This window comes from Streptomyces sp. NPDC037421, from assembly GCF_055602105.1.
Genome location: NZ_JBVJWV010000004.1, coordinates 1 through 42539, shown reverse-complemented (window position 1 = coordinate 42539; position 42539 = coordinate 1). Strand labels below are relative to the sequence as shown.

Below are 42539 nucleotides of genomic sequence, written 5' to 3'. Positions count from 1 at the left end.
GAGAGCAACAGCAGCAACCCAAAAGTACCCACCACACGGAACGAAAAGAAAACACACCCCCCCCCCCCCCCCCCCCCGGGGGCCCCCCCCCCCCCCGGCCCGTGGAACGACTGCCGACAGACGCGGCGGCGGCGCCTAGTTGTCGTCCTCGTCGATCAGGAAGCCCCGCATGGGAGACGGCGCCTGCATCGGCTGCGGCGCGGCCGGCCGCACCGGAGCCATCGGCTGCGTCATCGCCGGGGACATCTGCTGCTGCCCGCCGTAGGACGGACCGCCGGCCATCGGGGAGGGGCCGCCCATCGGCGACGGACCGCCCATCGGGGACGGGCCACCCATGCCCATGGCACCGGCCGGGGCCATCGACGGGGACGGCGACGGCGGCAGGGCCGGGCCGGCCGGGGTGCGCGGCGGCGCGAGGGAGTCGTCGGCCTGGGTCTCCAGCTGGCGCAGCTGCGACTCCAGGTAGGACTTCAGACGCGTACGGTACTCGCGCTCGAAGCCCCGCAGGTCCTCGACCTTGCGCTCCAGCGTGGCGCGGGCGGACTCCAGGGAGCCCATCGCGACGCGGTGCTTCTCCTGGGCGTCCCGCTCCAGCGCGTCGGCCTTGGCGCGGGCGTCCCGCTCCAGGCCCTCGGCTCGGCTGCGCGCCTCGCCGACGATCTTGTTGGCCTCGGAGCGGGCCTCCGCGATCGCCTGGTCGGCGGTCTGCTGCGCCAGCGACAGGACGCGGGCGGCGCTGTCGCCACCGGGGCCCTGCTGCGGGAGCTGCGGCTGCTGCATCTGCTGCATCGGCTGCATCTGCTGGCCCATGGGCTGCATCTGCTGCATCGGCTGGCCCATCGGCTGGCCGAGCTGGTTCTGGCCGCCCATGGACTGCTGCTGCATCTGCTGCGGCATGGGCTGCTGGCCCATCTGCTGCTGCGGCGCCATCGGGTGCTGGCCGCCCATGGACTGCTGCTGCATGGGGCCGCCCATCGGGCCCGGACCCTGCGGTCCGTGTCCACCGGGACCGGCCGGCAGCTGCGGCTGGCCGCCGGGGAGCTGCGGCGGGCCCATCTGCGGCTGCTGCTGCTGCGGCGGGCCGGATATGGCCGCCGGCACGGGGGCGCCCGGGCGCTGGTCCTGGGGCTCCGGCTTGCGCATGTTCTGCTGCTGCTGCTGGTTCTGCGCGGCGGCGCGCGTGGCGGCGGCCAGCTTGGCGCGCAGGTCCTCGTTCTCGCGCAGCAGACGGGTCAGCTCGGACTCGACCTCGTCGAGGAAGGCGTCGACCTCGTCCTCGTCATAGCCTTCTCGCAGGCGGACGGTCGTGAACTGCTTGTTCCGCACGTCCTCGGGAGTCAGCGGCATGTCTTCTTCACCTCTACGTAGTCGTCGGCAGTCGGCAGGACCGTATCGGGACTGTCCCCGCGCCTGCGGGGAAGCTCATCGTTCACACGCTTCTCGCAGCGGTGCTCACGAAACTGATGAGGATGTAAACGATGATCATCAGAACGAAGAAGGACAGGTCGAGTGCCACGCCCCCGAGACGCAACGGCGGGATGAAGCGCCGAAGAAGCTTGAGCGGTGGATCGGTGACAGTGTAGGTGGCCTCCAGAACGACCACCATCGCCTTGCCGGGTGCCCATGAACGTGCGAACTGGAACACGTAGTCCATGACCAGTCGGAAGATCAACACGATGAGGAAGCACATCAGCGCGATGTAGACCACCTGCAGTGCGACGCCCATCCCGTGCTTCCCTCTCCCCTGCTTCCGCTCTGTTCCCGGTCCCGTTTCTGACGGATCGGTCTAGCTTTGGTTGAAGAACCCGCCCTCCGCGATGCGGGCCTTGTCCTCCGCCGTGACATCGACGTTAGCAGGAGACAGCAGGAACACCTTCTGTGTCACGCGTTCAATACTGCCGTGCAGACCGAAGACAAGACCGGCGGCGAAGTCCACGAGACGCTTCGCGTCCGTGTCGTCCATCTCCGTGAGATTCATGATCACCGGGGTGCCCTCACGGAAGTGTTCCCCGATGGTACGGGCCTCGTTGTAGGTCCGGGGGTGCAGCGTCGTGATGCGGTACGGCTCCCGCTCGGAGACGACCTTGGGCATGATCACGGGGGCGTTCTTCTCCAGGTTGGTGCGGTCAGGTGTGATGGATGCCACGGGGGCAATTCGCGCGGGACGTCCGTTTTCTGGCGGAATTGGGAGGGGTTCGCGCGGAGCCGGCGGCTGTACAGCTCGTACCGGTTCGTCCGTTACGGGCGTTTGGTGCACCGGCTGCTGTCTACGATCCCGGTCTCGGGCCCGTTCCGGTTCCGGTTCGGGCTCGAACTCGTCATCGGGGTCGTACCCCGGGTTGTCGTACCGGTCGTCCTCCACGAGGCCGAGGTAGACCGCCATCTTGCGCATCGCGCCGGCCATTCTCCGAGTCCTCCGCTCTGTGGTGGATCGCCCTGTCGCAGGTGTCGAGTGTCCGTCAGCAAAGTAGCTGTGTCACCAAAGTCACCAACTGCCCGCGATCCACGTGGTCTGTCCGCTCATCTGCGGAAATGACCATATTTTCTGCTGTGGTCCGACTTTCTTCGCGACGTTACCCGAGCCGGGGTCTCGCGCCGAGTACCGCAGTGCCGACGCGTACATGTGTCGCACCCGCCAGCACGGCCTGCTCCAGGTCGGCGCTCATCCCGGCCGACACCATCGTGGCAGCCGGATGGGCCCCGCGCAGGCTGGATGACAATTCCATCATCCGCTCGAAGGCGGCCCGTTCGCGTCCCGCGTAGGGACCCGCCAGGGGGGCGACGGTCATGAGGCCGTCGATCCGCAGACCCGGCGCGCCGGCGATGAGGTCCGCCAACTCCGCCATCAGGTCCGGTGCGGCACCGCCGCGGGCCCCGCGCTCGCCCGACTCGGCGTCGAGCGCGATCTGCACGAGGCAGCCGAGCTCGCGCCCCTGCCCCTCCGCGGCCGCCGACAGCGCGGTGACGAGCTTCGGCCGGTCGACCGACTGCACCACGTGCGCGTATCCCGCCACGGAACGGACTTTGTTCGTCTGCAACTGGCCCACGAAGTGCCAGCTCAGCGGCAGATCCGCACAGGCGGCCGCCTTGGGGGCGGCGTCCTGGTCCCGATTTTCCGCAACATGACGGACACCCAGCTCCGCCAGCAGTCGTACGTCGCTCGCCGGGTAGGTCTTGGTGACCACGATGAGGGTCACCTCCTCCCGCTTGCGCCCGGCCGCCGCGCAGGCGGTCGCGATGCGCTCCTCGACCCGGGCGAGGTTCTCCGCGAGCTCGGCCTTACGATCCGTCATTCGTCAGTCCAACCAGACATATCCGGCAAGCCGCCCGGTCACCCGGTCGCGGCGGTACGAGAAGTGGTCCCGCGACTCCAGTGTGCAGACCGGGGAGCGGTGCGCGTGCGCCACCCCCGCCCCGGCCAGCTGCGCGTGCACTCCGGCGACCACGTCGACGGCCGGCGTCCCCCAGCTGGTCTCGGCCCACGCGGCCGGCACCACCTCGGCGACCGCCTCCCGCATCTCGGCGGGCACCTCGTAGCAGCGGCCGCAGACGGCCGGTCCGGTACGGGCGACGATGCGCGCGGGGTCGGCGCCGAGGGCGACCATCGCCTCGACGGCGGCGGGCACCACCCCGGCGACCAGCCCGGGCCGCCCGGCGTGGGCGGCACCGGCGACCCCGGCGACGGGGTCGGCCAGCAGGACCGGCGTGCAGTCGGCGGTGAGCACCGCGAGGGCGAGCCCCCGACGTGCGGTCACGACCGCGTCCACGGAAGGGATGTCGGCGTCGGCGCCCCAGGGGCCGTCGACCACCGCCACGTCCCGGCCGTGCACCTGGTTCATCCAGACCACCAGGTCCGGCTCGATGCCCAGGCGCTCGGCCGTGATCGCCCGGTTCGCGCGAACGGCGGCCGGGTCGTCTCCGACCGCGCCGCCGAGATTGAGCTCCTCGTACGGAACGGCGCTCACCCCGCCCCACCGGTCGGTGAAGGCGAAGTGGGCGCCGTTCTCGCTGTGCTGCCCCAGTGTCACTTCAAGAAGTCCGGTACATCCAGCTCTTCGGCCGGGCTGTCCTGGTAGGGCCGGGCCGTCGGGACCTGCGGTGCGGGGGCCACGGGCTCGACCGGGATCTCCACCGGCGCCGGGGGCTCCTCGCGGGGGGTGACCGTGCCGAGTCCGCCGAAGGCCGGGCGGACCGGCTCGGGCGCGCGGACCGGCGCGGGGGCCGGCTCCTCGCGCTTGGTGGACGCGGCGCCGATGACGTTGTCCCGGCGGGCCGGGGGCTGTCCGCCGTCGAAGCCGGCCGCGATGACGGTGACGCGCACCTCGTCGCCGAGGGCGTCGTCGATGACGGCGCCGAAGATGATGTTCGCCTCGGGGTGCGCGGCCTCGCTCACCAGCTGCGCGGCCTCGTTGATCTCGAAGAGACCGAGGTCCGAGCCGCCGGAGATGGAGAGCAGCACGCCGCGGGCGCCGTCGATGGACGCCTCCAGCAGCGGCGAGGAGATGGCCATCTCGGCGGCGGCCACCGCGCGGTCGTCGCCGCGGGCCGAGCCGATGCCCATCAGGGCCGAGCCGGCCTCGGACATCACGGACTTGACGTCGGCGAAGTCGAGGTTGATCAGACCGGGGGTGGTGATGAGGTCGGTGATGCCCTGGACGCCGGAGAGCAGGACCTGGTCGGCCGACTTGAAGGCGTCGAGCACGCTGACCTGGCGGTCCGAGATGGACAGCAGGCGGTCGTTGGGGATGACGATGAGGGTGTCGACCTCTTCGCGGAGCTCGGCGATGCCGTCCTCCGCCTGGTTCGCGCGGCGCCGGCCCTCGAAGGTGAACGGGCGGGTGACCACACCGATCGTCAGGGCGCCGAGCGAGCGCGCGATGTTGGCGACGACGGGTGCGCCGCCGGTGCCGGTGCCGCCGCCCTCGCCGGCGGTGACGAAGACCATGTCGGCCCCCTTGAGGACCTCCTCGATCTCCTCGCGGTGGTCCTCTGCCGCCTTGCGGCCGACGGCCGGGTTGGCTCCGGCGCCGAGCCCCCGGGTGAGTTCACGGCCGACGTCGAGCTTGACGTCGGCGTCGCTCATCAACAGCGCCTGGGCGTCGGTGTTGATGGCGATGAACTCGACGCCCTTGAGACCGACCTCGATCATTCGGTTGATGGCATTGACACCACCGCCGCCGACACCGATGACCTTGATGACTGCGAGGTAGTTCTGCGGTGCTGCCACGTCGAAGGCCTCTCGCCTCGAGTTACGTGTCGCCGCCTCGCGGGCCTGCGTAGCGACGACTGATGCCGAAATGTGGGACGGTCCGTACGCGCCGACCCGAACCCTCACCCTTAAGTTTAGGGTTAGGGGTGTGTCTGTTCCCTGGACTCTTCCGAACAGGACACTAAGTCGACAAGTAGCGCGTGTTCAACGAACACGCCGAACCTCCCGTTTTTCTTTTCACCCTATGTGATCACCCGTATCGGTGGCCAACCAGGGTGCGTCGGTGTTCGACCTGACGTCAACTCCCGGACACCGCAGGTGCCGTGGGGACGCTCACGTCGAAGTGGTCGGCCTTGGGCGAGGCTTTCAGCAGAGCCGTCAGCGCCCTGCCTTTGGCCTCACCCAGTTCGCCGCTCCCCCAGACGACCGTTCGGCCCCTGGTGAGTTGCAGTACGACCGAATCGTACGACCGGACCGTGACCTGCAGCGTCTCCTTGGAGACGGCCTCGGGGAGGCTTCCGGCGATGCCGACGGCCTCGCGCAGCAGCCGCTCGCCGTCGAAGCGGCGGGCGCTCGGGGAGCCCTCCGCCGCCAGTTCGAGGACCGGAACGTGCGCGGGTGCTTGCCGAACCGTGTCGAATCGCACACCGGAAGCGTCCACTTCGACGAACTGTCCGTCCTTCTTGATGAGCAGGACCGGTTTGCGTTCCGTCACCTTCAGGGCGATCCCGTGCGGCCAGGACCGCACCACGTCGACCGAATCGATGCGGGGCAGCCGGCCCCGCACCCGGCCCGCGATCTCGTCGGTGTCGACGCTCACCAGGGGTGCGCCGACGGGCACGGCCGCGGCTGCGAGGACCTGCTCGGGGGTGAGCACCTCGGTGCCGGAGGCCGTGACCTTCTCGACGCGGAGCCAGGAGGAGCCGTACAGCGCCCAGGTGACGCCGGCGGCGAGGAGCACCGCGGCGGCGAGGGAGGCCAGCACGCGGACCCGGCGCGGCAGTGCGCGACCGGGCCCCCGCGGGCCGGATCTACCCGGCGGTTTCGACGACTTGGGCCGCTTGGGGGCTTTGGGCGCTTTGGATGCGTCCGCACCCTTGGCGCCCTTGCCGCCCCGGCCGGAAGGGCCGCGCTGTGCCGTCGTCGCTCCGGCCACTCCTGTGCCTCCTGGGTCAGCGGTTACCTGCGTGCAGCCGCAATCGCCTCGTAGACCAGACCGACGAGCAGGTCGTCGGCGTCCCGGCGGCCGAACTCGGCGGCGGCGCGGGACATCTCGTACAGGCGGTGCGGATCGGACAGCACCGGGAGGACCTGGCCGAGCACCCACTCGGGCGTCAGCTCCGCGTCGTCCACGAGCAGGCCGCCGCCGGCCTTGACCACCGGCTGGGCGTTGAGCCGCTGTTCGCCGTTGCCGATGGGCAGCGGTACGTAGGCGGCCGGCAGTCCGACGGCGGAGAGTTCGGCGACGGTCATCGCACCCGCACGGCACAGCATCATGTCGGCGGCGGCGTACGCGAGATCCATCCGGTCCACGTACGGTACCGGCACATACGGCGGCATCCCGGGCATGTTGTCGACACGCGGCAGTTCGTTCTTCGGGCCGACCGCGTGCAGGATCTGGATCCCGGAGCGCTGGAGGGTCGGGGCGGCCTGCTGGATCACCTCGTTGAGACGGCGGGCGCCCTGGGAGCCGCCGGAGACCAGCAGCGTCGGCAGGTTGGGGTCCAGGCCGAAGGCGGCGCGCGCCTCGGGGCGGACGGCGGCCCGGTCGAGGGTGGAGATCGAGCGGCGCAGCGGGATGCCCACGTAGCGGGCTCCGCGCAGCTTGCTGTCGGGGGTGGAGACCGCGACGGCGTGGGCGTAGCGGGAGCCGATCTTGTTGGCCAGTCCGGGGCGGGCGTTGGCCTCGTGGACGATGATCGGCACCCCGAGGCGCTTGGCGGCGAGGTAGCCGGGCAGGGCCACGTAGCCGCCGAAGCCGACGACCACGTCGGCCTTGGTGCGCACGAGGATCTCCTCGGCGGCCTTGATGGTGCCACGCAGCCGCCCGGGGACGGTGATCAGCTCCGGGGTGGGCTTGCGGGGCAGCGGCACGGCGGGGATGAGGCCCAGCTCGTAGCCGCGTTCCGGCACCAGGCGGGTCTCAAGGCCCCGTTCCGTGCCCAGGGCGGTGATGCCCACGGTCGGGTCCTGCCTGCGCAGTGCGTCCGCGAGGGCCAGCGCCGGCTCGATGTGGCCGGCGGTCCCCCCACCGGCGAGTACGACATGCACCGAAATTCACCGCTCTCCGGACGGACGCCTCTTGACGCGCCGTCTCATCGACTTCCATATCGGCCCGCTCCGCTTCCAGCCGACTCTCGGCTGCCGCATCGCGAGCGCCGCCCGCGCCGCCGGCTCCTCCCGCGCGAACGCGATGAGCAGTCCGACCGCGAACATGGTCGGCAGCAGGGCCGACCCTCCGTAGGAGAACAGCGGGAGGGGGACCCCGGCGATCGGCAGCAGGCCGAGCACCGCACCGATGTTGATCACGGCCTGGGCCGTGAGCCAGGTGGTCACGCCTCCCGCGGCATACCGTACGAAGGAGTCCTCCGTGCGTCCGGCCACGCGGATACCCGCATAGCCTAGAGCCGCGAACAGGGCGAGCACCGACAGCGTCCCTGCCAGGCCCAGTTCCTCACCGGTGATGGCAAAGATGAAGTCGGTGTGGGCTTCGGGCAGTTGCCCCCATTTTTCCACACTCGCCCCGAGACCGGAACCGAACCATCCGCCGGATGCGAGGGCGTAGATCCCGTGTACGGCTTGCCAGCAGAGGTCGTTCTTGCCCGGTTCTGTCGCCCCGAGGCAGGCGAGCCGGTCCATGCGGTGCGGGCTGGTCTTGATGAGCAGTGCGACGATCACACCCGCGAAGGCGAGCACTCCCACGAACAGCCTCGTCGGCGCCCCGGCCAGCCACAGCAGGCCGAAGAGGACGGCTCCGAGGATCATCGCGGTGCCCATGTCACCGCCGAGCATGATCAGCCCGAGCAGCAGGAAGGCCACCGGGACCAGCGGCACCAGAAGGTGCTTCCACTGGCTCAGCAGCCCCTTGTCGCCCTTGCGGGCCAGCAGGTCGGCGCCCCACAGGATCAGCGCGAGCTTGCCGAACTCGCTGGGCTGGAGCATGAACGGGCCGCCCAGCGAGATCCAGTTCTGGTTGCCGTTGATCGAGACCCCTATCCCGGGGATCTGGACCAGGACCATCAGGAACAGGGTGCCGGCCAGCACCGGATAGGACAGCGCCCGGTGCAGTTTGACCGGCATCCGGGAAGCGGCGAAGAGCAGGACGCCGCCGATCAGGGCGGCCAGGAACTGCTTCTTGAAGAAGTAGGCGTCACCCAGGCCCAGCTGGAGCGCCTTGATCATGGAGGCCGAGTAGACCATCACCAGCCCGAGCACGGTGATGAGCAGGGAGCTGCCGAAAATCAGGTAATACGCGGTGAGCGGGCGGTCCCAGGCCTTGCTCAACTGCCGCTGCGTACGCCGCAGTCCCGACAGCGGCCCGCGCCCGGCGGGCCGCTTGGCCCCGCCCGCCGGGCGTTTGCGGCCCTGCGCCTTGACGGCGGCGGGCCGCCGCCCCGGCAGCATCTGCTTGGCCGGCATCTGTGATCTTCCCCTCCACTCGTACGAGGCGAGCAGCCGGCCGGAGGGAACCTGTCCCGGCGCCTCGGCCTAGGCCGTGTCCGCGGCACTCCCGGAGGCCAGTTCGCGCACCGCGTCGGCGAACGCGTCCCCACGCTTGTTGTAGTTCGCGAACATGTCCATCGACGCACACGCGGGCGCCAGCAGGACCGTGTCCCCGGGCTCCGCGAGCCGGGCCGCTTCCCGGACCGCTGCGAGCATCGCCCCAGTGTCGGTCCGTTCGAGGTCGGTCACCGGGACCTCGGGCGCGTGTCGCGCCAGCGCCTCGGCGATCAGCGCCCGGTCGGCGCCCATCAGCACGGCGCCGCGCAGCCGCTTCGCGGACTTCTGGACGAGCTCGTCGAAGGTCGCGCCCTTGGCGAGGCCCCCGGCGATCCAGACGACCGGCTCGAAGGCCGCGAGGGAGGCCTCCGCGGCGTGGGTGTTGGTGGCCTTGGAGTCGTCGACGTAGCGGACCCCGTCGACCTCGTCCACGTACGCGACGCGGTGCGCGTCGGGGCGGAAGTCGCGCAGCCCGTCGCGGACCGCGCGCGGCTCCACGCCGAAGGCGCGGGCCAGGGCGGCGGCGGCGAGGGCGTTGGCGATGTTGTGCGGGGCGGGCGGGTTGACGTCGTCGACGTGCGCCAGCTCCTGGGCGTTCTTCTGCCGGTTCTGCACGAACGCCCGGTCCACGAGGATCCCGTCGACCACGCCGAGCATGGACGGGCCGGGAGCGCCGAGGGTGAAGCCGATGGCCCGGCAGCCCTCCTCGACGTCGGCCTCCTCGACCAGCCCCTCGGTGGCCGGGTCGGCGACGTTGTAGACGCAGGCGACGGTGTTGCCCTCGTAGATGCGGCCCTTGTCGGCGGCGTACGCCTCCATGGAACCGTGCCAGTCGAGGTGGTCCGGGGCCAGGTTGAGCACGGCCGCGGAGTGGGCGCGTACCGAGGGGGCCCAGTGCAGCTGGTAGCTGGAGAGCTCGACGGCGAGCACGTCGTACCGCTCGTCGCCGGTCACCACGTCGATGATGGGGGTGCCGATGTTGCCGACGGCGGCGGTCTTCAGACCGGCCGCCTTCAGGATCGAGGCCAGCATCTGGGTGGTGGTGGTCTTGCCGTTGGTACCGGTGATGGCGAGCCACGGGGCCGCGTCCTCGCCGCGCAGCTGCCAGGCGATCTCGACGTCGCCCACGACGTCCACACCGGCCTCGGCCGCCGCCAGGAAGAGCGGGCTGTCGGGCTTCCAGCCCGGCGAGGTCACGACCAGCTCGGTGCCCTCGGGCAGGGTCTCGGCGTCGCCGAGGCGTACGGAGACGCCCTTGGCCTCCGCCTCCAGCTCCGCCGCCCGGGCCCGGTGGCCCTCGCTGTCGCCGCCGTCGACGACCGTCACGACCGCGCCGAGGCCGGCCAGGGCGCGGGCGGCGCTGATGCCGCTCACGCCGAGACCGGCGACGGTGATGTTCCTGTCCTGCCAGGAGGTCACTTGTCTGCTGCCCATCCCGCGTAGAAGAGACCGAGACCGACGATCACGCACATGCCCTGGATGATCCAGAAGCGGACCACGACGAGGACTTCCGACCAGCCCTTGAGTTCGAAGTGGTGCTGGAGCGGGGCCATGCGGAAGACGCGCTTTCCGGTCAGCTTGAAGGAGCCGACCTGGATGACGACCGACATCGTGATGAGCACGAAGAGGCCGCCGAGGAGGGCCATCAGGAACTCCGTGCGGGAGCAGATGGCCAGGCCCGCGAGGGCGCCGCCGAGCGCGAGCGAACCGGTGTCACCCATGAAGATCTTGGCGGGCGAGGTGTTCCACCACAGGAAGCCGAAGCAGGCGCCCATCAGGGCGGAGGCGACGACCGCGAGGTCCAGCGGGTCGCGCACCTCGAAGCAGGCGTTCGGGTTGGTGAGGTCGACCGCGTTGGCGCAGGACTCCTGGAACTGCCAGACGCCGATGAAGGTGTAGGCGCCGAAGACCATCACGGCGGCACCCGTCGCGAGGCCGTCCAGGCCGTCGGTCAGGTTCACGCCGTTGGACATGGCCAGGATCATGAACAGGGCCCAGACCACGAACAGCACGGGGCCGATGGACCAGCCGAAGTCCGTGACGAAGGAGAGCTTCTCCGAGGCCGGGGTCAGTCCGCGGGAGTCCTTGAACTGGAGCGCGAGCACCGCGAAGGCGATGCCGACGATCAGCTGGCCGGCCATCTTGGCCTTGGCCCGCAGACCGAGCGAACGCCGCTTGACGATCTTGATGTAGTCGTCGAGGTAGCCGACCAGGCCCATGCCCGCCATCAGGAACAGCACCAGCAGGCCCGAGAAGCTCGGCTCCTCACCGGTGATGACCTTGGTCAGGGCGTACGCGATGAGCGTGGCCAGGATGAAGGAGATACCGCCCATGGTGGGCGTGCCCTTCTTCCCGGCGTGGCCGCGCGGGCCGTCGTCGCGGATGAACTGGCCGTAGCCCTTGCGGGCCAGCAGCTTGATCAGCAGCGGCGTGCCGATCACGGTGAGGAACATGCCGATGACACCGGCGAACAGGATCTGCCTCATCGGTCGGCGACCCCGCCCTCGCGCTCCAGCAACGCCAGCGCGACCCGCTCCAGGCCGACCGACCTGGAAGCCTTCACCAGCACGACGTCCCCCGGGCGCAGTTCACTGCGCAACAGGTCGACCGCCGCCTGCGCGTCGGACACGAGCACCGACTCCTCACCCCACGAACCCTCGTTATATGCGCCCAGTTGCAGCCAGGACGCTTCCCTGCCCCCGACTGCCACGAGCCTGCTCACGTTGAGCCGGACGGCAAGCCGCCCCACCGCGTCGTGCTCGGCCAGCGATGCGTCGCCGAGCTCGGCCATGGGGCCGAGCACCGCCCACGTACGTCCCCCGTCCGCCTTGCCGGCCTCACCCATCGCGACAAGTGCGCGCAGGGCGGCCCGCATGGACTCCGGGTTCGCGTTGTAGGCGTCGTTGACGATCGTCACGCCGTCCTCGCGTTCGGTGACCTCCATCCGCCACCGGGACAGCGTGCCCGCTCCGGAGAGCGCTGTGGCGATCTCCTCGACCGGCATGCCCAGGACATGGGCGACGGCGGCCGCGGCGAGCGCGTTCGACACGTGGTGCTCACCGTACAGCCGCAAGGTCACATCGCTGCACCCGGTCGGTGTGTGGAGTGTGAAGGCGGGCTGTCCCGCGGGCGTCATCCGGACCTCGGTGGCGCGTACGTCGGCGTCCTCGGCCTCGCCGAAGAGGACCGTACGGGCCTTCGTGCGGGCGGACATGGCGCGCACGAGCAGGTCGTCGGCGTTGAGTACGGCGACGCCGCCCTCGGCCTCGGACGGCAGGGCCTCGACCAGCTCCCCCTTGGCCTGGGCGATGGCCTCGCGGCCGCCGAACTCGCCGATGTGGGCGGTGCCGACGTTCAGGACGAGGCCGATGCGCGGCGGGGTCAGGCCGGTCAGGTAGGCGATGTGGCCGATGCCGCGGGCGCCCATCTCCAGGACCAGGTGGCGGGTCTCCGCGGTGGCCTTCAGGGCGGTGAGCGGCAGGCCGATCTCGTTGTTGAGGGAGCCGGGCGTCCACACCGTGGGCGCGTGGTGCTGGAGCACCTGGGCGATGAGGTCCTTGGTGGAGGTCTTGCCGGCGGAGCCGGTCAGGGCCACCACGTCGGTGCCGAGACGTTCGACGACGGTGCGGGCGAGGGCGCCGAGCGCCTTCTCCACGTCGGGCACCACGATCGCCGGTACGCCGACGGGCCGGGCGGCGAGGACGGCGGCGGCGCCGGCGGCGACGGCGCGCTCGGCGTAGTCGTGGCCGTCGACGTGCTCGCCCTCGAAGGCGGCGAAGAGGCTGCCGGGCTCCACCTGGCGGGAGTCGATGACGACGGGTCCGCCGATCCGCACCGACGGATCCGGTATGTCGTGGGGCCGCCCGCCGGTGATGTCGGCGATCTCGGCGAGGGAAAGGGCGATCACTGGTCCACCTCGGCCTGTCGGGCGCTGAGCTGCTGGTTCTCGATGGCCGCGCGGAGCACGGCGCGGTCGTCGAAGGGGCGTACGACGCCCGCGGTGTCCTGACCCTGCTCGTGGCCCTTGCCGGCGACGAGGACGGTGTCGCCGGCCTCGGCGCGCGCGACGGCGGCGGCGATGGCCGCGGCCCGGTCGGCGTCGACGAGGACCGTGCCGCGCTCCTCGGCGGGCACGGAGACGGCGCCCTCGAACATCGCGGCGAGGATCTTCAGGGGGTCCTCGGAGCGCGGGTTGTCGGAGGTCAGGACGGCGGTGTCGGCGTACCGGGCCGCCGCGGCGCCCATCGGGGCGCGCTTGGTGGTGTCGCGGTCGCCGCCGCAGCCGAGGACGATGTGCAGCTTGCCGGTGGTGACCTCGCGCAGGGCGCGGAGCACCGACTCGACGGCGTCCGTCTTGTGGGCGTAGTCGACGACGGCCAGGTACGGCTGTCCCGCGTCGACCCGCTCCAGGCGGCCCGGGACCCCGGGGACCGCGGCGACGCCGTCGGCGGCGGTCTGCGGGTCGAGGCCGGCGGCGGCGAGCGTGACGATCGCGGCGACGGTGTTGGCGACGTTGAACGGTCCGGGCAGCGGGGCCTTGGCCCGTACGCGCTGTCCCTCGGGCCCGACCAGGGTCAGGGTGGAGTCCATGTGGCCGCTGACCACGTCCTCGGCGCGCCAGTCGGCGGCCGGGTCGCCGGTGGCGGAGAAGGTGACGACCGGGATCGGCGCCTCCTTGGCGAGGCGGCGGCCGTACTCGTCGTCGATGTTGACCACGCCGACGCGGGCCCGGCGCTCGGTGAAGAGCTGGGCCTTGGCCTGGAAGTAGTCCTCCATGCCGGTGTGGAACTCCATGTGTTCCGGGCTCAGGTTGTTGAAGACGGCGACGTCGAAGACGCAGCCGTCGACCCGGCCCAGGACCAGGGCGTGGCTGGAGACCTCCATGGCCACGGCCTCGACGCCGCGTTCGCGCATGACGGCGAACAGGGCCTGGAGGTCGGTGGCCTCGGGGGTGGTCCGCTCGGACTTGATGCGCTCGTCGCCGATGCGCATCTCGACGGTGCCGACGAGTCCGGTGGTACGTCCGGCCGCGCGCAGCCCGCCTTCGACGAGGTACGCGGTGGTGGTCTTGCCGGAGGTGCCGGTGATGCCGAGCTGGAGCAGGGCTTCGCCGGGCCGGCCGTAGATCTCGGCGGCGAGCTCGCCCATCCGGCCGCGCGGGTCGGCGACGGCCAGGACCGGCAGGCCGGTCGCGGCGGCGCGCTCGGCGCCCTCCGGATCGGTCAGCACGGCGGCGGCGCCGAGGGCGGCCGCCTGGGCGGCGAAGTCCGCACCGTGCAGCCGGGCGCCGGGCAGGGCCGCGTACAGGTCTCCGGGGCGTACCGCACGGGAGTCGTGCGTGATGCCGGTGATCTGAGCGGCGCCGGACTCGGGCAGACCCAGCAGGGTGGCCAGCTCGCCCAGGGGGGTCGGGCGGGCGGACACGGGCCGGGGCGCTCCCGGCGGCGCTGCCGGGGCGGCTTTCTGGGCGGTTCTGGGCTGATCAGCGTGGGGCACGGCGGTGAGCGTACCGGGCGCGGCGGGCCGCTCGCGAAGCGAGGGCCCCACTTCGGCGCCGGCGGCCGTCTGGTTCCCCGGTTCCGGGGTGATCGTTGTCACTGGTCGTGCCTCGCGCTCTGGTGGCTGGACGGTCGGTTCACGGCCCGGGCTGCGGACCGGTGGGGGCGCTGCTCGGGGCGGCGGGCGGCGGGCCCGCGTCGTAGGTCACGGGCAGGCCGGCGGGGGCCGTTCCGGTGGGTGCGACCTGGAGGGTCTTGAGGGCGAACTCCATGACCGTCTTGTAGATCGGGCCGCAGATCTGGCCGCCGAAGTAGCTGCCCTTGGTGGGGTTCTGGATGGCGCAGTAGACGGTGATGCGGGGGTTGTCGGCGGGGGCGAAGCCGGCGAAGGAGGCGGTGTAGCCCTTGTAGCGGCCGGTGGCCGGATCCACCCGGTTGGAGGTGCCGGTCTTCCCGCCGACCCGGTAGCCGGGGATCTTCGCCTTGGTGCCGGTGCCCTCCTGGTCGTCGACCACGGATTCGAGCATCTCGGAGAGGGTCTTGGCCGTTTCGGCGCTGATCACCCTGGCCTGCTCGGGGGCCGGGGCCGGGGTGAAGCGGCCGTCGGGGCCCTTGGTGCCGCGCACCAGGGTCGGGGTGATGCGGACGCCGCCGTTGGCGATGGTGGAGTACACGGAGGCGGCCTGCATGGCGTTGAGGGACAGGCCCTGGCCGAAGGGGATCGTGTACTGCTGGGAGGTGGACCAGGCCTCGGGCCTGGCGAGGATCCCGCGGGATTCGCCGGGGTAGTTCAGGCCGGTGGGGCGTCCGATGCCGAACTTGTCCAGGTAGGAGTAGAGGACCTTGTTGGCCTCGGACTGGGTGGCGCCGAGCTGGCCGGTGGCCAGGATGGTGCCGATGTTGGAGGACTTGGCGAGGACCCCGTTGAGGGTCAGGTACCAGGTCGGGTGGTCGATGTCGTCCTTGAAGAGCCGGTCGCCGCGGTGGAGCCGGTTGGGGACCTCGACGTGGGTGTCGGGGCGGGCCTTCTTCTCCTCCAGGACGGCGGCCATCGACATGACCTTGGCGGTGGAGCCGGGCTCGTACACGTCCTGGAGCGCGGCGTTGCCCATCGCGGCGGAGCGGGCCCGGGTCAGGTCGTTGGGGTCGAAGCCGGGGGCGTTGGCCATGGCCAGCACCTCGCCGGTGCGGGTGTCCTGGACGATGACGTAGCCGCGGTCGGCGCCGGACTTCTCGACCTGTTCGGCGATGGCGCTCTGCGCGGCCCACTGGATGTCGCGGTCGATGGTCAGCTCGATGTCGTCGCCGGGCACGGCGGGCTTCTCGCTGGATCCCGCGGTGGGGACGCGGCGGCCGCCGGACTGGGCGTAGGTCAGTTCGCCGTCCTTGCCGGCGAGCTTCTTGTCGAGGGCGGATTCCAGGCCGCCGCCGCCCTTGCCGTCGGCGTTGACGTAACCCAGTATCCCGGCGGCGAGGTCGCCGCCCGGGTACACGCGCTTGCTGCTGACCTCGTTGAAGATGCCGGCGATGACGTTGGCGCCGGGGCCGTTCTTCTTCTTGTCGGCGGCCGCCTTGTCGGCGAAGAGCTTCTTGAGGTCCTTGATCTGGTTCCAGACCTGGGGGGTCTGGCGGCGGGCCAGGATCACGTAGCGGCTGTTCTTGGTCTGGAGGCGCTTGGCGAGCTCTGCGGCGTCGGCTCCGAGGATGGGCGCGAGGAGGGCCGCGGCCTGCTGGGGGGCGTCGGGGGCCTTGCTCTCCTGCGGGGTGAACATCTTCGGGTCGGCGGTGATGTCGTACGCGTCGACGCTGGTGGCCAGGGCCACGCCCTTGCGGTCGGTGATCTCCCCGCGCTCGGCGGCCAGGGTGTGGCTGGCGAAGCGGTTCTCGCTGGCCTTGGCGGAGTACGCGGAGGCGTCGACGGCCTGCACCTGGAGGAGCCGGACGACGAAGGCGAGCATGACGAGGGTGAGCCCGACGCCGACCAGGCGCAGCCGGGGTTTCGGGTTCCCGAGCCGGATGGTGTGCGGCTGCCCTTGCCCCGGCCGGGCGGTGACCCGGGCCCGCGGCACCGCCGCCTTGGGGCTCACCGCCGCACTCCGCGCCGCGGCGCGGGAGCCGGGGGCGTCACACCCCTGGGGCTCCGCGCCAGACCCCGCGCCGGGTCGCAGCCGAACCCAGCCCCGCCGGCGATTGAGGCGCGGGTCCGGGTGGCGCCCGGGGAACGGTGGAAGGGCGGGGCGGGGTGCTGCCCCGCGGGGGTCCGGGTTGCGGCGGGGGGCGGGGCGGGGTGGAGTCCCGCTGGGGGTCCCCCCGGCGGTAGCTGGGGGAGGGTCCGCGTCACGACGTCACCTGCCTGGCGTAGGGGTGGGTTGCGGGGTTCCGCCGGGGGCCTGGGCCGGGGCCGACGGGGCGGCCGACCCGGGGGCGGGGCCCTGCGGAACCGGCGGAGCGACCGGCGGGGCCGGGGCCTCGGCCGGCGCCGGGGTGCCCGCGGTCCTGCCGTCGGGGCCGAGGAAGACGGGGCTCCCTCCGGGCACCAGGCCCAGCTCGCGCGCCCGCCGCTGGAGGGCGTCCGGCGCCGAGTAGGCGTCCACGTCCCGCTGGAGCGCCTGCTGCTCGTCCGTCAGCCCGGTGGTCTCCTTCTTCAGCCGGCTCAGCTGGAAGGAACCCTCGTTCAGCGCCGAGTTCAGCAGCAACAGGCTGATCAGACCGCCCGCGAGCAGCGCCACCACCAGCAGGACGAACGGCATCCGCGCCGCCCCGCCGCCCTGCGGCCGCGGCCGGGCGGCGCCCGCGCGGGCCTTGGTCACAGCCGCGCCTCGCGGATGCGCTCGACGCCCCGGAACCGGGCCGGGGCGGCCCGCCGGTTCTCGGCGATCTCCTCCTCGGTCGGCAGCTCCGCGCCGCGCGTCAGCAGCTTCAGCTTCGGCTGGTACTTCTCCGGGACGACCGGCAGCCCCGGCGGGGCCGTGGAGGTGGCGCCGGCGGCGAAGACCTGCTTCACGAGGCGGTCCTCCAGGGAGTGGTACGAGAGCACCGCGATCCGGCCGCCGACCGCGATCCGGTCGACCGCCGCCGGGATGGCCCGCTCCAGCCCGGAGAGCTCGCCGTTGACCTCGATGCGCAGGGCCTGGAAGGTCCGCTTGGCGGGGTTGCCGCCGGTGCGCTTGGCCGCCTGCGGCAGGGCGTCGCGGATCAGCTCCACGAGGCGGGCGCTGTTGGAGAAGGGCTCCTTCTCCCGCTCCCGCACGATCGCGGACACGATCCGCTTGGCCTGCTTCTCCTCGCCGTACTGGCGCAGGATCCGCACCAGCTCGCCGGGGGCGTAGGTGTTGAGGACCTCGGCGGCACTGATGCCGGTCGTCTGGTCCATGCGCATGTCCAGCGGCGCGTCCTGGGCGTACGCGAACCCGCGGTCGGCCTCGTCGAGCTGCATGGAGGAGACGCCGAGGTCGAAGAGGATGCCCTGGACGGCCGGGAGTCCCAGGCCGTCGAGCACCTCGGCGAGGTCGGCGTAGATCGCGTGGACGAGCGTGGCCCGGTCGCCGAAGGGCGCGAGCCGCTCCCCGGAGAGCCGCAGGGCCTCCTTGTCGCGGTCGAGGCCGATCAGTCGCGCCTCGGGGAACCGGGTCAGCAGGGCCTCGCTGTGGCCGCCGAGGCCGAGGGTGCAGTCGACGACGACGGCCCCCGGCCTCTCCAGCGCCGGGGCCAACAGGTCCAGGCACCGCTGGAGCATCACCGGGACATGTCGGGACTCGCTAGTCAAAGCGCCCTCTCAGATAACGGCGCGGCAGGCATACGCCGCGCCGCGCACGCGGAGTGTTACCAGGGGGCCGGGCGGCCGGTGAGGGCCGGGCTCCGGCCGGTTCGCGTCACTTTAGTGCAACGGTCGCCGCGGTCAACGAACCGCCCCGCGCCCGGTGCGCCCTTCCCCCAGACAAAGCCCAAAAGCCGTGAATCACCCGAACAGCGGCCCCCGTCTCACCCCTGTGGGTTAGCTCACAACAAGGCTTGTTGACCTTCTTTGTCCACCCTCACTCAATGCCTCACCGAGCTGTGACCACTAACGTCATAACCATGACGACTTCCGCATCCCTGCCCGCCCGCCCCACGCCCCAGGCATCAAGCGGCGAATCCGTCACCGACCGGCTGGTAGCGGCCAACCAACGCTACGCGGCCCAGTTCACCGACCCCGGCATGGACGCCCGCCCCGTCCTGCACGTGGCCGTCGTGGCCTGCATGGACGCCCGCCTCGACCTGCACAAGGCCCTGGGCCTGGAGCTCGGCGACTGCCACACCATCCGCAACGCCGGCGGGGTGGTCACCGACGACACCATCCGCTCGCTCACCATCAGCCAGCGGGCCCTCGGCACCCGCTCGGTCATACTCATCCACCACACCGGCTGCGGTCTCGAAAGCCTGACCGAGGACTTCCGGCACGAGCTGGAGGACGAGGTCGGCCAGCGCCCCGCCTGGGCCGTGGAGGCCTTCCGCGACGTGGACCAGGACGTCCGCCAGTCCATGCAGCGGGTCCGGACGAACCCCTTCCTGCTCCACAAGGACGATGTGCGAGGCTTCGTCTTCGACGTGCACACCGGGCTCCTGCGGGAGATCGATCCGGCCACCTGAGTGACAGGGGCGCCGAAGGCCGTCAAGAATGCGGGGAGACGACACCCGGAACCCTTCCGGGACGGCGTCCGTGTTTCGGGGTGGGCCGGTTCAAGCGCCAACAGCGTCGGCCCTGAGAAAGGGCCGAGGAGAACCAGGTGACCACGTACGACGACCGAGCGAGCCTCGCTGATCTGACCAGCACGGCCGAGCGGGTCCGCCGGTCGGTCGAGAGCGTGATCGAGGGCAAGCCCGAGGTCGTACGGATCGCGCTGACCGTGCTGCTGGCCGAGGGACACCTCCTGATCGAGGACGTCCCCGGCGTCGGCAAGACGATGCTGGCCAAGACGCTCGCCAAGTCCATCGACTGCTCGGTCCAGCGCATCCAGTTCACGCCGGACCTGCTGCCGTCCGACATCACCGGCGTCAGCATCTACGACCAGCAGCGGCGCGAGTTCGAGTTCAAGCCCGGCGCGATCTTCGCGCAGATCGTCATCGGCGACGAGATCAACCGCGCCTCCCCCAAGACCCAGTCCGCGCTGCTGGAGTCGATGGAGGAGCGCCAGGTCACCATCGACGGCACCACCTACGCCCTGCCCAGCCCGTTCATGGTCGTCGCCACCCAGAACCCGGTCGAGATGGAGGGCACCTACCCCCTCCCCGAGGCCCAGCGCGACCGGTTCATGGCCCGCGTCTCCGTCGGCTACCCCAGCCCCGAGGCCGAGCTCCAGATGCTCGACGTGCACGGCGGGCTCTCCCCGCTCGACGACCTCACCGCCGTCGCGCACGCCCACGACGTGGTCAAGCTGATAGAGGCCGTCCGCGAGGTGTACGTCGCCGCGCCCGTACGCCGCTACGTGGTCGACCTGGTCTCCGCGACCCGCAGCCACCCGGAGCTGCGCCTGGGCGCCTCGCCCCGCGCCACCCTGCACCTGCTGCGCGCCGTCAAGGCCTCCGCGGCCCTGTCCGGCCGGGACTACGTCCTGCCCGACGACGTCCAGCAGCTGGCCGCCCCCGTCCTCGCGCACCGGCTGCTGCCCACCGCGCAGGCGCAGCTGAACCGGCGCACCGCCGAGCAGGTCGTCCACGACATCCTCCAGCGCACCCCCGTCCCCGCCGCGCACCACCGCGGCGAGATGCCGCCCGGCGCGGGCGCCCGGAGCTTCTGATGGCGGCCGGTGCCCCGCACGGCGCCGGCGGGCAGGTCAGGGACCCCGGCGGGCTGCGCGCCTCGCTGGCCGGGCTGACCACCCGGGGCCGCTCTTTCCTGGCCGCCGGAGCCGCCGCCGCCGTCTGCGCGTACGTACTGGGCCAGGGCCAGCTGCTGCGGGTCGGGCTGCTGCTCGTCGCCCTGCCCCTGATCTGCGTCCTCGCCCTGCACCGCACCCGCCACCGGGTCACCGCGACCCGGCGCCTGACCCCGCCGCGGGTGCCCGCCGGCGGGGAGGCCCGGGTGCAGCTGCGGCTGGAGAACGTCTCCCGGGTCCCCACCGGACTGCTGATGCTCCAGGACCGGGTGCCCTACGTGCTCGGGCCGCGGCCCCGCTTCGTACTGGACCGGGTCGAATCCGGCGGCCGCCGCGAGGTGTCGTACCGGGTCCGCTCCGACCTGCGCGGCCGCTACCCGCTCGGCCCCCTCCAGCTGCGCCTGACCGACCCCTTCGGGCTGGTCGAGCTGACCCGCTCCTTCACCGCCTACGACACCCTCACCGTCGTCCCGCGCACCCAGCCCCTGCCCCCGGTCCGGATGACCGGCGAGGCCGGCGGCTACGGCGACGGCAGCCGCCGCTCGCTGGCACTGGCCGGCGACGACGACGTGATCCCGCGCACCTACCGGCGCGGCGACGACCTGCGCCGGGTGCACTGGCGCTCCACCGCCCGCTACGGCGAGCTGATGGTGCGCCGCGAGGAGCAGCCCCAGCGCACCAAGGCCACCGTCCTGCTGGACACCCGCGGCCCGGCGTACGAGGGCGCGGGCCCCGACTCCGCCTTCGAGTGGGCGGTGTCGGCCGCCGCCTCCACCCTGCTGCACGTCCTGGAGCAGGGGTTCTCGGTGCGGCTGCTGACCGACACCGGCGACTCGGTGCCCGGTGAGGGCGGCGGGGGCTTCTCCTCCGGCGGGGCGGAGTCCGCCGAGGCGGCCGGGCTGATGATGGACACCCTCGCGGTCGTCGGCCACTCCGACGGGAGCGGGCTGGGCCGCGCCTACGACGCGGTCCGCAGCGGCGGAGCGGGCCTGGCCTCCTCCGGCGGCGACGGCCTGCTCATCGCCTTCTTCGGCGACCTCGACGAGGAACAGACCGAAATGGCGGCCCGGATGCGGCAGCGCAGCGCGGGCGCGGTGGCGTTCGTACTGGACTCCGCGACCTGGACCGGAGCGCCCTCACGGGCGGAGGAGCGGCTGCGCAGGCTGCGGGACGCGGGCTGGACGGCGCTGGCCGTCCCGCCCGGCGCCGCCTTCGCCGAGCTGTGGCGGCAGGCCGGGAACGCTCCCCTCGGCCCGGAGACCTCCGGAGGCTGGGGATGAGCGGGCGCACGCGGGTGACGCTCTTCGGAATGCTGGCGACGCTGCTGACCTCCTGGTCGCTGGCCCCGCTGGTGGAGTCCTCGGGCTGGCTGCTCCAGGCGGCGGCCCTGCTCGGCGTACAGGCCGCGGTCGGGGCCGGCGGGCGGCGGGTGCCGCTGGCACGGTCGCTGACCGTGGCGGCGCAGCTGCTGGTGTCGCTGCTGCTGCTCGCCCTCCTCTTCGCGGGGAAGGCCGAGTCCGCCGGGAGCGGGCCGCTGTCCTTCCTGGTCACCGACTTCGGGGCGCTGTTCCAGCAGGGCGTGCGGGACGTGGGCGAGTTCGCGATACCGGCCCCGCTGACCGACGGCATCCGGCTGCTGCTGCTGGCCGGGGTGCTGCTGATCGGGCTGCTGGTGGACGTGCTCGCGGTGACGCTGCGGACCGCCGCGGCGGCCGGGCTGCCGCTGCTGGCGCTGTACTCGGTGGCCGCCGGGCTGTCGACCGGCCAGGGCGGTTCCTGGTTCGCCTTCCTGCTGGCCGGCGCGGGCTACCTGATGCTGCTGCTGTCGGAGGGCCGCGACCGGCTGGCCCAGTGGGGCCGGGTCTTCGGCGGCGCCCCGAGCACGCGGGTGTCGGCGGCCTCCGGGTACGGGGGCGGCGCGGGCGGCGGGCGGGCCGTGGCGCCCGTGCGCTTCGGGCGCCGGATCGGCGTGGTCGCGCTGGGCGTGGCGGTGGCGGTGCCGGCGGTACTGCCGTCGCTCGGCGGCGGGCTGCTGGGCGCCCAGGGCGACGAGGCGGGCGCGGCGGGCGGGGGCGGCGGCACCATCTCGGCGGTGAACCCGCTGGTCTCGCTGCAGAGCAGCCTGAACGCGCAGGACAACCGGGTGGTGCTGAAGTACCGCACGGACAGCCCCCAGCTCGGCGAGCAGTACCTGCGGATCCTGGCGCTGGACGAGTTCAACGGCGTCAAGTGGGAGGCCTCCGGGCGGCCGCTGACGGACGTGCCCGAGCGGCTGCCGAACCCGACGGGGCTGAGCGACCGGGTGCGCGAGGGCGCGACCGAGGTACGGACCTCCGTCTCGGCGGCGCAGACGTACGCCCAGCGCTACCTGCCGATGCCGTACCCGGCCACTCAGATCGACATCGCCGGCAAGTGGCGGTACGAGCCCGCCGGCCGGACCCTGGTCGGGGACCAGCTGGCCAAGGACCGCTTCCAGAACGTGCAGGGCGCGCAGTACACCGTACGGAGCCTGCTGCTGCGGCCCACGGCCGCGCAGCTCCAGGCCGCGCCGGCCCCCAACCCGCTGGTGCGGGACGAGTACACGAAGCTGCCGGAGAACCTGCCGCCGGTGGTGGCGGAGACGGCCCGGCGGGTCACCCAGGGCGCGCAGGACGACTACACGCGGGCCGTGCGGCTCCAGGACTTCTTCGCGGTGAACGGCGGCTTCCGCTACGACACCAAGGTGTCGTCGGGGACGGGCTCGCAGGCCATCGCCCGCTTCCTGGCGGACAAGGAGGGCTTCTGCGTCCACTTCGCCTTCTCGATGGCGGCGATGTCGCGCTCCCTGGGCATCCCGGCGCGGGTCGCGGTCGGTTTCACGCCGGGCGAGAAGCAGGCCGACGGCAGTGTGAACGTCTCGATGCGGGACGCCCACGCGTGGCCCGAGCTGTACTTCGAGGGCGTGGGCTGGACCCGGTTCGAGCCGACGCCCCGCTCGGGCATCTCGCTGCCGGACTACAGCCGCGCCGAGACCCCGGCCCCGCAGCCGTCCGCGCCTTCCGCGCTGCCCTCGCAGTCCGCGTCGGCCCCGGCGCCCATGCCCTCGCAGGCCGAGGCGTGCCCGCCGGAGCTGAAGAAGCTCGGCGAGTGCGGGGTGCCGGCCGCACAGCAGGACGCCGGCAAGGGCTCCGGCGGTTTCCCGCTGGGCGCGGTCCTCGGCTGGACCGGCGCCGCCCTGGCGGTCCTGGCGCTCCTGCTGCTGCCGCTGCTGTGGCGCCGCCGGGTCCGCGAGCGGCGGCTGGCCGCCCCGGACGTGCTGGCCGCCTGGCGGGAGCTCGGCGACAGCGCCTGGGACGTGGGCATCCCGCCCGACGAGGCGCTGTCGCCGCGCCGGGCGGCGGGCCGGGTCGTGGTCCTGGGCAAGCTGGACGGTGAGCCCGCGCAGGCGGTGCACCGGGTCGCGGGCGCGGTGGAGCGGGCGCTGTACGCCCCGCCCGGCACGGACGTCTCGTACCCGGAGCTGGCCGCCGACGTGCGGGCGGCCGGTGCGGCCCTGCTGGCCGCCGTGGGCCGCCGGGCCCGGCTGCGCGCGCTGCTGCTCCCCCGGTCGGGAGCGCGCGTCACCGCCGCCTTCTCCGCCCGGGTGGCGGCCGTGTCGGAGCGGGCCGCCGCCCTCCGGGGCCGGATCCGGGTCCCGGTCCGCACCCGCGGCTGACACGGCGCAGGGGCGGGGCGGGGCGGGGAGACGGAAAAGCCGGTGCGGCCGGGCTCGTTCCCCCCGAGCCCCGCCGCACCGGCGTGTCCATCCCGGCCAGGGACCCGGTCCGCTCCGCGGCCCCGTGTCCGCGGTGCGGGCCGAGCGGCCCTGTCCATGGCCTCCAGTCTGCTGTCTTCGCAGGTGGGAGCCCATCCGTACACGTACTCATCTATCGGCCTGAGTACGGATACTCAGTTCTACGCCGCCGACCGGCGGCAGCGGCACCGCCGACCGGGCGTCAGCGGTTCCCGCTCACCCGCCCCCGCAGCAGCAGCGACAGCGCCGAGTGGACGTCGTCCAGGGACCGCTCGCGCTGGAAGGCCTGCCAGTCCAGCGCGGCCACCAGCACCATCCCGACCAGCGCGGCCGCCGTCAGCGGCACGTCGATCTCGGCGCTGAGCTCCCCGCGCTCCACGCCCTCCCGCAGCACCGACTCGACGACCGCCACCGCCTCGCCCCGCACCACCATCAGGGTGGACTGCCAGGCCCGGTTGGTCCGCCAGAGTTCGGCGACGTACAGCTGGGTGAAGGCCGGGTACCGGTCGATGAAGACCAGACCCGCGCGGATCATCGCGTCAAGGGCCTCGATCCGGCTGCCGCCGCGCGCCTCGGTCTCGTCCGCGGCGGACCGCAGCGAGGCGGTCAGCAGACCCACCCCGTGCCGCAGCAGCTCCTCGAAGAGCTCGGTCTTGCTCGCGAAGTTGTAGTAGACGGTGCCCTTGGCGACGCCGGCCCGCTCGGCGATCTCGTCGACCGTGGTCGCGGAGAAGCCCTGTTCGGCGATGAGGGTGACGGCCGCCTCGTACAGCTTCTGCCGCGTGGCCTGCCGCCGGGCGCCGCCCGCGGTGGTGCTGCTGCTTTCCATGGCGCTGATTCTCACAGGTCACAGCCCCTTACAGGCTCAGTTCCGGGTGCAGCCGGTCCATCGTCCACACCTGCTTGCCGCGGGCGGCGAGCGCGGTGAGGGCCAGGGCCCCGGCCGTGAAGGCCGCCAGCACCGCGCAGCCCTGCCACACCGGGGTGAGGTCGCCGCCGGTGATGAGGCGGCGCAGGCTCTCGACGATGTACGACATCGGCAGGTACGGGTGGATGCCGTTGAAGAAGTCCGGGCTGGTCTGGACGGGGTAGGTGCCGCCGGCCGAGGTCAGCTGGAGCATCAGGACGGCGAGGACCAGGATGCGCCCGGCCGCGCCGAACTTGGCGTTCAGCCACTGGATGATCGCCGCGAAGCAGGCCGTGACGAGGACCAGGAAGCCGATGGTCAGGGCCGGGTGGGCCATCTTCAGACCGAGGCCCGGGGCCCAGTGCAGTACGGACATCAGCGCGCCCACCTGCGCGGCGCCGAGGCCGACCACGGGCAGCCAGCCCGCGAGGGCGATCCGCCAGGGCGAGGCGCCGGCGGCCAGGGCCCGCTTGTTCATGGGGGCGATCAGCATGTAGGCGACCATCGCGCCGACCCACAGCGACAGCGGGATGAAGTACGGGGCGAAGCCGGTGCCGTAGTTGGGCGCCTTGTGCAGGGCCTGGTTGGCGAGCTGCACCGGGTCGGCCATGACCTGGGTGCGGGCGTCGCGCTGCTGCTGGTCGTAGTCCGGGATCTTGCCGACCCCGTCGTGCAGGCCGCCGGCGAGCTGGCCGCTGCCGTCGACCAGCTTGAACATGCCGCCGTTGAGCTGCTGCGCGCCGTCGCCGAGCTTGCCGACGCCCTCGCCCAGCTTGCCGGAGCCGCCCGCGGCGGTGCCGATGCCCTTGTGCAGCTCGACCATGCCGGCGGCGACCTTGTGGGCGCCGTCGTTGAGGGCGTTGGCCTGGGTGATGGCAGCGTCGAGGTCGCCCGCGAGGCCGGGGGCCTTGACGGCGAGTTCGCGGGCCTTGTTCTCCAGGTCGGTCAGCTGGTTCCCGAGCTTGGTGACGTCGCCCTTGGAGTTGCCGAGGACGGTGTTCACGTCGCCCGTCAGCAGGGCGGCCTGAGCCGCGTCGTCCTTGATCTTCTTCTGCAGGTCGCAGAAGCCCGCGGGCAGCTGGGGGTCGGGCTTGACGCAGTACCGGGTGTAGTTGGAGTCCGCGAGGCCCGCGACCTGCTTGGTGATCGCGGCGGCGGCCGGGGCCTTCTCGACGGCCTTGTCGAGGTGGCTGTTGACGACCTTGGCCGTGTCGGCGACCAGCTTGGCGGTGTCCGCCAGGTTCTTGGGGTCCTTGACGAAGGGGCGGGCCTTGTCGGCGGCGCCGTTGACCACGTCGGCGACCTTCTGGGTGCCGTCCGCGACCTGCCGGGAGCCGCTCTCCAGCTTGCCGGCGGCCTCGTTGAGCTTCTTCAGGCCGCCGGTGAGCTCCCCGGTCTTCTCCTTGGCCGTGTCGAGGCCGTCGGCGAGGTCCTTGGCGCCCTGCTGGGCCTTGCCCGCGCCGTCCTTGAGCTTGTCGGCGCCGTCGGCGGCCTCGGCGGTCTTGTCGTGCAGGTCGGAGAAGGAGACGAAGATCCTGTCGAGGAACTTGCGGGACGCCTTGGTGGAGGCGGCCGAGCGGACCTCGGAGAAGACGGTGCGCGAGATCGAGCCGACGATGTAGTTGTTGGCGTCGTTCGTGCGGACCTGGAGGGCCCCGGTGGCGGGGTCCGCGCCGCCGCTGGAGGCGATCTTCTCGCTGAAGTCGGCGGGCATGGTCAGGGAGAGGAAGTACGTTCCGTCCTCCAGTCCCTTCGCCGCCTCCTCCGCGCTGACCTCGCGCCAGTCGAAGGTCTTGCGCTCGCGCAGGTTCCGGGTGATCTCACCGCCGACGTCGAGGTGCTCCCCGTTGGCGTCGGCGCCCTTGTCGGCGTTGACGAGGGCGACGGGCACCCTGTCGAGGCGGCTGTACGGGTCCCAGAACGACCAGAGGTACAGGGCCCCGTACAGCAGGGGCAGCAGGAGCAGCGCGACGAGGGCGGCCCGGGGCAGCTTCCCCCGCCCGAACCGCTTCAGCTCAAGCGCGGCCAGTTTCGGCGAGCGCATCGTCCGCCCCCTTCGTGTCTTCGTCGTTGTCGGCGCCCTCGGCCTTGTCGGTGCCGGTGGCGGGCTCCGCGGCCTCGGCGGGCTCCTCGGGCCCGGGGTGCGCGGCGCCGCTGGCGGCGGGGTCCTGGGGGTCGGGCCGCGCGGCGTCGGTGGCGTCGGGGTCCGTGTCGTTGCCCGGGGGCAGGCCCCAGGTGATCTTCGGGCCGTCGGCAGCCGCCCCGGCGGGCCGCGCGGGCGCGGCCTTCCCCGTGTGCCTGCCGGTCTGCGGCTTCGCGGATGCGGCCGCGCCGGCGTCGGTCTCCGTCCCGGTGCGCAGCACCGTCACGCCCTCCGGGGCCTCGCTGCACACCGCGAGGACGGTCGTCCCGCGGTCGGCGACCGAGCGGAGCAGGGCCCAGGCCTCGGCGCGTTCGGCGTCCGAGAGCTTGATGTCGAGGTCGTCGAGGGCCAGCAGCCGGGGGCCGCCCAGCAGGGCGATGGCCACGGACAGCCGTACGGCCTCCAGGCGCTCCAGGTCGCGTACGGAGGTCCGCTCGCCCTTGGGCAGGGCGGCGGGGTCCAGTCCGACGGCGGCCAGGGACTCCTCGATCCGGGTCCGGGCGGTGGCCCGGCGGTCTCCGCGCGGGCGCAGCAGGGTCCGCAGCGGGGCGTCGTAGCGCCGCTGGAGCATGGCTCCCTCGCGGAGCTGCTCGGCGACGGTGAGGGCCTGGTCGAGGTCGTTGACCCCGGGGACCGGGCCGAGGGCGGCGATCCGGCGGACCGCGGCCATCTTCTTCGGCAGCCGGTGGCGGCCGATCTCGGCGTGGCCCTCGGTGGCCTTCATCCGCCCGGTGAGGGCGAGGAGCAGACAGGTCCGGCCGCTGCCGGAGGGGCCTTCGAGGGCGATGAGCGATCCGGGGGCCGCGTCGATCCCCACGCCGCGGAACACCCAGCCGCGCGGGCCCTTGAGTCCGAAGCCCTCGGCCTTGACGGCGGCGCCGTGCGGGCTGTCCACGCCCCTCCCCCTCCTTTTGAACTGACCGGTCAGTTCAAAAACTAACAGGTTCGGGACCCGCGGAGGTGCGCGAGGGGGCTTTTGGCGCGATCCCGGCGGGACCTCCGGCGGGGCCCGGAGGCGGTCCCGCCGCGCCCACGGGTCGGCCTTCGAGGGCGAATCCGCAGGTCAGCGGGATTGTCAGTGGGGCCCGTCACGATGGACGCACGAACGGAAACACGAGCGGCACCGCCGAGCACCACGCAACGACAGGAGGTTCGTCATGGCCACACCGTCCCCGTCCCCTGTCCATCCCGTCCCGCGCAGGGCGTCCGCACCGCCGGCCGCCCTGGACCTGCTCGCCAAGGCCCGCAGCGGCCTGGCCGAGGCGGCCCTGCTGCCCCGGCCCAACGAGCGGTACGCCACCGCCCACCTGGCCGCGCTGCGCACCGCCGCGGCCGTGCTCGCCGCGCGCGGCCGGCCCGAACCGGTGAACCCCCGGCGGCGGCCCCGGATCCGCAGCGCGTGGGAGGTGCTGCCGGAGATAGCGCCGGAGCTGACCGAGTGGAGCGCGCTGTTCGCCTCGGGTGCGGCCCGCCGGGCCCGGGCCGAGGCGGGGATACCGGACGCGGCGAGCGGCCGGGACGCGGACGACCTCGTACGGGAGGCGGGGATGTTCCTGCGGCTGGTGGAGCGGATGCTCGCGCTGCACCCCGTCGCGCAGGCCCTGCCGCAGCCTCGCCCGGAGCGTCCGGACGCCGGATGAGCTGCCCGGTCGGCTGAGGCAATAGGGTGGGGCACGCACCGCCCCACCCCTTACGCGCCGAGGAGCCATCAGCCGTGTCGGACACTTCCCGCCCCCGCGCCTCCCTCCGCACCGCCGTGGTGTGGGAGGTCCTCAAGGAGGCCCTCGACCGCCGGGTGAAGGCGACCGGGCGGGAGGTGCTGGAGGTGCTGGACACCGGCGGCGGCACCGGGAAGTTCGCCGTGCCGGTGGCCCGGCTGGGCCACCGGGTGACCGTGGTCGACCCCAGCCCGAACGCCCTGTTCGGGCTGGAGCGCCGGGTCGCCGAGGCCGGCGTCGCCGATCTGGTGCGCGGGGTCCAGGGCGACGCCCAGGGCCTGCTGGACGTCGTCGAGCGGGACGCGTACGACGTGGTGCTCTGCCACGGCGTGCTGGAGTACGTGGACGACCCGGCCGAGGGCGTGGCCAACGCCGTCGCCGCCCTGCGCCCCGGCGGCATCCTCAGCCTGCTCGGCGCCGGCGTCGGCGGGGCCGTACTGGCGCGGGCGCTGGCCGGGCACTTCACCGAGGCCCGTACCGCCCTCACCGACCCGGCCGGGCGCTGGGGCTCCGGCGACCCGGTGCCGCGCCGCTTCACCGCCGAGCAGTTGGGCGCGCTGGTCGGGGACGCCGGCCTGGAGGTCGGCGCGGTCCACGGCGTGCGCATCTTCGCCGACCTGGTCCCCGGGGTGCTCGTGGACACCGAGCCCGGGGCCGTGGAGGCGCTGCTGCGTCTGGAGGAGGCCGCCGCCGAGCTGCCCGCCTTCCACGCGGTGGCCACGCAGCTGCACGTCCTGGGCGAGAAGCCCGCCTGATCTGCGGGCTTGCTCGGGCGGGCTTCCGGCGGATCCCCTCCCTTCCGGCGCGCCGACCCGTATGATCGGGTGCACCGGTCGGCATGGCGGACCGGTCATTGGGGAATAAGCGCCTCAATGGCCGCCTTGGCGCCGGTACGTTCGAAGCACCCGTTCGTTCGGCACCGGTTCCGGCTCGCTGGATTTGCCTGGCACGGTGGTTTGCAGAATGTGGCGTAGAGGGCGGGTATCACGGGGGCGATTCCCCGCCTATCCTGAAGGGGACCCCTGGTCGCTACCCCCCGCGACCGACGGATGAGGAGGACTCCCGTGCCGCTCTCGGAGCACGAGCAGCGAATGCTCGAGCAGATGGAGCGAGCGCTGTACGCCGAAGACCCCAAGTTCGCGACAGCGCTTGAGGGCAGTGGACTGCGCACGTACACCCGGCGACGGGTCTACCAGGCAGTCGTAGGCATTGTGGTGGGTATCGCGCTCCTCATGACCGGTGTGATCTGGCAGGAAGTGCTCTGGATCAGCGTGGTGGGATTCCTCGTCATGCTGGCCTGTACGGTCCTCGTGGTCACCGGTTGGCGCAAGGCACCCAAGCCTGGCGAGCAGCCCGTCTCCGGAAGTGCAGGCGGTTCGGCCCGTGGCCGCAACCGGCAGCGTCGGTCGATGATGACCCGTATCGAGGAACGGTGGCAGCGCCGCCGTGACGAACAGGGGCAGTAGCCCCGCACACACTTCGTCGGTGAGGGGACGGCCGCGCGACCGCGGCCGTCCCCTCACCGTTTCCGCCCGCCCGGTCGCCCGCACTGCGGCATGCTGATCAGATGAGTGTCCTCCCCCTGGTCTTCACCAGCGGCTGGGCCAGCGGGATCAACGCCTACGCCGTGATCCTGCTGCTCGGCGTCTTCGGCGCGACCGGCCTGTCCGACGAGGTCCCGGCCTCGCTCCAGCGCACCGACGTCCTGATCGCCGCCGGCGTGCTGTTCCTGTGCGAGGCCGTGGCGGACAAGATCCCTTACGTGGACTCCTTGTGGGACACCGTCCACACCGTCATCCGACCCGTCTCCGGAGCGGTGGTCGGCGCCCTCCTGGCCGGGCAGAGCGGCTCGCTCTCCGACCTCGCCGCCGGGGCGGTCGGCGGTTCCACCGCGCTGGCCAGCCATTTCGTCAAGGCCGGCACCCGGATGGCGGTCAACACCTCCCCGGAGCCGTTCAGCAACATCGTGCTGAGCACCGCCGAGGACCTCGGCGTGGCCGGCATCGTCACCTTCGCGATGTTCAACCCCCAGGCGGCCGCGGTCATCGCGGCCGTACTGCTGCTCATCGGCCTGGCCCTGGTGGTCTACTTCTGGAGCCGGATCCGCCGCTTCCGGCGGCGGCGGGCCCAGCGCCGCGAGGAGAAGCGGTTCGCCGCCGCCCGCGAGGCCGGCGGGGCACCGCCCGGCTGACCCGCCGACCTCGCTCGATAGGCTCAGCGCCATGGCAAGAATTGCGGTGATCGGCGCCGGCATGGGCGCGATGGCGACGGCGGCCCGGCTGGCCGTGGCGGGCCACCAGGTGACGGTGTACGAGCGCGGGTCCACGTACGGGGGTGCCGTCGGCCGGTACGAGCGCGACGGCTTCGCCTTCGACACCGGGCCCGGGCTGCTGCACCTGCCCGCCGTCTACCGCGACCTGTTCGTGAAGACCGGCAAGCGGCCGCTGGAGGACTGCGTCGACATGGTCCAGCTGGACCCCGCGGTCCGGCACGTCCTGGACGGCGCCGCCGTCACCCTCCCGGGCGCCTCCCGGGGCGGGGTCGCCGCCGCCCTCGACGAGGCCTTCGGCGCGGGCGCCGGCGAACGCTGGAACGCCCTGCTGGGCCGGGCCCGCGACACCTGGGACGCCACCCGCCGCCCCCTGCTGGAGGAGCCCCTGCGCCCCGACTGGCAGGTGCTGGGCCGCGACCCCTACCCGGCGCTGCGCGGCAGCGGCCTGCTGCGCCGCCGTACGCCGACGCTGGCCGAGGTGGCCCGGCGCGAGCTGGGCGGCGGGCTCGGCGAGCTGCTGGCCGGCCGGGTCCTGGCGTACGGGCTGGACCCCGACGCGGCGCCCGCCGCCGCGGCCGCGCTGCCGTACATGGAGCAGACCTTCGGCAGCTGGTACGTCCGCGGCGGCATGCGCGAGCTGGCCACCGCCGTGTACGAGCGCTGCCGTGAGCGGAAGGTGGAGTTCGTCTTCGGCGCCGCCGTCCGCTCGGTACTGAACCGCGACGGCAGGGCGGCCGGGGTGCGGCTGGCCGACGGCACCGAGGCCGCCGCCGACCACGTCGTCTGCGGCATCGACCCGAGGCAGCTGCCGGGCGCCTCCGTGCCCCGGCCGCGCGGCGGCGTACCGGCCCGGGGCAGCGAGGTGCCCGGGCGGCTGACCCTGCTGCTGGCCCTGAGCGGCGCCCGCCCGGCGGACGCCGTCCACCGCACGCTGGTGCACTCCCCCGGCTCCGCGGGCGTCCGGCTGGTCACGGTGCTGCGCCCGGACGACCCCGCCACCCGGCCCGACGCGGACCACGAGGCGGTCACCGTGAGCGCCGTGTGCGGCCCCGCGGGCGGTGCGCCGGTCCCGGACCCGGAGAAGCTGCTGGACCTCGCCGCACGGGCCGTCCCCGGGCTGCGCAAGCGGCTGCTGTGGCAGGAGGTGCGCACCCCCGAGGACGTGGAGGCGGCCACGGGCGCGCGCGGCGGCTCGGTGCCGGCGCCCGCGCTGCCGGGGGACGGCGGCCGGATGCTGTACCCGGCGAACACGACGGCGCTGCCCGGGCTGTACCTCGCGGGCGGCTGGGCGCACCCCGGCGGCGGGCTCGCGCACGCCGGGATGACGGGGGCCCTGGTGGCCGGGCTGATCGTGGAGGGGGCGGAGTTCCGGGGCTCGCAGTGAGCCCCGGCCCGCCGGGCCCCGTCAGTGGCGGTACTGGCCGCCGTACTCCCCGTTGCCGTTGCCGGGGTACGGGTACGGGTACTCCTGCGGCTGCTGCGGGTCCTGCTCCGGGTAGGGCTGCTGCGGGGCGGCGTCGGTGGCGCGCTGCTGCGGGACCCAGACCCCGCCGGGCGGCGTGTCCATGGAGTACTGCTGCTGGGCCGGGTCGGCGTAGGGCGGGTAGGCCGCGCCGTCGTAGGGCGGGGCCGGGGAGACCTCGCCGCCGGTGCCGATGTACGGGTCCGAGTAGGCGGCGTAGACCTGCTGCTCGTTCCCGGGGTAGTAGCCGCCCTGGCCCTGCTGCGGGTCGTAGTAGGCCGCGTACTGGTGGGCGTCCTGCTCGGCCGTGGTGTACGGCGGGGCGAAGGGGGTCTCGGCGCCGGGCTGCTGCGGCTGCTGGGGGACGAAGCTCTGTATCCCGTACGAGCCGGTCTCCTCGGGCACCGGCTGCGGGGTGAACACCGCGTCCTGGGACCCGGTGTCCTCGCCGGGGCCCCGGTCCTGGGCGGCGTACTCCAGCCCGGTGACCTCCAGCGCGGGCTCCGGGGCCGGTGCGCCCCCGGAGCGGCGGCGTCTGCTCTGCGCCTCGCCCGGTGCGGGCCGTCCGCCGCGGCGCAGTGCCCAGCCGGCCACGAAGCCCTTGCGGAAGGACAGCGTGACGAGGGTCTGGCCGACGGCGAACGCGGTCGCGCCGACGGCGATCACGAGCACCGACGGCAATATCACCCCGGCCACCACCCCGACGAAGCCGGTGAAGGCGAGCAGGCGCCAGCGCAGCCGGGCCTTGTACTGCATCAGGACCTCGGCAAGCAGCCACAACGCGACGATGCCGAACGCGATGTAGAGGACCGTCATTCCCATGCAAGGCCCCTCTCGGTACGGCCGCCCGCGCGGGAAGGAGAGACGGCCGGTCAGGCCCGCTGGTGCAGGCCCAGGTTCTCGTAGATTTCGAGGGTCGCCGTGGAATTGTTCAGCGTGATGAAGTGCAGTCCCGGGACACCCTCGGACAGCAGCCTCGCGCAGAACTCCGTGGCGAACTCGATGCCAATGGAGCGTACAGCGGCCGGATCGTCCTTGACGGCGAGCATGCGCTCTTTGACGGCGTCGGGGAAGACCGCGGTGCTCAGTTGCGGCAGCCGGTCGAGCTGCTTGATGCCCACAACAGGCATGACCTCGGGGATGATCGGGGTCTCGCAGCCCGCCTTGGCGACGCTGTCGCGCAGCCGCAGATAATTCTCGGGATCGAAGAACATCTGGGTGATGGCATAGTCCGCACCGGCGCGGCACTTGTCCACGAAGTGCCGGATGTCCGTGTCCCAGTCCTCCGAGCGCGGGTGCATCTCGGGGAAGGCGGCGACGCCGACGCAGAAGTCGCCGGACTCCTTGAGCAGGCGCACCAGGTCGGCCGCGTAGTCCACGCCCTCGGGGTGCTTGACCCAGGGACCCATGGGGTCGCCCGGCGGGTCGCCGCGCAGCGCGAGCATGTTGCGGATGCCGGCGTCGGCGAACTGGCCGATGACGTGGCGCAGCTCGGCGACGGAGTGGTCCACCGCGGTCAGGTGCGCGACGGGCGTCAGGGTGGTGTCGGAGGCGATCTGCTGGGTGGCGCGGACGGTGCCGCCCCGGGTGGAGCCGCCGGCTCCGTACGTGACGGAGACGAAGCTCGGGGAGACCGCCTCGATCCGGCGGAGCGCGTTCCAGAGGTTGCGCTCGCCCTTCTCGGTCTTGGGAGCCCAGAACTCGAAGGAGTACGAGGCTCCGGACGCGAGGAGGTCGCGGACCGTGTGTGCGCGGTCCGACCAGGTGGAAGCGGTACCAAGGGCCATACCGGCAGGTTAGACGCGCCCCGGCGGACGCCGAAGCGCTGTCCACGAGCTGGACAGATTTTTGGACACCCCCGTGCCGTCACCCGAGCCGGGCTCGGACCCTCTTGGCGAGTTCGGCGGCGGCGGCACCGGGGTCGGAGGCCTCGGTGATGGCCCGGACGACCACGACTCGGGTGGCGCCGGCGTCCAGGACCTCGTCCAGATTGGCGCCGTCGATGCCGCCGATGGCGAACCACGGGCGGTCCTGGGCGAGGGAGGCCGTGTACCGGACCAGGTCGAGTCCGGGGGCGTGGCGGCCGGGCTTGGTGGGGGTGGGCCAGCAGGGGCCGGTGCAGAAGTAGTCCACACCGGACTCGGCGACGGCGGCGTCCACCTCGGACTCGGCGTGGCAGGAGCGGCCGATCAGGACCCGGTCGCCGAGGATGGCGCGGGCGGCGGGGACGGGGATGTCGCCCTGGCCGAGGTGCAGGACGTCGGAGCCGATGGCGTGCGCGACGTCGGCGCGGTCGTTGACGGCGAGGAGCCTGCCGTGGCGGCGGGCGGCCTCGGCGAAGACCTGGAGGTGTTCGAGCTCCTCGCCCGCCTCCATGCCCTTGTCGCGGAGCTGGACGATGTCGACGCCGCCGGCCAGGACGGCGTCCAGGAACTCGGGGAGGTCGCCCTGCCGCTTGCGTGCGTCCGTGCACAGGTAGAGCCGGGCGTCGGACAGCTGCTGCATGGGAGTACCCCCCTGGTGGTGACGGTGTGCGGGCGGGCCGAGGTTACCCGGCCCGCCGCATCCGTGTATCAGCCGGTCAGAGGGCGAGCGCCTGGGCGCGGCGCTTCACCTCCGTGCCGCGGTTCTCCCGCAGCGCCTGCACGGGGGTGCCGGGCAGCGAGGGGTCCTCGGTGAAGAGCCACTCGAGCATCTCCTGGTCGGAGAAGCGGTCGTCTCGCAGTACGGTCAGCAGTCCGACGAGGCCCTTGACGACCTTGTCGCCGTCGATGAACTGCGCCGGAACCTGCAGGGCGCGGTTCTCGCCCCGCCGTACGGCGATCAGCTGCCCTTCCTTGACCATCTGGCGGACCCGGGTCACCTCGATGTCGAGCATCTCCGCGATGTCGGGGAGGTACAGCCAGGAGGGGACAAGGGCATCGATCTTTGCGTCAATCTCGGTCACGGGCACAAGCCTGCCACTTCGGGCGGGCTGCCGGTACCTGGCCCCGTCCGTCCGGGGCCGGACGGGGGCAGGGCCGGGGCCGGGCCGGGGTCCGGGCCGGGGTCCGGGCCGGGGTCCGGGCCGGGGTCCGGGAGGCGTCAGGCGAGGGCCGACTTCAGCGGAACGGCCGGGTCCGCGACCTTGGCCGGGTCCACGGGCGCGCCGGCCTCGATCAGCTTGCGGCCCTGCGCCAGGTCCCGGGGGCGGCCCACGGCCAGCACGGCGGCCAGCGCGCCCCCGCGCAGCCAGCACACCGACCACGTGGGGCCGGCCGGGTCGCCGCGCCACACCAGGGTGTCGGCCCCTCCGTGGTGGCCCGCGTACTGGACGAAGCGGCCGAACTGCTCGGACCAGAAGTACGGCACGGGGTCGTAGGCCTGGACGGGCTCCCCGGCGAGGACGTTCGCCGCGACGGCCCGGGGGCCCTGGAGGGCGTTGTCCCAGTGGTGGACCAGCAGCCGCGCCCCGTAGCGGGCCGACGGGAAGGAGGAGCAGTCGCCGACCGCGTACACGCCGGGGAGCGAGGTGCGCAGGTACGCGTCCGCGGTGACGGAGCCGTCGGCGCCGAGCTCGATCCCGGTGCCGGCCAGCCAGTCGGTGGCGGGCCGGGCGCCGATGCCGACGACGACGGCCCCGGCGGGCAGCTCGCGGCCGTCCGCCAGCAGGACCCGGCCCTCCCCGATCCCGGCGACCTTCGCGCCGGTGAGCAGGGTGGCGCCGGCCTCGGCGTACCACCGGGCCATCGGCTCGGCGACCTCGGCGGGCAGGGCCCCCGCCAGCACCCGGTCCGCCGCTTCCACCACCGTGACGGCGCAGCCGGCCTCGCGGGCCGCGGTGGCGAACTCGGCGCCGATCCAGCCGGCCCCGACCACGACGGCCTCGGGAGCGGCGGCCAGCACCGGGCGCAGCCGGGCGGCGTCGTCGAGGGTGCGCAGCAGGTGGACGCCCGGGACCCCCTCGGTGCCGGGCAGGGTCAGCGGCACGGCTCCGGTGGCCAGCACGAGGACCTCGTACGGGACCGGACCGGCTTCGGTGTCGACCTCGCGGTCCTGGGCGCGCAGCCCGGTGACCTCGGTACCGAGGCGCAGGTCGATGCGCAGGCCCTCGAAGTCCACCTCGAACGCGGAGTCCTCGGCCTTGCCGAGGAGCACCGCCTTGGAGAGCGGGGGCCGGTCGTAGGGCTGGTGGGGTTCGGCGCCCAGCAGGGTCACGGGGCCCTCGTAGCCCTGTTCCCGCAGGGCCACGGCGGTCTGCACGCCGGCCATTCCGGCGCCCACGATCACGACACCGGGGTTCGTCTGTTCCGTCTGCTCACTCACGCGGCCCACCCTAGTGAACTGACGGCCCGTCAGGAACAGCGGGCGGGAAGATCGGCAGGCCGGCAGCGGGGAGGCAGCCTTACCGGGCTCCCGGCCCGGGGTTAGTCTGGCCACCGTACCTATCGCGGGAGTCCGGGCGCACCGGGCTGAGAGGGAGGCTGGCCGGCCTCCGACCGTACGAACCTGATCCGGGTCATGCCGGCGAAGGGAGGGGCTGGACGCCCATGCACTCATCTCGGAAGGGATCCGACGTCCTCGTCATCGGGGGCGGCATCATCGGCCTGGTCACGGCCTGGCGGGCGGCCCGGCACGGGCTGCGCACCGCACTGGCCGACCCGGACCCCGGGGGCGGCGCCGCCCGGGTCGCCGCCGGCATGCTGGCCGCCGTCACCGAGCTGCACTACGGCGAGGAGACCCTGCTCGGCCTCAACGTCGCCTCCGCCGCCCGCTACCCCGCGTTCGCGGCCGAGCTCACCGAAGCCAGCGGCGGCATGGACCTCGGCTACCGCGCCTGCGGCACCCTCGCCGTCGCCCTCGACGCCGACGACCGCCTCCACCTGCGGGAACTGCACGCCCTCCAGCGCCGATGCGGCCTGGAGTCGGAGTGGCTCACCGGCCGCGAGTGCCGCCGCCTGGAGCCGATGCTCGCCCCCGGTGTACGCGGCGGGCTGCGCGTCGACGGCGACCACCAGGTGGACCCCCGCCGGCTCGCCGCCGCCCTGCTGTCCGCCTGCGAACGGGCGGGCGTGACCGTCCACCGGGCGCGCGCCGAGCGGCTGCTCGTCACCGCCGACCGGGCCGCCGGGGCCCTCCTCGACGACGGCACGGAGCTCCGCGCCGACCAGGTGGTGCTGGCCGCGGGCTCGCTCAGCGGCCGGCTGGCCGGCGTACCCGCCGAGGCGCTGCCGCCCGTACGGCCGGTGAAGGGACAGGTGCTGCGCCTCGCCGTACCGCCCGCGTACGCGCCCTTCCTGTCCCGGACGGTACGGGCCGTCGTGCGCGGCAGCCACGTCTACCTGGTGCCGCGCGAGAACGGCGAACTCGTCGTCGGAGCCACCAGCGAGGAACTGGGCTGGGACACCACCGTCACCGCCGGCGGGGTCTACGAGCTGCTGCGCGACGCCCACGAACTGGTCCCCGGCATCACCGAGCTGCCGCTCGTCGAGACCCGGGCGGGCCTGCGCCCCGGCTCCCCCGACAACGCGCCGCTGCTCGGCCCCACCGACCTCCCCGGCCTGCACCTGGCCACCGGGCACTACCGGAACGGGGTCCTGCTGACCCCGCTCACCGGCGACGTGATGGCGGAGCTGCTGACCACCGGCACCGTGCCGGAGATCGCCCACCCCTTCACCCCGCGCCGCTTCTCCTCCACGCGTCAGGAGTCCTTCGCATGACCATCTCCGTCAACGGCGAGCCGCGCGAGATCGCGGCCGGCACCACCCTCGACGCGGTGGTCGCCACCCTCACCACCGCCCCCTCCGGCGTGGCCGCCGCCCTCAACGAGACCGTCGTCCCGCGCGGACAGTGGCCCGCCACCGCGGTGGACGAAGGCGACCGGATCGAGATCCTCACCGCGGTCCAGGGAGGCTGAACACATGGCCGACGACGTCTTCGCCCTGGGCGGCCGGACCTTCTCCTCCCGCCTGATCATGGGCACGGGCGGGGCCCCGAGCCTGGACATCCTCGAACGCGCCCTCATCGCCTCCGGCACCGAACTGACCACGGTGGCCATGCGCCGCCTGGACCCCACGGTGCAGGGGTCGGTCCTGTCGGTGCTGTCCAAGCTGGACATCGCCGTGCTCCCCAACACGGCCGGCTGCTTCACCGCCGGCGAGGCCGTCCTCACGGCCCGGCTCGCGCGGGAGGCGCTCGGCACCGACTGGATCAAGCTGGAGGTCGTCGCGGACGAGCGCACCCTGCTGCCCGACGGCGTCGAGCTGCTGGACGCCGCGGAGGTCCTGGTCGACGAGGGCTTCACCGTCCTCCCGTACACCAACGACGACCCGGTCCTGGCCCGCAAACTGGAGGACGTCGGCTGCGCGGCGATCATGCCGCTCGGCTCGCCGATCGGCTCCGGCATGGGCATCCGCAACCCGCACAACTTCGAGCTGATCGCCGAACGCGCCGGCGTCCCGGTCATCCTCGACGCGGGCGCCGGGACCGCCTCGGACGTCGCCCTGGCCATGGAACTGGGCTGCGCGGCGGTCATGCTCGCCTCCGCCGTGACGCGTGCGCAGCACCCGGTCCTGATGGCGGCGGCGATGCGGGACGCCGTCTCGGCGGGCCGCCTGGCCCACCGCGCGGGCCGCATCCCCCAACGCCGCTTCGCCGAAGCCTCGTCCCCGGTGGAGGGCCGCGCGGCCCTGGACCCGGAGCGGCCGGCGTTCTGAGGGGGCGGGGGGTACGGGGCTTGCGGCGCGGGCGGGCGCGTGTGCCTGTGCGTACGCAGCTTGCGGCGCGGGCCCGCTGTCTCCCCCTCGACCCCCCGGGGCGGGGCGGTGGTTGCCCACCCGCCCCCCGGGTGCGGGTGGATGGCCGGAGGGCCGGATACCCCGGGGCGGTCTCAGGGAGGGGCGGGGGTTTCCCGTCAGTCCCATCGTCCTTCCGGTTCGGGCCGGTCCCTCAAGGGCGCTCCTTCGTCGCGTCACTGCGTGATCGCCTTCGGCGACCCTTGACCGACCGACCCGCCCCGGAAAGCCGAAAGACTGCCGGGAAACCCCCAAAAGAACGGCACGGTCCATGGTCGGAGGGGCGGGTCCCTCAGCGATGAGACGAGGGGACGGGCCCGGTTTGCCGGGCATCCGGGCCCTCAGACGTCGCGATCCCGGGCCAGGGGCGCCACTACCCGCACCACATGCCGGCCAGAGCCCCCTGCGGAGCGCCCAGGCGCGGCAGATCGCTACGCGCTCCTCATCGCTCAGCGTCCGGCGGCCGTCTTGGGCTGATACCCGCATCACATGTTGATCAGAGCAGCCTGGGAAGCCGACGGGCGCGGCAGATCGCTACGCGCTTCTCAGATCTCGGCGTCCAGCGGCCGCCAGGGGCCGGCACCTGCACCAAACGGCAACCGGAGCAGCGCCGGAAGTGGTCACGTCAGGTCGGATCATTCCGGGGGCTGGCTGTACCTCTCCAGTGTCGCCTTGGTCGTGGATCGGTCCACCAGACGCAGTTCCCAGGGGCCGGTGTTCACGTCGAAGTCCTTGCCGAAGCCAACCCACTTGCCGGCCATGCGCCGGCCGGTCGGCTCGACGAGGAGTTGGATGGCCCCGTGGTAGCGGGCCCCGTTGTAGTAGCCGTCCGCAGCGGTCTGCTCGACCCAAGTGCCCGTGACCACATTGCGGTCGACGGTGAGGTCCAGCGTGAGCGGGCTGTCCGGGTTGCTGCTCGCCCCGGGCAGGCTCTGGACGGTCAGCCGGTTCCCGTGCTGAACGACCACTACGTGGTGCTTGGCCTCGTACGAGGCGTCTCGACTCGAAGAGAAGAACTCGTAGCGGCTGAGCCACACTCCCGAGAACGTTTCCTCACCCGTCTGCGCGCCTGCAACGGCAGGCACGGCACCGGTTGTTGCGCTGGGCTCCATGCCATGTCCTCCCTTCCCGTCTGCGTGGACTCATGCCATCGGTACCGGCAGGGCGAATCCCAGCGCCTCGACCGGACGGCCGGTGACCCGTTCCAACGCCCTGGCGTACACGCCCCGAGGCGTCTTGCTCGTACCGGATTCCCAGCGCTGCACCAGCCGCTTGGAAGCCTCGTTCGGTTACCCCAGTTCGACACCTGCCCGGCGGAGCGCCTTGGCGAAGTCGTCCTGGCTTGAGCGCAGGCCGATGCGCACGGCCCGCAGCACATCGTTCGGCACCACGGCGGTCGTCGTCATGACGTCAGCGCTAGACCCAACATCCCTGCAATGACACCGGTTTGACGCCTCAGTGGACGTCATTGGCGCCTCAGCGATTGACGCCTGGGCGACGCCCGAAGCGTCGTCGCTCCGCCCGGCCGATCGGCGGGAACATCGCTTCACCAACCGGATCGGGCAGCGGAAGGCAAGCGATGACCATGACCGTTCGGGTGTCTCACGACTCCGGCCAGACGTTCGGCTCTGAGGTGACCTACCCGAGCAGCAGCGCCGAGAAGCCGTTGACCCCCATGGACTCTGCCGCCTGGCCGCCCTGCGAGTGCCCCCGATGCTTTTCACAGACCAGGAAGGCACAGACGTGACGATCACCGACACGGCGAAGACCGTGTACGACCTCATCACCCCGGAACTCCGGGCCGACCTCATCACCATGGCCCGCGAGGACTCATGGCCGGAGATGACCGATGAACAGGGCGAGCGCGGCGTCGGCCAAATGGCGGCCTTCCTCGCCATCGCCGCGAACACCACGGAGAAGGCGACCCCGAGCCTGCGGGTGGACCTCTTCTGGCACGCGTTCGTGCTCCACACCAAGCCCTACGCCGGCTGCAGCGACAGCCCCGTCGCGAAGTAGCCCCACTGCCTCAGCCGCCCGGTATCGTGCCGGGCGGCTGTCGCCATGAACGAGGACGGACACACGATGGCTGACGCTCGTAGCGCCGCATGGGACACCTACTCGCAGAGCAAGCCCCAACGGCGGAAGACCAACGCCAAGGGCGAGACCACATGGTTCAACTGGACTCAGTACCCGGGGACCAAGGCCCCGGGGCCGACGTGCTCAACCTCAACCCCGGAGACACCGCCCTCGACCTCGGGTGCGGGTCCGCAGGGAACACCGCACACCTCGCGACTCTCGGCATGAAGGCCATAGGAGTCGACCTCTCCGCCCGGCAACTCGACAAGGCACACGATCGATGGCCGGGCGTGGACGGCATGGAACTCCACCAAGCCGATGCCCTCACCTACCTCGGCAGCACATTCACGGTCTTCGATGCGATCTACAGCGTGTTCGGCGCCGCCTGGTTCACCGACCCCGCCCTGCTGCTGCCGATCGTCCACGCCAACCTCAAACCCGGTGGAGTATTCGCCTTCTCCCAACGCCCTCCGGTCGAAGGCTGCTACGGCTGCCAGGCGTCATACATCCCTCGCGGGCCCGAAGAAGACCCCGCCGTCGTCAGACGGTGGGACTTCGAGCCCGATGTGTGGGCACTCATCCTCAAGGAACACGGCTACACCGACGTGTCAGCCTCCGTCCTCGCCCCACCCTCGGGAAGCCGGCGCACAGGCACCCTGCTCGTCCGAGGCATCCAGGGAGGCTAGACCGTCGGACGCTGTGCTGTGGGGAGCGCGTAGCGATCTGCTACGCCCATCCGACTCCTTCGCTGCCCTGGTCATCCTCTGGTGCTGGTATCAGCCCCGGACGACCGCCGGACGCCAAGCGATGAGGAGCGCGTAGCGATCGGACGCGCCTGGGTGCTCCGCACGGGGCTCTGGTCACCATTTGGTGCAGGTAGCCGGGCCCCCGGCGCGGAAACACGACCACGCGGGCCCGGATGCCCGGCAGGCCAAGACCCGGCCCCGTCGCCTCATCGCTGACAGGCCCGTCCCTCTCCCTTGGACCGTGCCGTTCTTTTGGGGGTTTCCCGGCAGTCTTTCGGCTTTCCGGGGCGGGGCGGTCGGTCAAGGGTGGCCGAAGGCCATCGCGTAGCGACGCGACGAAGGAGCGCCCTTGAGGGACCGGCCCGACACGGAAGGACGATGGGACTGA

At 72.6% G+C, this 42539-nt stretch carries 38 protein-coding genes, 1 pseudogene and 1 riboswitch; of the genes and pseudogenes, 14 read left to right on the top strand and 25 right to left on the bottom strand.

All coding sequences use genetic code 11. The features are described from left to right. Window positions 1–135: 135 nt before the first annotated feature. The 16 genes from ACZ7IF_RS07750 to rsmH form a co-directional block, all read right to left on the bottom strand. A complete protein-coding gene (locus tag ACZ7IF_RS07750; protein WP_470964733.1) occupies window positions 136–1347 on the bottom strand; it encodes a DivIVA domain-containing protein in 1212 nt (403 codons plus the stop codon). Window positions 1348–1429: 82 nt separating this feature from the next. Beyond that, window positions 1430–1726 carry a YggT family protein gene (locus ACZ7IF_RS07745; protein WP_007263603.1) on the bottom strand — a complete coding sequence of 99 codons (297 nt, stop codon included), beginning with the start codon at window positions 1724–1726 and terminating at the stop codon, window positions 1430–1432. Window positions 1727–1786: 60 nt separating this feature from the next. Further along, window positions 1787–2404 carry a cell division protein SepF gene (locus tag ACZ7IF_RS07740; protein WP_470964730.1) on the bottom strand — a complete coding sequence of 206 codons (618 nt, stop codon included), beginning with the start codon at window positions 2402–2404 and terminating at the stop codon, window positions 1787–1789. A 169-nt stretch (window positions 2405–2573) separates the two neighbouring features. After that, window positions 2574–3293: a YggS family pyridoxal phosphate-dependent enzyme gene (locus ACZ7IF_RS07735; protein WP_470964727.1), complete on the bottom strand. Its 720-nt coding sequence runs from the start codon at window positions 3291–3293 to the stop codon at window positions 2574–2576. 3 nt (window positions 3294–3296) lie between these two features. Then, complete coding sequence (pgeF, locus tag ACZ7IF_RS07730) at window positions 3297–4028, bottom strand: peptidoglycan editing factor PgeF (RefSeq protein ID WP_470964724.1); 732 nt, start codon at window positions 4026–4028, stop codon at window positions 3297–3299. Continuing rightward, window positions 4025–5227 (bottom strand): cell division protein FtsZ, encoded by a 1203-nt coding sequence (gene ftsZ / locus ACZ7IF_RS07725; protein ID WP_388935446.1) that lies wholly within the window; start codon window positions 5225–5227, stop codon window positions 4025–4027. Before ftsZ ends, pgeF begins: the two co-directional genes overlap by 4 nt. A 280-nt stretch (window positions 5228–5507) precedes the next feature. Further along, window positions 5508–6365 (bottom strand): cell division protein FtsQ/DivIB, encoded by an 858-nt coding sequence (locus ACZ7IF_RS07720; protein ID WP_470964721.1) that lies wholly within the window; start codon window positions 6363–6365, stop codon window positions 5508–5510. A gap of 23 nt (window positions 6366–6388) precedes the next feature. Beyond that, window positions 6389–7480, bottom strand: a complete 1092-nt coding sequence (gene murG, locus ACZ7IF_RS07715; RefSeq protein ID WP_470964718.1) for an undecaprenyldiphospho-muramoylpentapeptide beta-N-acetylglucosaminyltransferase — start codon at window positions 7478–7480, stop codon at window positions 6389–6391. 6 nt (window positions 7481–7486) lie between these two features. Next, entirely contained in the window at window positions 7487–8848 is a 1362-nt protein-coding gene (ftsW, locus tag ACZ7IF_RS07710) for a putative lipid II flippase FtsW (RefSeq protein WP_470964715.1), read from the bottom strand. 69 nt (window positions 8849–8917) lie between these two features. Continuing rightward, on the bottom strand, window positions 8918–10363 hold the full coding sequence (gene murD, locus ACZ7IF_RS07705; RefSeq protein ID WP_470964712.1) for a UDP-N-acetylmuramoyl-L-alanine--D-glutamate ligase: 1446 nt from the start codon (window positions 10361–10363) through the stop codon (window positions 8918–8920). Continuing rightward, window positions 10345–11415, bottom strand: a complete 1071-nt coding sequence (gene mraY / locus ACZ7IF_RS07700; RefSeq protein ID WP_007263612.1) for a phospho-N-acetylmuramoyl-pentapeptide-transferase — start codon at window positions 11413–11415, stop codon at window positions 10345–10347. The genes murD and mraY overlap by 19 nt, the downstream gene beginning before the upstream one ends. Next, window positions 11412–12836: a UDP-N-acetylmuramoyl-tripeptide--D-alanyl-D-alanine ligase gene (locus ACZ7IF_RS07695; protein WP_470964708.1), complete on the bottom strand. Its 1425-nt coding sequence runs from the start codon at window positions 12834–12836 to the stop codon at window positions 11412–11414. The genes mraY and ACZ7IF_RS07695 overlap by 4 nt, the downstream gene beginning before the upstream one ends. Continuing rightward, window positions 12833–14527: a UDP-N-acetylmuramoyl-L-alanyl-D-glutamate--2,6-diaminopimelate ligase gene (locus ACZ7IF_RS07690; RefSeq protein WP_470964705.1), complete on the bottom strand. Its 1695-nt coding sequence runs from the start codon at window positions 14525–14527 to the stop codon at window positions 12833–12835. Before ACZ7IF_RS07690 ends, ACZ7IF_RS07695 begins: the two co-directional genes overlap by 4 nt. Window positions 14528–14564: 37 nt before the next feature. After that, window positions 14565–16595, bottom strand: a complete 2031-nt coding sequence (locus ACZ7IF_RS07685; RefSeq protein ID WP_470965516.1) for a peptidoglycan D,D-transpeptidase FtsI family protein — start codon at window positions 16593–16595, stop codon at window positions 14565–14567. Window positions 16596–16772: 177 nt separating this feature from the next. After that, window positions 16773–17237 carry a cell division protein FtsL gene (gene ftsL / locus ACZ7IF_RS07680; RefSeq protein WP_470964702.1) on the bottom strand — a complete coding sequence of 155 codons (465 nt, stop codon included), beginning with the start codon at window positions 17235–17237 and terminating at the stop codon, window positions 16773–16775. Further along, window positions 17234–18163 carry a 16S rRNA (cytosine(1402)-N(4))-methyltransferase RsmH gene (gene rsmH, locus ACZ7IF_RS07675; protein ID WP_470965513.1) on the bottom strand — a complete coding sequence of 310 codons (930 nt, stop codon included), beginning with the start codon at window positions 18161–18163 and terminating at the stop codon, window positions 17234–17236. Before rsmH ends, ftsL begins: the two co-directional genes overlap by 4 nt. A 305-nt stretch (window positions 18164–18468) precedes the next feature. Between rsmH and ACZ7IF_RS07670 the strand changes: the two genes are divergently transcribed. The 4 genes from ACZ7IF_RS07670 (at window position 18469) to ACZ7IF_RS07655 (ending at window position 23976) form a co-directional block, all read left to right on the top strand. After that, window positions 18469–19056, top strand: coding sequence for a beta-class carbonic anhydrase (locus ACZ7IF_RS07670; RefSeq protein ID WP_470964699.1), 588 nt, complete (start codon window positions 18469–18471; stop codon window positions 19054–19056). A 137-nt stretch (window positions 19057–19193) separates the two neighbouring features. Continuing rightward, window positions 19194–20204, top strand: a complete 1011-nt coding sequence (locus ACZ7IF_RS07665) for an AAA family ATPase (RefSeq protein ID WP_470964696.1) — start codon at window positions 19194–19196, stop codon at window positions 20202–20204. Next, window positions 20204–21562 (top strand): DUF58 domain-containing protein, encoded by a 1359-nt coding sequence (locus tag ACZ7IF_RS07660; protein ID WP_470964693.1) that lies wholly within the window; start codon window positions 20204–20206, stop codon window positions 21560–21562. Before ACZ7IF_RS07665 ends, ACZ7IF_RS07660 begins: the two co-directional genes overlap by 1 nt. Beyond that, window positions 21559–23976 carry a transglutaminase TgpA family protein gene (locus ACZ7IF_RS07655; RefSeq protein WP_470964690.1) on the top strand — a complete coding sequence of 806 codons (2418 nt, stop codon included), beginning with the start codon at window positions 21559–21561 and terminating at the stop codon, window positions 23974–23976. Before ACZ7IF_RS07660 ends, ACZ7IF_RS07655 begins: the two co-directional genes overlap by 4 nt. Window positions 23977–24256: 280 nt before the next feature. Here the strand turns inward: ACZ7IF_RS07655 and ACZ7IF_RS07650 are convergent, their stop codons facing one another. The 3 genes from ACZ7IF_RS07650 to ACZ7IF_RS07640 are packed head-to-tail and all read right to left on the bottom strand — an operon-like array spanning window position 24257 to window position 27999. Then, window positions 24257–24883: a TetR/AcrR family transcriptional regulator gene (locus ACZ7IF_RS07650; RefSeq protein WP_470964686.1), complete on the bottom strand. Its 627-nt coding sequence runs from the start codon at window positions 24881–24883 to the stop codon at window positions 24257–24259. Window positions 24884–24911: 28 nt separating this feature from the next. Further along, on the bottom strand, window positions 24912–27005 hold the full coding sequence (locus tag ACZ7IF_RS07645) for a YhgE/Pip family protein (RefSeq protein ID WP_470964683.1): 2094 nt from the start codon (window positions 27003–27005) through the stop codon (window positions 24912–24914). Further along, complete coding sequence (locus tag ACZ7IF_RS07640) at window positions 26977–27999, bottom strand: ATP-binding cassette domain-containing protein (RefSeq protein ID WP_470964680.1); 1023 nt, start codon at window positions 27997–27999, stop codon at window positions 26977–26979. The genes ACZ7IF_RS07645 and ACZ7IF_RS07640 overlap by 29 nt, the downstream gene beginning before the upstream one ends. A 262-nt stretch (window positions 28000–28261) precedes the next feature. Here ACZ7IF_RS07640 and ACZ7IF_RS07635 point away from each other — a divergent pair, with 262 nt between their 5' ends. The 5 genes from ACZ7IF_RS07635 to ACZ7IF_RS07615 all read left to right on the top strand — a co-directional run bounded on the left by ACZ7IF_RS07635 (window position 28262) and on the right by ACZ7IF_RS07615 (window position 32478). Then, a complete protein-coding gene (locus ACZ7IF_RS07635) occupies window positions 28262–28744 on the top strand; it encodes an SAV_6107 family HEPN domain-containing protein (RefSeq protein WP_470964677.1) in 483 nt (160 codons plus the stop codon). A 74-nt stretch (window positions 28745–28818) separates the two neighbouring features. Next, a complete protein-coding gene (locus tag ACZ7IF_RS07630) occupies window positions 28819–29577 on the top strand; it encodes a methyltransferase (protein WP_468166872.1) in 759 nt (252 codons plus the stop codon). 309 nt (window positions 29578–29886) lie between these two features. Then, window positions 29887–30288 carry a DUF3040 domain-containing protein gene (locus tag ACZ7IF_RS07625; protein WP_401252724.1) on the top strand — a complete coding sequence of 134 codons (402 nt, stop codon included), beginning with the start codon at window positions 29887–29889 and terminating at the stop codon, window positions 30286–30288. 101 nt (window positions 30289–30389) lie between these two features. Next, window positions 30390–31013, top strand: coding sequence for a DUF4126 domain-containing protein (locus ACZ7IF_RS07620; RefSeq protein ID WP_470964674.1), 624 nt, complete (start codon window positions 30390–30392; stop codon window positions 31011–31013). A gap of 31 nt (window positions 31014–31044) precedes the next feature. Continuing rightward, window positions 31045–32478, top strand: coding sequence for a phytoene desaturase family protein (locus ACZ7IF_RS07615; RefSeq protein WP_470964671.1), 1434 nt, complete (start codon window positions 31045–31047; stop codon window positions 32476–32478). Between the two features lie 21 nt (window positions 32479–32499). On the opposite strand, the gene ACZ7IF_RS07610 is transcribed toward ACZ7IF_RS07615, so the two are convergent. The 5 genes from ACZ7IF_RS07610 to ACZ7IF_RS07590 all read right to left on the bottom strand — a co-directional run bounded on the left by ACZ7IF_RS07610 (window position 32500) and on the right by ACZ7IF_RS07590 (window position 36861). Beyond that, window positions 32500–33378, bottom strand: coding sequence for a hypothetical protein (locus ACZ7IF_RS07610; protein ID WP_470964668.1), 879 nt, complete (start codon window positions 33376–33378; stop codon window positions 32500–32502). A gap of 50 nt (window positions 33379–33428) precedes the next feature. Next, window positions 33429–34343 (bottom strand): methylenetetrahydrofolate reductase [NAD(P)H], encoded by a 915-nt coding sequence (gene metF / locus ACZ7IF_RS07605; protein WP_470964665.1) that lies wholly within the window; start codon window positions 34341–34343, stop codon window positions 33429–33431. A gap of 79 nt (window positions 34344–34422) precedes the next feature. Beyond that, entirely contained in the window at window positions 34423–35061 is a 639-nt protein-coding gene (thiE, locus tag ACZ7IF_RS07600; protein WP_470964662.1) for a thiamine phosphate synthase, read from the bottom strand. A 76-nt stretch (window positions 35062–35137) separates the two neighbouring features. Next, window positions 35138–35503 (bottom strand): Rv2175c family DNA-binding protein, encoded by a 366-nt coding sequence (locus ACZ7IF_RS07595; RefSeq protein WP_470964659.1) that lies wholly within the window; start codon window positions 35501–35503, stop codon window positions 35138–35140. Window positions 35504–35640: 137 nt separating this feature from the next. Further along, on the bottom strand, window positions 35641–36861 hold the full coding sequence (locus tag ACZ7IF_RS07590; RefSeq protein WP_470964656.1) for an NAD(P)/FAD-dependent oxidoreductase: 1221 nt from the start codon (window positions 36859–36861) through the stop codon (window positions 35641–35643). A 114-nt stretch (window positions 36862–36975) separates the two neighbouring features. Further along, window positions 36976–37088: riboswitch (TPP riboswitch) on the top strand. On the opposite strand from ACZ7IF_RS07590, the gene thiO reads away from it, so the two are divergent. The 3 genes from thiO (at window position 37086) to ACZ7IF_RS07575 (ending at window position 39251) form a co-directional block, all read left to right on the top strand. Then, window positions 37086–38255, top strand: a complete 1170-nt coding sequence (gene thiO, locus ACZ7IF_RS07585) for a glycine oxidase ThiO (protein WP_470964653.1) — start codon at window positions 37086–37088, stop codon at window positions 38253–38255. It overlaps the preceding riboswitch by 3 nt. Then, window positions 38252–38452, top strand: coding sequence for a sulfur carrier protein ThiS (gene thiS / locus ACZ7IF_RS07580; RefSeq protein WP_427714458.1), 201 nt, complete (start codon window positions 38252–38254; stop codon window positions 38450–38452). Before thiO ends, thiS begins: the two co-directional genes overlap by 4 nt. A gap of 4 nt (window positions 38453–38456) precedes the next feature. Then, window positions 38457–39251 carry a thiazole synthase gene (locus ACZ7IF_RS07575; RefSeq protein ID WP_470964649.1) on the top strand — a complete coding sequence of 265 codons (795 nt, stop codon included), beginning with the start codon at window positions 38457–38459 and terminating at the stop codon, window positions 39249–39251. A gap of 713 nt (window positions 39252–39964) precedes the next feature. Here ACZ7IF_RS07575 and ACZ7IF_RS07570 read toward each other — a convergent pair. Beyond that, window positions 39965–40735 (bottom strand): annotated as a pseudogene (locus ACZ7IF_RS07570) (helix-turn-helix domain-containing protein). Between the two features lie 337 nt (window positions 40736–41072). Here ACZ7IF_RS07570 and ACZ7IF_RS07565 point away from each other — a divergent pair. Then, window positions 41073–41345 (top strand): glycine-rich domain-containing protein, encoded by a 273-nt coding sequence (locus ACZ7IF_RS07565; protein ID WP_470964646.1) that lies wholly within the window; start codon window positions 41073–41075, stop codon window positions 41343–41345. Between the two features lie 89 nt (window positions 41346–41434). Continuing rightward, window positions 41435–42091 (top strand): class I SAM-dependent methyltransferase, encoded by a 657-nt coding sequence (locus tag ACZ7IF_RS07560; RefSeq protein ID WP_470964643.1) that lies wholly within the window; start codon window positions 41435–41437, stop codon window positions 42089–42091. Window positions 42092–42539: the final 448 nt, after the last annotated feature.

Bases quoted from the DNA above. Each gene is read 5' to 3' on its own strand.
- ACZ7IF_RS07670 (WP_470964699.1), top strand. From the start codon at position 18,469: ATGCCTCACCGAGCTGTGACCACTAACGTCATAACCATGACGACTTCC.
- ACZ7IF_RS07745 (WP_007263603.1), bottom strand. From the start codon at position 1,726: ATGGGCGTCGCACTGCAGGTGGTCTACATCGCGCTGATGTGCTTCCTC.
- ACZ7IF_RS07655 (WP_470964690.1), top strand. From the start codon at position 21,559: ATGAGCGGGCGCACGCGGGTGACGCTCTTCGGAATGCTGGCGACGCTG.
- murD (WP_470964712.1), bottom strand. From the start codon at position 10,363: ATGGGCAGCAGACAAGTGACCTCCTGGCAGGACAGGAACATCACCGTC.
- thiS (WP_427714458.1), top strand. From the start codon at position 38,252: ATGACCATCTCCGTCAACGGCGAGCCGCGCGAGATCGCGGCCGGCACC.
- ACZ7IF_RS07560 (WP_470964643.1), top strand. From the start codon at position 41,435: ATGGGACACCTACTCGCAGAGCAAGCCCCAACGGCGGAAGACCAACGC.
- ACZ7IF_RS07635 (WP_470964677.1), top strand. From the start codon at position 28,262: ATGGCCACACCGTCCCCGTCCCCTGTCCATCCCGTCCCGCGCAGGGCG.
- ACZ7IF_RS07620 (WP_470964674.1), top strand. From the start codon at position 30,390: ATGAGTGTCCTCCCCCTGGTCTTCACCAGCGGCTGGGCCAGCGGGATC.
- thiE (WP_470964662.1), bottom strand. From the start codon at position 35,061: ATGCAGCAGCTGTCCGACGCCCGGCTCTACCTGTGCACGGACGCACGC.
- ACZ7IF_RS07575 (WP_470964649.1), top strand. From the start codon at position 38,457: ATGGCCGACGACGTCTTCGCCCTGGGCGGCCGGACCTTCTCCTCCCGC.
- ACZ7IF_RS07610 (WP_470964668.1), bottom strand. From the start codon at position 33,378: ATGGGAATGACGGTCCTCTACATCGCGTTCGGCATCGTCGCGTTGTGG.
- ACZ7IF_RS07645 (WP_470964683.1), bottom strand. From the start codon at position 27,005: ATGCGCTCGCCGAAACTGGCCGCGCTTGAGCTGAAGCGGTTCGGGCGG.
- ACZ7IF_RS07650 (WP_470964686.1), bottom strand. From the start codon at position 24,883: ATGGAAAGCAGCAGCACCACCGCGGGCGGCGCCCGGCGGCAGGCCACG.
- ACZ7IF_RS07615 (WP_470964671.1), top strand. From the start codon at position 31,045: ATGGCAAGAATTGCGGTGATCGGCGCCGGCATGGGCGCGATGGCGACG.
- rsmH (WP_470965513.1), bottom strand. From the start codon at position 18,163: ATGCTCCAGCGGTGCCTGGACCTGTTGGCCCCGGCGCTGGAGAGGCCG.
- ACZ7IF_RS07750 (WP_470964733.1), bottom strand. From the start codon at position 1,347: ATGCCGCTGACTCCCGAGGACGTGCGGAACAAGCAGTTCACGACCGTC.
- metF (WP_470964665.1), bottom strand. From the start codon at position 34,343: ATGGCCCTTGGTACCGCTTCCACCTGGTCGGACCGCGCACACACGGTC.
- mraY (WP_007263612.1), bottom strand. From the start codon at position 11,415: ATGAGGCAGATCCTGTTCGCCGGTGTCATCGGCATGTTCCTCACCGTG.
- ACZ7IF_RS07735 (WP_470964727.1), bottom strand. From the start codon at position 3,293: ATGACGGATCGTAAGGCCGAGCTCGCGGAGAACCTCGCCCGGGTCGAG.
- thiO (WP_470964653.1), top strand. From the start codon at position 37,086: ATGCACTCATCTCGGAAGGGATCCGACGTCCTCGTCATCGGGGGCGGC.
- ftsW (WP_470964715.1), bottom strand. From the start codon at position 8,848: ATGCCGGCCAAGCAGATGCTGCCGGGGCGGCGGCCCGCCGCCGTCAAG.
- ACZ7IF_RS07660 (WP_470964693.1), top strand. From the start codon at position 20,204: ATGGCGGCCGGTGCCCCGCACGGCGCCGGCGGGCAGGTCAGGGACCCC.
- ACZ7IF_RS07740 (WP_470964730.1), bottom strand. From the start codon at position 2,404: ATGGCCGGCGCGATGCGCAAGATGGCGGTCTACCTCGGCCTCGTGGAG.